This is a genomic window from Halomonas sp. ND22Bw, assembly GCF_003011945.1.
Classification (GTDB): domain Bacteria; phylum Pseudomonadota; class Gammaproteobacteria; order Pseudomonadales; family Halomonadaceae; genus Halomonas; species Halomonas halophila.
Window position 1 is genome coordinate 114848 of the sequence record NZ_PXWD01000006.1, and the last position, 56717, is coordinate 171564.

Sequence of the window (56717 nt, forward strand, 5' to 3'; positions counted from 1 at the left end):
CACCGGACAGCCGCCACAGAGAGAGTCCCCATGTCGAATATGAGAAGCTTCGAGGCGCTGGGCCGCCTGCTTCGCTATGCCCGCGGACACCGGCGTCGGATCGTCGCCGCCACCGCCTGTTCGATCATCAACAAGCTGTTCGACATCGCCCCGGAGATCCTGATCGGGGTGGCCATCGACGTGGTGGTCAACCAGGAGGACAGCTTCGTCGCCGGGCTGGGCTTCACCACCGCCCGCGAGCAGATCCTGATCCTCGGGGTACTGACCTTCTTCATCTGGGCCGGCGAGTCGCTGTTCGAATATCTCTACCAGATCCTGTGGCGCAACCTGGCCCAGCGGCTCCAGGCCGAGCTGCGCCAGGACGCCTACGAGCACGTCCAGCGCCTGGACATGGGCTTCTTCGAGTCGACGAGCTCCGGGCAGCTGGTGGCGACCATGAACGATGACGTCAACCAGCTCGAGCGCTTCCTCGACGGCGGCGCCAATTCGATGATCCAGGTCGGCGTCACCGTGGTGGCGGTGGGCGCGGTGTTCTTCGTGCTCTCGCCGCTGATCGCGCTGCTGGCCTTCACGCCGATCCCGCTGATCGTGTGGGGCGCCTTCTACTTCCAGCGCAAGGCCGGGCCGCTGTACGCCGAGGTGCGAGAGCGGGTCGGCGAGCTCTCCAGCCGGCTGGCCAACAACCTGGCGGGCATCGCCACCATCAAGAGCTTCACCGCCGAGGCGCGCGAGGCCGAGCGCCTCAAGGCCGCCAGCGAGGCCTACGTGCAGGCCAACCGTCGCGCGATCCGCATCAGCTCGGCGTTCATCCCGGTGATCCGCATGGCGATCCTCACCGGCTTCCTGGCCACCTTCACGGTGGGCGGCATGATGGCGCTGAACGGCGAGCTCAACGTGGGCGCCTACGGGGTGCTGGTGTTCCTCACTCAGCGGCTGCTGTGGCCGCTGACCGGCCTGGCCCAGGTGATCGACCTGTTCGAGCGCGCCATGGCCAGCACCCGACGCATCCTCGACCTGCTGGCCACGCCGATCCGGGTGCGCGACGACGCCGGCCAGCCCCTGGCAGAGCCGGTGCGCGGCGAGGTGCGCTTCGAGGGCGTGTCCTTCCGCTACGGCGAGTCCGGCGCCGGGATCGAGGGCATCGATCTCTCGGTGCCGGCGGGCCACACCCTGGCGCTGGTGGGCGCCACCGGCTCCGGCAAGTCGACGCTGATCAAGCTGCTGCTGCGCTTCGTCGAGCCGGCCGCCGGGCGGGTGTGCGTCGATGGCCAGCCGCTCGACGAGGTGGCGCTGGCCTCGCTGCGCCGCTCGATCGGCCTGGTCAGCCAGGACGTCTATCTGTTCGAGGGCACGATCCGCGACAACATCGCCTACGGCAAGCCCGATGCCGATGACGCCGAGATCGTCGAGGCGGTGCGCACCGCCGAGGCCTGGGACTTCATCCGGGCGCTGCCCGAGGGGCTCGACACCGCGGTGGGCGAGCGCGGCGTGCGTCTTTCCGGCGGCCAGCGCCAGCGGCTGTCACTGGCCCGGGCGCTGCTCAAGGACCCGCCGATCCTGGTGCTCGACGAGGCCACCAGCGCGGTGGACAACGAGACCGAAGCGGCCATCCAGCGCTCGCTGCGCCGCATCGGCCACGGCCGCACGGTGATCATGATCGCCCACCGGCTGTCGACCATCGTCCATGCCGACGAGATCGCGGTGATCGAGGCGGGCCGGGTGGCCGAGCGCGGCACCCACGCCGAGCTGCTGGCCCGCGACGGTCGCTACGCCGCCCAGTGGCGGGTGCAGACCGGTGAGCTCGAGGCGGCCGACATGCGACTGGCCTGAGTCACCGCCTTCTTTCCTTACCCTTGATCCTGCCGGCGCCCTTTGGGCGCCGGCGTCGTTTCCGGACATCGCGAGCCGACCGGCGTTCTTGGGCGAGTGCGTGAATGCTTACACGGCTAATCAAATGAGAGTCGTTATCATTGCCACGAATAATACGAGTCATTACCATGCGCATTCCCGCACAACACAATAACCCAGAGGCTTGTTCACTCCATGTCCCATCCTGCATCCCGCCCGATCGGACTCCACCCGGTGACCCGTGCCGTGCGCCGTGCTCTCGGTCTGGCCACCGCCGGTTCACTGGCGCTGATCTCCCCCGCGCTGCTGGCCGACGAGGCCGAGTCCGCTGAGGCCCTCGAGACGGTGACCGTCGAGGCCGAGGCGCTGTCGCTGATGACCGAGGGCAGCGACGACTACCGCGTTTCCCGCACCAGTACGGCGACCAAGCTCGACCTGACGCCCCGCGAGACGCCGCAATCCGTCTCGGTGGTCACCCGTGCCCAGCTCGAGGACTTCAACCTCGACACCATCAATGATGCCCTGGAGAGTGCGCCGGGCGTCACGGTGGAGCGAGTCGAGACGGACCGCACGTACTATTCGTCCCGCGGTTTCGAGATTTCCAACCTGCAGGTCGATGGCCTGCGCCTGCCCATGCCCTACAACAACGTGCATGGTGACATCGATACCGCCGTCTATGACCGGGTCGAGGTGGTGCGCGGTGCCACCGGCCTGATGTCCGGCTCCGGCAACCCGGCGGCCACCGTCAACTTCGTCCGCAAGCGGCCCACCGCGACGCCGCAGGCCTCCGTCAGCGGCACGCTTGGCAGCCACGAGCATCGTCGCCTGGCGGTGGACGTCTCCGGGCCCCTGGACGACGAGGGCCGGGTGCGTGGCCGCCTGGTGGCCGCGGGGCTGGATGCCGACGCCTACCTGGATCGACTGCATCGAGAGCGCGGCGTGCTCTATGGCGTGCTGGAAGCCGACCTCACCGACAGCACCCAGCTGGCGCTGGGGCATACCTGGCAGCGCAACGATACCGACAGCAACATGTGGGGGGCGCTGCCGCTCTACGACTCGGCCGGCAACCCCACCGACTATGATCGCTCGACCTCGTCGGCGCCCGACTGGTCCTACTGGAACGGCGAGACCCAGCGCAGCTTCGTCGAGCTGACCCAGCGGCTCTCCGACGACTGGTCGCTCAAGGGCACGGTGACCCATCTGGACATGGTCTCCGACACCGAGCTGTTCTACATCGGCAGCGTGCCGGATGCCGACACGGGGCGGATTCCCAACAGCTTCTATCTGAGCAAGTACGATCGGCACCTGGAGCAGTGGGTGGCGGACGTGCATGCCAAGGGTGATGTCGAGGCGTTCGGGCGCACCCATCAGCTGGTGCTGGGCTCGGACTGGAGTCAGAGCCGCAACCAGCAGAGCTCGCTCTACGCGGCCGCGTCCGAGGACCTGCCGCCCCTGGACGACTGGGACGGCGACTATCCGGAGCCCGAGTTCGGCGATCCCGACTTCGCCAACGATGCCACCATCAAGGAGCACAGCCTCTACGGCGCCGGCAAGCTGGACCTGGCCGATCGCTGGACCGCCGTGGTGGGCGCGCGGATGAGCTGGCTGGATACCGTGGGCGAGCAGTACGGCAGCTCTCAGGACACCACCCTCGACAACGAGCTGACGCCCTATGCCGGCCTGATCTATGACCTCACCGATCAGGCCTCGCTGTATGCCAGCTATACCGAGATCTTCAATCCCCAGACCGAGATGGACCGCGGTGGACAATATCTCGACCCCATCGAGGGCAGCAGCTACGAGCTGGGGCTCAAGGCGGATGTCTTCGACGGGGGTGCCGATGCGTCACTCGCCGTGTTCCGCACCGAACAGGACAATGTCGCCCAGCCTGACGGCCAGGTGAACGGGCGGGATGTCTATCGGGCGGCCGATGGCATCACCAGCGAGGGCGTGGAGGTCACCCTGGCCGGCGAGCTCGCGCCGGGCTGGCAGGCCAGCGCCGGCTACACCTACCTGGAGATCGAGGACGCCGACGGCGAGGCCACCAATACCTATATTCCGCGCAACATGGTGAAGGTCGCCACCAGCTATCGGCCGGCGTCCCTGGAATCCCTGAAGGTCGGCGCCCGGCTGCGCTGGCAGGACGATATCGAACGCGAACGCGACAGCGCCGATGGCAGGACCCGTCAGGAGGCCTATGCGCTGGTCGACCTGATGGCGAGCTACGACTTCAGCGACAGCCTGACCGGCTCGCTGAACGTCAATAACGTCACCGACGAGAAGTACTTGACCAGCCTGAAGTGGGATCAGGGCTACTACGGCGCGTCGCGCCACGTGATGGCCAACCTGACCTGGCGTTACTGAATCGGTCGACGACCGAGCTGAGCGAACAGGGCCCATCCCGCTGACGGAATGGGCCCTTTGCGTCTGGGTGGCCCGGGCAATGGCGAGGCAGGAAACAAGAACACCGGCGGCCCTCGGGCCGCCGGTGTCGTCTTGCCGATGGCGGTGGCGGATCAGAAGTCGTAGCTGACGGTCGCCTTCACGCTGCGCTCGGCGCCGAAGTAGCAGTACTGCAGGGAGTTGCAGGAGGCCACGTAGTCCTTGTCGAGCAGGTTGTTGACGTTGAGGCGGGCGTTGACGCCGTCCAGGCCGAGCTGGCCGAGGTCGTAGCTGAGCGCGGCGTCGACCAGGGTGTAGTCCGGCACCTGCTCGGTGTTGGCCCGGTCGGCCTGGATGTCGGCGTGATAGCGCACGCCGAGGCCGGCGCCGAGACCTTCGAGGGCGCCGTCCTGGACCGCATAGGAACCCCATACGGAGGCGATGTGGCGCGGTGCATAGATGGCGCGATTGCCTTCTTCACCTTCGACATCGCTCTTGGCGTAGGTGATGTCGGTGAAGCTGTAGCCGGCCTGCAGGCGCAGGCTGTCGGTCAGCTGGGTGCGTGCCTCGAGCTCGACGCCCTGGGATTCGATCTCGCCGATGGCGCGATACGGATCGGTGGGCTGCTCCTTGGTGGCGACGTTTTCCTGCTCGATATGGAACAGCGCCAGGCTGTACTGGTCCCGGGTGCCGTTGGGCTGGTACTTCAGGCCGGCCTCGAGCTGTTCGCCTTCCATCGGCTCGAGCAGGTCGCCGCTGGCGTCGACGAAGCTGGTCGGCGTGAAGGCCGTGGAATAGCTGACGTAGGGTGACACACCGTTGTCGAACAGGTACAGCAGGCCGGCGCGGCCGCTGAACTGGGTATCGTTCAGCTCGCTGGTCGTACCGGCGGTCTCGCTCTCGTTCTCGATGTCGACCCAGTCGTAGCGGCCGCCGAGGGCGAGGCGCCAGTTGCCGAGGGCCATCTGGTCCTGGACGTAGACGCCGGTCTGGCGAAGGTCGTGCTGTTCCTCGGTGGCAGCGTACATCGCCGTGGGTTCGGCACCGTATTCGGGATGAAAGGCATCGAGGGTCGGGAAGGCGCCGGACGGCCAGCTGATATCGTTCTCGCGCTGCTGGTAGTCGGCGCCGACCAGCAGGGTGTGGTCCACGGCACCGCTGCTCAGCTGTGCCTCGAGCTGGTTGTCGAAGGTCCAGGCTTCCATGGACTCCTCGCCGCCGGAGTAGTAGCGGTTGAGTTCGGTGTCGTTGGCCCAGCCGAAGCCGTAGACCTGATCGAGGGTCACGTCGGTATTGAGGTAGAGCAGCTTCTGGCGACCCGTCCAGGCATCGTTGAAGCGGTGTTCCAGGTCGTAGCCGAACAGGCGCTGGGTGCGCTCGAACGTGTCGTAGTCTTCCTCGCCATCGAAGAAAGTGTTGTCGATGTGGCGGCCATTGCGGCTGTCCACCGAGCCTTCATAGGGTACCCCGGAGTGATAGCCGCCCTCCGGATCCTTCTGCAGGTAGGCATGCAGGGTCAGGCTGGTGTCGTCGGTGATGTCCCAGGTCAGCTGGGGCGCGATGGCATAGCGCTCCTCTTCCACGTGGTCGAACTGGGTATCGGCGCTCTCGGCCAGGCCGGTGACGCGATAGGCGACCCGGCGCTCGTCGTCCAGCGGGCCGGTGAGGTCGAAGGCGGCGCTGCGCTGGGCGTTGTTGCCGATACCGAGCTGGATCTGGCCCGAGCGCTCGAACTCCGGGCGCTTGCTGGTCATCGACACCAGACCGCCGGGGGAGGCGCGGCCGTAGAGCACCGAGGCCGGCCCCTTGACCACTTCGATGCTCTCGAGGAAGTACGGATCGATGACCAGCGAGCTGTAGGAGTTGGCGTCTCCCATCAGCTTGAGGCCGTCGAGGAAGGTGTTGCTCAGGCTGCCGTCGGAGAAGCCTCGCAGCACGATGTAGTCGTAGCGGTTGGAGGCGCCGACCTGGTTGGCGTAGACCCCCGGCGTGTAGTTCAGGGCTCGCTGTACCGTTCCGGCGCCCCGTTCCTCCCATTCTTCCCGCTCGATCACCGAGATTGCCTGAGGGGTCTCGTTGATCGGTGTCTCCGTCTTGGTGGCCGCCTGACCGGTGACGGTCACGGTGGAGAGAGTCTCGGTGTTCTGAGACGCGTTCTGGGCCTGGGCGGAGAGAGCGACGCCGGCGGCGGCGAGGGCGATGGCCAGTGCCAAGGGACGTGGGGTCGGCATGCAGAAGTTCCTGTGACGATGATTTGACTCATTGATTAATGAGAATTATTGCTTTTTGTATCGCCGGCTGAGGTATGCGCCGCGCTCACTCATCTATGCGCAGCGCTCAGGTGGCGTTCGTCAGGGAACTCGGCGGGACGCCGTAGCGACGGCGGAAGGCGGTGGCGAAGTTGGTGGCGTGGCGGTAGCCGCAGAAATGGGCGGCCTGCTGCACGCTGAAGCCGCGGCTCAGGTAGTCGTGGGCGAGACCCAGACGGCAGTCGCGCAGGTAGTCGAAGACGCTCATGCCGAAGGCCGCGCGGAACTTGCGGCGCAGGCTGGCGGGGCTCATGGCGGCGAGCTCGGCCAGGGCGCTCAGGCTGTGCTCTGCCGCGGGATCGTCTTCCAGGGCGGCGCGTACCCGTTCGAGGCGCCGCTGTTCCCGTGGCGGCAGGCGTGATGCATTCGCGTCATCGAGCGTGTCCTGCGGCAGGCCGAAGGCCACCAGCTGCAGCCCCAGGCCCTCGAACAGCAGCCGCTGGGCCGGGGCGGGCAGTGGCGTGGTGAGCGCCTGCTCGAGCCCCTGCAGCAGCGAGCTCGGCGGTCGCCAGGCGTGCATCCGCGAGCCGTCGTGGCCGGGCTGCGCCGGGCCCAGTTCGGCCAGCCGTGTCTCGCTGAGGCTCAATGTCAGCGCACGCAGGCGCTGGCCGGCGGGCTGGGTGGCCCGCAGGCCGTGGCGCGCATCGAGGCGCAGGCTCAGCGCCATGCCCGGGGTCAGCGTCAGGGTGCGTCCCTCGAGGCTGACGTCGGCGCAGCCTTCCAGCATCACCACGATCGACAGCGGTGAGGGCGCATGGGAGTGAGAGTCGTAGCGGTGCAGCACCTCCACGTCGGAGGCCACCAGCTCCATGCCCTGGCCCAGCGACAGCTCGCGTACCTCGCCGCGCACCACCGGTTCTTCCTCGCGGGAGGCGAGCGCCGGCACCCGGTAGTCGATGCCGTAGCGCCGCCCGTAGGCCTGCAGGTCGCGGGCGGAGTGCTGGCGCACGCCGGCCGCCGTGCTCACGAAGCCGCCCGTTCGAGTGTCGTTGCCTTCTTCGCCTTGGACGCCTTGCCCTGGCGCCGGCATTCCAGCGGGCAGTTGGCGCAGTAGCCGAGCTCGTCGATCAGATAGCGGATGCAGCACTGTCGCCGGACGCGGCTCGGGGCTTCAGGGGTGGCGGGCTCGACATAGCGCACCGGCTGGTAAAGCGGGTTGCGGCGCCCATCGGGCAGCTGGCGGCTCGTGATCAGGGCTCGGGCGGGCTCGACCGTCCCCGCGGAGGCCATGGGATGGTCGGCGAGGGCGTTGGTGAAGTGTTCGATGTAGTTGCCGGCATTGCTCCAGAACACCTTGGGCGAGGCGCCGCTGATCGAGGCCAGCGCCTCGATCAGCGGCGCCAGGTGGTCGTCGACCAGGGTGGCGAAGCGCGACAGCCCGTCGAGATCACCGAGCGGGCGGCCGGCATGGCGCAGGCTGAAGCCGGCGGTCTGTCCCTCGTCCGTCTGGATCACATGCAGCGTGTCGATCCCCAGGGGCAGGTCGCGTTCCAGCAGCAGGTTGGCCGCCAGGCCATGGGCGGCCAGGCCGGCGAAGTGCCACTTGGACCACAGCGAGGCCACCGCCCGGCGGTCGCCGTGGCCGTACTGGGCGCCGAAGCGCGTGAACAGCGCCTCCAGCCTGGCTGGGTCGAGAAGGCGATGTGCGGGGAGGGTGTCCGCGCCGGGAGTGGCCTCGACGCGAGGCGGCGTCAGGAAGTCGAGGGGGCCGAGATAAAGCTGCGACAGCGCGAGGGTCATGGCGCATTCACCGGAAGAAGCGTTCGGGCATGGTAGATCAAATGGGAATCGTTATCAAAGTGACGCACTGTCAGATCGCCGGCGCGGTCAGCCGGTCGCGACAGTGCGAGATGGCTTGTCTGACGTAGCGCCCTGCCATGCGCTCCGAGACGCCGAGGCGACGGCCGATCTCGGCCTGGGAAAGCCCTTCCAGTCGATGCCAGACCAGTGCCTGGCGCAGGTGCGGTGGCAGGCCCGCCATGGCGCGCTCGAGGCCGCGACGGCACAGCCGGCGCTCGGCGGCGGCCTCGGGGTCCGAATAGCTGGCGGCATGGGGGCAGGCCAGACACGCGATGTCATCGTCCTCCGTCGGCCGGTCGCCGGGGCGTGCCTGGCGGCGGCGATGATGGTCGATGAGCAGGTTGCGGGCGATGCGGAACAGGTAGGCACGGGGCTGTTCCAGTCGCGTGTCGGACGCGTTGGCGTCGAGTTGCTGCCGGCCGAGGCGCAGGAACACCTCCTGACACAGATCGTCGGCCAGGTCGGGGCAGGGCAGCTGGTGTCTGAGAAAGGCGGTGATGTCCCGGGCGTGGGCGCGGAACAGGGTGTCGAGGGTCGGGGAATCCATTCGTGGAACGCTCCGTACGTTGTGCCGGAACGGCGATTCTATTCAATAATGATTATTATTATCAAATATAATCGCCCAGGAACGAGGGTCCTGGGCGAAGCGTGTGCTCGCTGACGTCAGGCCGAGCATGATGCGCGGCGATACCGAGCGATCAGCTCGGCGTGGCCTCGGTCTCCTCACGGGCTCTCTCACGACTTCCCTCACGATCTTCCTCACGCGCCGTGGCGGCGGGGCGGTAGGGGGCGATCGGGTTGTCGAGGGTACCGGCGAACTGCAGGTTCTTGGCCGGATCGGCCAGGTCGATCATCTGCTGGTGGTTGTTGAGCTGAAGCCGGTTCAGGCAGGAGCGGGTGAACTCCGGGGCGAACAGGTCGTGACGGGCGAACTTGTCGGCGAACTCGGGATGGTCCCGCTGGTAGTCGATCACGCAGTCGGCCACCAGCGCCCAGAAGCGCGACTCGGTGATGTCGCCCTGTTCGACGAGGATCGACGACATGAAGCGCAGGAAGCAGTCGAAGACGTCGGTGAAGATCGACAGCACCTTGAGCGGCTCCGGCACGTCCACGGCGATGCGGGCGATGGCCTCGGGCAGCTCGGCCTCGACGTTCATGATGCCGATCTCTTCGGCGATGTCCTTCATGATCGCGCGTACCGGCACGCCGTCCTCGAGCTGCAGGATCAGGTTCTCGCCGTGGGGCATGAACACCAGGTCGTAGGCGAAGAAGCAGTGCAGCAGCGGGCGGAAGTAGGCCCGCAGGTAGCGCGACAGCCAGTCCTCGGTGGCGAGGCCCGAGCGTGCGATCAACCGCGGCAGCAGCGCCCGCTCGTCGCCGTCGACGTGGAGCAGGGCGGCCATGGTCATCAGCCGTTGGCCGTTCTGCTGATAGTGCACCGGGCTCTCGCGCCACAGGCAGGCGAGCATCTTCTTGTAGGCGCTGTAGGTGTCGAAGGCCGGCTCGACGGCGTCGCGGCGAACGCCGATGGCGGCCTCCTCGCGCAGCACCGTGAAGCCCTGGGCACGCAGTTCCGGGTCGCCGTCGACCAGGCGCTTGATCCAGTCGTTGATCGCCGGCGTGGCGCGCATGTAGCTCGGCGAGAGGCCGCGCATGAAGCCCATGTTGAGGATCGACAGCGCGGTCTTCACGTAGCGCCGGCTCGGCTGGCTGGTATTGAACCAGGTGCGGATCGACTGCTGGGCGCGGTACTGGTCGCTGCCGTAGCCCAGGCAGACGATGCGGCGGCGGGCCACCTCGCCGGCGAAGGTGATGGCCAGCTTGTGGAACCACTGCCAGGGATGCGCCGGCATCAGCAGGTAGTCGGCGGGATCGAGCCCGCGTTCCTCGAGGCGGCGGTGGAAGTCGCCCAGCGTCGCCTCGCCGAGTTCGTCACGCAGCAGGGCCTCGTAGTCGAGCCCCTCGATGGCGCTGTAGTGGGCGTCCTCGCGGTGCACGGCGAGCCACACCAGGGTGATCGGCGCGGCGGCCTCCGGGGCATAGGCGTGATAGTCCACGGCGTCGAAGCCCATGCGGCCGTTGTTGGCCACGAACACCGGATGGCCCTCGGTCATGGCGGCCTCCAGGGTCTGGAAGTCGGCGTCGACCAGGCCGGCGGCGTCCGGGCGGGTGTCGTCGAGCTTGTAGGCGCCGCCGAACAGGGTGCTCGCCACTTCCTCCAGATAGAGCGGCAGCATCGCCTCGCCGATGCCGAGCGGGCCGCGGAACTCGAGGATGAACTGCTGGGCGTCGAGCTCGGCGGGGGCGCCGTCGACGCGCTTCTCCAGCGAGTCGAGCTCGATCGCCCAGTGATCCAGCGCCCGGCGCCGGGCGCGGAAGCGGTACTCGATGCCGCCCTCGGGGGCGCTCAGCCGATAGTCGGCGGCCTCGTCGTCGCCTGTCGTGTCGGCGTTCACGGCCTCGGGGGCCAGCAGCCGCTCGTGGCCGAACTCGGCGATCGCCTTGCGGATCAGCCAGCGGTTGGCCCGGGCCCAGAGCTCGGGGCGCAGGTGGCCGGCGGTACGGGCCGGATCGGTGGCGAGGGCCGGATCCAGGCGCGGGCTCTGCCGGCTCACCGCCGCGGCGAAGCCCTGGCGATCGCAGAAGGCCAGGTGGGCGGTCTTGTCCTCGAGCTCGACCTCGCGGTCGTAGACGAAGCCGACCCGACGGTTGAGCGGATGAATCTGGCGGTTATTGACGTCCGGCTCCACCACGATGCGACGAGTCGCCGGATCCTCGAACATGAAGGCCAGGATGGCGGTGATCACCTGGGTGCTGAAGCCGGACAGCGGCGACTCGGCCGGGGCCACCAGGAAGTGCATGCCGCGGTCGCCCTCGGCGACGTCATAGTGGCGGCCGATGGGGTCGTGGCGCGGGTCGTAGCATTCGACCAGGAAGGCCGGCCGGCCGTCGAACAGCCCCAGGTAGCCCTGGGCGTGCTCGCTCTCCTGGAGCTCACGATAGAAGGCCTGCACGCGCTCGGGCGAGTGGCCCTGCATGCCCCAGAAGCGGGCGCGTGGCGCGGTGACCCACTCGTGGATCAGCGCCACGTCCTCGGGCAGGTGTAGCGGGCGCAGCGAGAAGGTGCCGAGCCCCTGGGCGTGGCGCGAAAAGAGGGGTTTCGTGGTCGGCGTCGGTTGGAACAGGGTCATGGATCAGGTCCTTGCAGAAACGGAATCGGATGGCGCGGCCGGGCGCGTCTCGGCGCCGACCAGCAGCCGCCGGTAGGCCAGGGCGCACAGCGCCAGGCCCGTCGCGGCGATGAGGAAGGGGGCGGTCAGCCCGAAGGCCTCGACCAGGCGGCCGGCGCCCCAGGAGGCGACGAGCACGCCGAGGCCCTGGAAGACGTGGACCTTGCTGAAGTCGCTGGCGTAGCGGTCGGGCGTACTGAGCTGGAACAGGCGCAGCTCCAGGCGCACGGTAATGCGGAACAGCGCCCAGCCGAACAGCACCCGGCCGGCCAGGATGGCGGTGACCTCGCCGCTGGCCTGCAGCAGCAGGCCGACGAGACCGATGGCCAGCGGCAGCAGGATGGCCTGGCCGGCGGGGCGGCGCGCGAGCAGGTCGAGCGCCAGCAGGGCCACCGCCACGGCGCCGGGAATGGCGAACACCGCGCCCGCCAGCACCTCGCCGGGCAGCCCGGAGGCCAGCTCCCAGTAGCGGGCGAAGAACGGCCGCGCTAGGTAGGCGCTGAAGGTGAATAGCAGCATCACCAGGCCCAGGCGCAGGATGGCGCCGCTGGAGGCCGGCGCCCGCTCGGTGGCGGGGGCCGCATGGGGTGTAGAGTGAGGCGCGCGGCCGCGGCGGATCAGCCAGGCGCAGACCGCGACCTGCAGGGCGTCGCCCACCGCCATCACGCGGAACACCTGGGCCGCGGCCCAGTGCTCCAGCACCAGGCCGCCGACCATAGCGCCGAGGATGCCGCCGGCGTGCACTACCACCGAGAGAGTGCCGATCAGGGTCGCGTGGCGATCCTGGGGTTCGAAGTGCATCAGGTAGGGGTAGACCAGCAGGTAGCTGGCCTTGGCCACCAGCATCGCCAGCGACAGGCCCCAGAACCACGGCAGCGAGGTGACCACGGCGCAGGAGAGGCTGAGCCCGCCCGCCACCAGCTGGGTGACCAGCAGCAGCGGCAGGGTGCCGACCCGGCGCGCCAGGCGCGCCCAGCCGGGCAGCGCCACCAGTACCACCAGGCAGCTCATCGCCAGGTAGGTGCCGACGTGGGACGGGTCCGTCACGCCGAAGCGCGCGGCGAAGAACTGCGGGTAGAAGGGCAGCAGCATGGCATCGCTGATCACCGCCACCGCGGTCACCGCCACCAGCCAGGGCGTCGGGGTCATGCCGGCTCCGTGCGCTCGGGTTCGAAGACCGCCTCGTCGGGCGCGCCGAAGCGCTGATAGGCGATGCGTCGCTCCACCGGGTAGATCTCTTTCCCGGTCATGGCGCGGATCAGGCAGGCGTTGCGATAGGGGCCCATGCCCAGGTCCGGCGCCGCCAGGCTATGGGTGTGCAGCTCGGCGTTCTGCACGAACAGCTGGCCCTTGCCGCCGTCGATGTCGTAGAAGCGGCCCACCGCGAAGCGCCCCGCCTCGTCGAAGGCGATGCGCGAGGCGATCGGTGCCAGGAAGTCCGGCATGTGGTAGCGGTAGCCGGTGGCCATGACCAGCGCCTGGGTGCGATGGCGATAGTGGCGCTGCTGCTCGGTGTGCCACAGGGTCAGGTCGTACTCGCCGCGCTCGGCATCGAAACGGCAGGTCTCGAGGCGGGCGTTGGTGAACAGCTCCGAGCGCACCTCGCCGATCAGCTCCTTGGCGTAGCGCAGGTCGTAGATGTCGTTGATCAGGTCCTCGTTGATGCCCTTGTAGAGGCCCTTCTGCTCCTGCGTCAGCACGTTGCGCGTCTCTTCCGGCAGGCCGTGGAAGTAGTCGATGTAGTCCGGCGAGGTCATCTCCAGGGTCAGCTTGGTGTATTCCAGCGGGAAGAAGCGCGGCGAGCGGGTGATCCAGTCGAGCCGGTAGCCGAAGCGGTCGATGTCGGCGAGCAGGTCGCGGTAGATCTCGGCCGCGCTCTGGCCGCTGCCGACCACGGTGATCGCCGGCTGGCGCTGCAGCTCGGCCTTGTGCGCGAGGTACTCGCCGGAGTGCACCGGGCGTGGCTCGACGTCGCGGCAGCCCTCGGGCAGCCATGGCGTGGTGCCGGTGCCGAGCACCAGGTGGCGGGCCAGGTACTCGCGGGCCTCGCCGTTCCCGGTGTCGCGGCAGCTTACGCGGTAGAGGCCGCTGGCGTCCTCGAACTCCACCCGCTCCACCTCGGTGGAGAAGCGCACGCTGTCGAGCTGTGCCACCGCCCACTGGCAGTAGCGGTTGTACTCGTTGCGCAGCAGGAAGAAGCTCTCGCGGATGTAGAAGTTGTAGAGCCGGCCCTGCTGCTTCAGGTAGTTGAGCACGCTGAAGCGGCTGGTGGGGTCGGCCATGGTCACCAGGTCGGCGAGGAAGGGCGTCTGCAGGGTGGCATCCTCCAGCAGCATGCCGGGGTGCCAGTCAAAGCCGTCGCGGCGTTCGAGGAACAGGCCGTCGAGCTCCTCGATGGGGTCGGTCAGGCAGGCCAGCCCGAGGTTGAAGGGCCCGAGGCCGACGGCGATGAAGTCGTGAACGTGCTGGGTCATGGGGCAATCTCGCGAGTGTCAGGAGGCGGCGGCATGCGCCGGGGAGGTGGCGGCGCCGTCGCACCAGGCACGGCCGTGGGCGACGATGCGCTCGACGATGGCGGTGAGGTCGTCGACGCGGGTCTCCGGGTTGAGCAGGGTGAACTTCAGGTAGCGACGGCCATTGACCCGGGTGGCGGCGATCACTCCCTCGCCGTGGCGCGACAGCGCGGTACGCACGTTGGCGTTGAGGGCGTCCAGCGACGCATCGTCCAGGTCGATGTCCTCGGGCCGGTAGCGGAACACCAGGGTGCTGAGCGGCGGGTCGAGCAGCACCTCGATGTCCGGCCGGGCGGACAGCCGCGCGTGGGCCTCGCCGGCCAGGTCCATGACCCGCTCGAGCATCTCGCCCAGGGCGTCGGCGCCCATGATGCGCAGCGTCATCCACAGCTTGAGGGCGTCGAAGCGCTTGGTGGTCTGCAGGCTCTTGTTGACCTGGTCCGGGGTGCCGGCCAGCGCCTGGCTCTCGGGGTTCAGGTAGTCGGCGTGATGGGTGACGTGGCGCAGGTCGCAGCCGCGGCGCACCAGGAAGGCGCTGCAGCTCACCGGCTGGAAGAAGGTCTTGTGGTAGTCGACGGTGACCGAGTCGGCGTGCTCGATGCCGGCCAGGCGGTGGCGCTCGCGGCGCGAGCACAGCAGGCCTCCGCCATAGGCGGCGTCGACGTGCAGCCAGATACCGTGCTCGCGGCACAGCGCGGCGATCTCCTCGAGCGGGTCGATGCTGCCGAAGTCGGTGGTACCGGCGGTGGCCACTACCGCGATCGGGATCAGGTCCAGGGCGATGCACTCCTCGAGGCGCGCCTTGAGCGCCTGCGGGTCCATGCGGTAGTCCGCGTCGGTGGCCACCGGCATCACCGCCTGGTAGCCGAGCCCGAGGATCGCCGCCGACTTCTGCAGGCTGAAGTGGCTGAGCTCGGAGCCGAGGATGCGCAGCCGCTGATGGTCCGCCGGCAGGCCCTGCTGCTTGTTGCCGCCGGGGCGGTCCTGGCGGGCGCCGTGATGGTCGCGGGCGATCATCAGCGCCATCAGGTTCGACTGGGTACCGCCGCTGGTGAATACGCCGTCGGCGTCCTGGCCCAGGCCGATGCGCTCGGCCGTCCAGTCGATCAGCGACTGCTCGATGAAGGTGCCGCCGGCGCTCTGGTCCCAGGTGTCCAGCGAGGAGTTGATCGGCGCCAGGATCGCCTCGGCGAGCACGCCCGGCAGCACCACGGGGCAGTTCAGGTGGGCCACGTAGCGCGGATGATGGAAGTAGACGGCGTCGTCCAGATAGACGTGCTCCAGCTCCTCCAGGGCCGGGCGCAGCTCGCCGAGCGGCGCGTCGAGATCGATGGCCTCGAAGCGGCCGCGCAGCTCCTCGGGCCGGGCGCCGGTGAAGGGCCGCTCGACCTCGGCGACCTTGCGCCGCACCAGGTCGATGCAGCGGGTCGCCTGCTGCCAGTAGGCCTCGGCGTGCCGGGAGTTGAACAGCTGATGGGATGCCAGCGGGGCGGGCTCGGTACCGAGCCGCGGCCCGGGCGCTTCAATCCGTGATGTCATGGGCACCTCGTTCTTTCTGCCTGGCCGGGCCCACATGGCCCGGCGCCTGATGCCTCGCGAGCACGAGACGATGCTCCCTTGCGAATAAAAATCTTTATCATTATTTGGCGTGTGCAGGAGGGCTGACGCAGGCGAGGCGCAGAACTGAACCGCGACGACGACATTATTTCTGACGACCGGGGGACGCCGTCACGCTGCGGCGAGGGAGTGGCGCAGGCTGAAGGCAGCAGGAGCACCGCTTGCTGCGTGAAGAGCGCGGTCTGTCAGGGAGTTAGCGAGAGGAAGGGGCAAGAGGTGCTGGGGGTAGCGGCGATGCCTCTGGCCTCGGCCAGCGGCTTTCGCTATCATACGCAGCCGCTGTAAGGGCCTGTAGCTCAATTGGTTAGAGCAGAGAACTCATAATTCTTTGGTTTCCGGTTCAAGTCCGGGCGGGCCCACCAGAAAACAGATAATTACGCACGTTTTCTGCCCTCCTTACGCAGCTTCCTGCCGCAACTGTCTACATACTGTCTACAGCTCGCTTTTCCGGCATTCCCGCCGCAATGTTCGCTTGGCTTACAGCCGATGTGGTCGATCTCTTACATCCGAATAGCCACCTCCCGAGTAGCTTGAAGCCATTACGGGGAGGGGCAGATGACTACCATTACAATTGAGCCAGAACCCATCCATGGCGGATGGATCATGCTCTGTAGCTGTGGGAGCACGGAGATTCTGCTGGACCAGGGCAAAGACTGGAACGCTTTTCAGGTCGCACAGCTTTCGGGAACGCTCTATCGGGTCACATGCCTCTCATGCGGAACTATCTCCGAGCTTTACCAGGCAAGGAATGGAGAAGGGCAAGAAGATGCCCATCAACTCACAGACCGGGTGCCGCAGGACCGTATCTGACTGCTTCGCTGAGATGATCCGGTGACAGGTGCGCATAGCGCATGGTCATCTGGATCGACTGGTGGCCCAGGATCTTCTGTAGCGTGAGCAGGTTGCCGCCGTTCATCATGAAATGGCTTGCGAAGGTGTGCCGCAGGACGTGGGTTCGCTGGCCACGGGGTAGCTCGATGCCGCTGCGATCCAAGGCGCGAGTGAAAGCCAGGTAGGCGTCCTTGGCGAAAAGCCTTCCCATTTTAGGGCCATGCTCGAGGAGCTTCTGGTAGAGATCCTGGCTGACAGGCACTGTCCTGGTTCGGCCATTTTTGGTGTTGGCGAAGGTGATGCGCTGCTGCCGGACGTACTCGACTCGGAGGGTCTGGGCTTCGCTCCAGCGGGCGCCGGTGGTCAGACAGATGGAGGCGATCAACACCACGTGAGGGTTCCGGGACTGGCGTAGTTCGTGAAAGAGTGCGTCGATCTGTTCCGGCGTCAGGTATGACGGGGCGCGCTCGGGAATCCGCAGGGCCTTGAGCTTGGCGAAGGGGTTATCGCCTTTCCACTCGTCCATGCGGATTGCGTAGTTGAACACGGCCCGCAGGTAGCTGATGTCATGGTTGACGGTGTTCGGCGATAGCCCTTGTTCCAGGCGCTGTTGGCGGAATCTGGCGGCGTCGGAGGGGGTGATGCTGCTGGCGATGGGGTTGCCCATCTGGTCGGCGAGCTGACGCAGCTTGTTCAGCCGCGAGTGAGTGTCGCGCAGGGTGGAGCCGTGCATGTCGTACCAGTATTGGACGAGATCCAGGAGCCGGCGGCGATCCCGTTTAGGCGGCATGTAGGGCTCGCCCATGGCCGCTTTTCCCTTCACGTAGTCCTCGAAGCGCTTGGCTTCGCCCTTCGACTTGAGGATCTTCCGCACACGCTTGCCGTAGCGACCCTCGGGCCACACGTCGACCTGCCAGCCGGTGGGGACTTTCTTGATGCTCATGCCGCCCTCCCTAGCAATCGTCTCTCGATGAGCTTCTGTTCGACCAGCTGCCGGAAGGCACCGGCCTGGATGCCGCGACGGCGGTAGTAGTGCTCGAGGTCCTGCCACATGCCGGAGTCCTTGAGGTATTCGATGGCCTGACGGGTGGTGTAGCCCTGGCGGGCGTAGATGGAGATCAGGTTGCCGAAGGCGAGGCAGACGTTCTTCTCGTTGCCCAGCCCGGGTTCCTTGCGGGCGCGCTTGTACATGAACGCGGGTTCATGGGCGTAGAAGCGCGGGTCGTCCTGGAAGCACTGCCATGCGGGGTCGATCAGGTCGCGGGAGTGATCCAGGCGGTAGCTCTGCAAGGCGCTGCGCCAGATCCCGGTGAGGTGGGGCACGGTGTCGGTGAAACGCTGGAAGCCGTGGGCCTCGTCCAGGACCTCGCCGGTGTCGACGTTGCACGGGATCCCGCGGGCGAACTCGGCCAGCACCGACTGATGAAAGCGCATCTCGATGCGCCAGACGTCGCGCTCGGGGTCGTAGACCGGGGCGAGGTCGTCGTCGGTGGCGTTGCGCCAGATCCCTTGCCAGAAGTGCAGCTTGTCGCGGTGGTGAGCTTCCCTGGTCTTGTTGTAGATCGCGCACTGGAGCGCCCCGGCAGTGCCGAACATGAGCGTTTCAGTCCGGCCGTAGCTGGTGGCGATGTTGCCGTGATCGAAGCTCAGGGTGTCGATACCGTCGATCTTCATGACCTTCTTCGAGCGGGTGACGAAGCGCTCCATGAAGTCCTTGGGCGGTTCCCATCCCTGGACGTCCAGGGCGAGATGAACGGCGCAGCCGGCCGATTCGACATGATCGAGTAGGCCGAACGCGATCAGATCCATGAATTTCTGCGCGTCCTCGGGGCTGCGTTCGTGCAGGTAGTGGGGCGATAGCTCGATCTTGAGGTGCGTGCCGATGTTCTCGGTCTTCACGTGCCGGGCCTGGAAGAACACGATCACGCCGAGGTCGTTGTTCTGCAGGCGGTAGCGGAAGCCCGAGCCGGACGCACCGGCCCCGATGGCCCAGGTGTGGCCCCAGAGGTCGATGGTGGCCCCGCGTCCCTCCTGATAGACGGAGATGATCTTGTCGAACTGGGGCAGATAGGGCAGCCCCCGGTAGAGCTGTCGAACCGTGTCGACGCCTGCGTGAAGGAGGTGGACCTGGCTGAGGTTCACCTGTCCCTTTCCGCTGATCAGCAGGGAGCCCGTGGCGTCCTGCTGCCCCATCGCCAGCGATTCCCTCGAGTAGCGTTCCCAACGTTCCATTTTGAAAACCACCTATTAGTCGTTATTGGCAGGTTTCGACACGCTTCGGTGTCATTCTGCGAGACGTGTTACAGGGGTGGTCTCGCCGGGCCGCGCGTGCGGCGCGGGGATGCGGGCGCAAGCGTCCTCTCCCGCGGCGCACGCTCGGCCCGGGAATCACGCCAGCCACCGGAGTAGCCATATGCCCCCCAGGTGCGCCGGGTAGAACCAGCGCGTAAGCCAGCGCGGCAGGTGAATCGGCGGTACGTGAGTGCTTACGAGGGCGAGCAGCAGACACACGCCCAGGAACGCCGAGACGCCGGACAGGCTCAAGCCGTACTGGGCCAGCGGCCAGCCGATCAGCGGGACGATCCAGGTGATCGGATGGCGGATGGCCAGCATGAAGGCGAGGATCAGCCCCAGGGCGAGCGGGCCGTATTCGACGTGGAACGTGGCGATCGCCAGCGCGGCGCCAATCAGTAATGCCCATGGGTCACGGTGCCGGTGATAGGCGGCGAGGTAGGCGGCGGCCGCGAGCGTGAAGCAGATGTTGCCCAGGGGCTGGCCATGCAGGGCCATGAACGGCAGTTGGGCGAGCAATGCGATGGTGAGTATTCGGTCGGCGTAGCGGCGCGCGTCGGCCGTGTGCAGGGCGTGCCACGCGACCATGAAACAGAACAGCGGCAGGGCGACCCGGCCCAGGGTAACGCGCAGGATCGGGGAGACGTCGCCGGCCGGGAGCCACAGGCTGACGTGGTCGATGGCCATGGTGACGATGGCGATGCCCTGGACGAGCGGCAGCCAGCCAGGGATGACGCGGGCGGCGGCAGCCGGGGCGGCGATGGCGGTGGTGTTCATAGCTTCAGCACCTCCACGTCGTACGGCAGACCCAGTTCCATGGCGTTGAGGCAGTCGGGGGTGGTGGTGCGGATCGGCTTCCCGTCCTGGTCGTAGAGCTGGCAGTAGTCGTCCTGTCGCAAGCCGCCATAGGCGGTGACCGTGTCCGGTGGCGCGACGGGGGCGGTCGAAACGGGCGATTCGGCAGGCGCGGTGTCCTCGGGCTCCGCTTGACCGTCGACGCCCAGGAAGCCCGTCACCGAGTTGGCGGCATAGACCACGGCGCCGGCGGAGCCGAGGAACACGAAGGGGGCAATGATCAGGATGCGCGGCAGGCGGCGGGTGCCGGTGTGGATCGACGCCGAGGTGTATTCGGCGAAGACCTCCTTGGGGTGCTTCCAGACCGACACTTCACAGTCGGCGTCGCCCTTGTGGGCCATGGGGTTGGTGTGACACACGCCCTCGAAGCGGTAGACCAGGGCGCCGCCCATCTTGCCGCGCCGCATCAGGTGCTCGTGGACTTCGACCAGGGCGCGGACATCGCTGGTGACCTGGGACGGGTTCTGGCAGGTGAGGATGAAGTCGATGCCGCGATGGCGGTGGGTTTCCAGTTCGGCGATCTCGGCGGGCGGTGTGCCGGTGTTGCGGTAGCGGCGCCATCGTTGCTGGCACTCGTCCAGGACGATGACCGAGCCGTCGGGGCAGTCCATCCATTCGTCGGGGATCGGGGCGGCCCGATTCCAGCCGTTGATGTTGGAGAACACCGGGCGGTCGGGGTGCTCGTCCATGAGCTTGAGCGTCATCCAGATGGCGCGCAGTGTCTTGCCGGCGCCGGGTACGGCGGTGATCAGGTGCAGGGACATGTCACTTGCCTCCGGTGATGGCGGCGCTGGGCTTGAGGCTCCAGGCGTTCATGGTCGCGCGGAGCATCAGCGCGGCGCCGATGGACGAGAGGCCGACGTTGAAGCCGGCGAGCTGGACGAACCACAGCACCTGGCCGGACTGGCCGAGGTAGGACGAGGCCTGGGACAGCAGGCCGTTGATGAGGGCGGTGCCGATGGTGGTGAAGACGACGAGGCCGGCGACGCGGGCGATCAGCGAGCTGACCAGATAGGTGGCGAAGCCGGACAGGATGCTGACGATGATGGCGGGCATGATCAGTTCCCCCTGAGCACGATGTAGAGCGAGAGGATCATGCAGACCCCGATGACGGCCCCGCGCAGCATGCCGGCGACATCGCAGGCCGGCTGCCAGTCGAGGGTGATGGAGCCGCCGAAGGGCACCGAGATCTGCGTGGCACCGGGGCAGCTACCGCCGCCGAGACCGATGCTGTAACTGGGCAGCGAGTCGATGGTCTCGACCTGCCATTCGGGGTCGACGTCGGGAAACGGCGGGATCGGCTGTTCCCAGTCCTCGCGGTTCTGGTCCTCGGCGCTGTGGCCGTCGGTGCCGGCGTCGGAGTAGGGCGGGTTATCGCCCCGGGATTGGGCACGGATGTTCTCGCCACGCCGGCCCACGGCGGTGGCGATCTCGGGGGCGATGTTCTGGGACTGGGTGGGCACGACGGCGGATTCGGGCCCGGGAAGGACGCTGATGGCCTCTTGCCATTCGGGGATATCGTCCTGGGAGTTCACCAGCTCATCGAGCAGCGACGGGGCAATGTGCTCATCGAGCGCGGGATAGTCCTCGTCCTCGGCGGGCCGATGGCCGCCCTCCGGGGACACATCCGGCATGTTCGGGGAACGGCTCGGCGCATACTCGACCTTTTGATCCCGATACCCCGTACCGCCGGTGGAGGTCTTGCCCTTCACCCTCACCCAGAACTGGGAATCCGATCTGCCGATGATCTTGTAGAAGCCACAGCTCGTTAACGGCCGACAGGCGCGCTCGACGGCCGCCTGGGACGCCGCATAGGCCGAGGGATAGTACGAATAGCCCCCGGTATCGTAATGCCGAAAGGAGCCGGGATAGTCCGATGCCGGATAGTCGTCGACCAACTGACTCGCGCCATCCGCCGAGTCATCCGGCACCAGAATCTCGTTGTTCTCCGACAGGATGAAGCCCGCCGCCAGGATCGCCGCTTGCAGACCGGGATGCATGACCCCACGCCCCAGCGCTGCCAGGGCACCACGGCGCAGGGTGGCGGCCGCGACGGGGACCTTCTGCGTCCAGTAAATCCGCGAATGCACATTGGCCGGCTTGGTGTTGGCGGCGACACGGGCAAGGATGTCGTCGCCTTGGCGGCCCGCCGCCGCGATGCTGGACACGCGGGTCTGACCGGACGCCGATTGGGCTAGTGATGGAACAGGAGCCAGAAGGCCCCCAATAAGGCCAGCAATACCAACATACCGGGCGAGAGTTCGAGCATGGGTCATGGCCTCGGTCCTGAATCGAAAAGGGCCCCCGAAGGGGCCCGGGGTGGGCGGAGTGTGCGGCGCCGATCAGCGCAGCACGCGGCGGATCAGGGTGAAGACCAGGATGCCGGCCAGCACGCCGAGCACGGCGACCCCCACGGCGTTCACCGGCCCGGAAGCGCTCTGGATGGTGCTGACCAGGGAACCGGTGTCGATGCCGCCGCCTTCGGTGGCCAGGGCGGAGCCGGAGACCAGGGCGACGGGGATCAGGGCGATGCGGCGGACCTTCTTGGAGATGAAGCGGGTCATGGCAGTTACCTCATATGCGCGTGGAGAGATTGGGCGAGAGCCCGAATGGCCCAGGCGGCGGCCCAGACCAGTCCGATGGCGAGGGCGACGGTGACGGCGTCCTCGCCACTCAGCCAAGGCTGGGTACCAGCCTCGACGAGTTCGACGGCGTCGACCCACTCAAGTGGCCCGGTGCAGGCGCCGATATCGGGGTCGAACGTCGGGCAGACCTGCACCTTCATGACTTGGCGGCCTGCTTGGTGTCAGCGGGGGCGGCCTGGGGATGGCCGCTGGCGGTGGGTTGGCGCACGGCGATGGCGTGCATCGTCATCTTGCCCTGGGAGGTGCGCATCTCGGCGTCGATCTCGAGGTTGCAGGGCATCTTGTCGGCCAGCGGACGGAGCTGGTCGAGGATCTCGTAGGGGGCGGAGATGGTGGCGACCTCGAAGCCCACGCGGTTGTCGTTGCCGGCGTCGGCCTCGTTCATGAGCGTGAGCTTGGCGCCCTTGACGCCGTTGTCCATGGAATAGCGCATGGCGCCGATCACGCGGGCTTGGATGGTGTTGATCATGGCTGTGTCCTTCCTGTTGTGGCGGCTTGGCTGATGCGCTGTTCGCAGTGTTCAGCGAGAGCCGCTAGCTCGGTGGTGAAGGGAGAGTCGCCGTCGATCTCCCGTTGCTGGTACTCGGCTTGGCGATACAGGAGCGCGGCCTTGCCGACGTCCCGGCCGTGGAGGCAGCGGCAGGCCCGCTCCCTCAAGGCTCGGGGCTCCGGGCAGGGGGTTCCCTGCCGCGCCACCCTGCCCCTCGGTCGATCCGCACGGCAGTCGACGCCGTGGCCTCCGTCAAGGGCGCTCGCTGCGCTCGCCCCCTTGCCCTTGACGGGGCCCCGGACGCCGACTCGGGGCGCCGTGCGACCGATGGGCGACGGGTGACGGGCAGGGGACTTCATGAGTTGGCCCCAGAGCCTTGGGAGGCGGGCCGTTCGGTGCCCTGGCCGAGCGCCGAGAGGTCGCCGCGCTCCAGGCGGGCCAAGCCGTCCTGGATGAGCAGTTCGCCCAGGCCGGAGGGGGTGACGTGGTGCGTGCCGGCCTGGACGAGGTAGCGGCCGTATTCGGCGGCGTCCAGGAACACGCGGATCGGCTGTTTCTTGCCGGTGGCAGTGGCCGTACTCATGGGGTGTTCCTCGGTCAGTGGATCAACAGGCACTAACGCCCTTCGGTTGTTGGGCCCGCGACTCGAATGAATCGGAGATTCATCCTCGCTTGGGCCGGGGAAGGGGCCTTAGGGCGGTGTGTCACACCAGGGGCGAACCCCCGGTGGTGCAGAAAGCGGCGACGCGTCAAAAAAGGTGGCCCGCTCGGTCGCCCCGAAGGTGGGACGGGGCAGGGGGAGCGGAGCGACGTTGCAGGCCAAAAGCGCAGGGACGCGACGGGAAACCGGGGTGAAGCAGGGGCGCTCAGGGGCCGAGTCAGCGGCCGGGGCGTCGGCCAGGGTGTAGGCGCCGAAGCCGAGGTAGAACTCCTCGTAGAAGGCTTCATAGAGGTGAACAACGACGCCCTTGGCGGCGTCCATGCTGGCGAAGCCTTGCAGGGAAATAGTGCCGCCGTGCTGCGGCAGGCGAACGGTAACGCCGGGGATCGCCAGGCCGTCGAGCTGGTCGGCGGTGATGCGCTCGCCGAGCGTGACGTCCCAGCCCAGCAGGTCGGAGCCGTAGATGAAGCCGACGTCATGGCCAGACAGGGTCATCTGACGGGACTCGTCGTCGAGGTCGACGGGTTCCTGGTAGTTGGGAGCGTCGAAGACGAAGTCGACGAAGGTGCAGGTGGTCGAGGTGCGCGGCTCGTCGAAGCGGATGTCGAAGCTCATGACCAGTCCTCCTGGGTGAGGCACTGGGCCTGGAGGAGGGCCACGTTGACCATGCGGTACCGGCCGACTTTCACGGCGGGCAGGTGGCCGTTGCGAATCTGGCCGTAGACGACCCCTTGTTCGAGGCCGGAGAGCTCGGCGAAACGCTCGATGGTCATCAGAGGCACGTGGGCCGGGACCTGGGGCGCTTGAGGTTGTTCCATCGTCGTCACCTGCCTTTGGTTGGCTGTGTTAGGCTTCAGTCAGTAGTCAAAGCTGAGGGTATCCATATCTAGATACCGTATCTAAATTTGAATATATCCGGATATAAATTCATGTCAAGCGACCTTGGCAAAAAAGTTCGTGAGATCCGTGAAGCCGAGGGGCTAGGGCGGCAGGCTTTTTGTGACCTAATTGGCGTCCCAAAACAGACGCTTATAAACGTGGAGACAGGCAGGAGTAGCCCCTCAGGGAAGCTTCTGGCTGAGGTGAGCAAGTGCTTTAGCAAGTACACGCTTTGGCTGATGACGGATCAGGCCGATGAGACGTGTGGGCAGATCAGCCCGGAGATAGAGAAGGCACGGAAGACGCTCAAGCAGACAGGGACGGATACCGACTAGCCGGAAAGGCAGCGGCAAGGTGGTACCAGGGCGGCAGGCTCCAGGGATAGGAGGTCGGCCTTGAGCATCGCAGGGAAACGCGAAAAAGTGGTGATGGGTATAACAGGAAAACAAGCCTCGCCCGTTTATGAAGGCGAGGCTTGAGGCTATTTAGAGAAGCTCAACGTTCTTACAGACTAAGCCTGTGTAATTAAAGCCAATATTGAAAGATATTTCATCTCCTACAGAAAGAACCTCCCACATGTCATCTGGAACTGAATCTTCATGCACAAATGCTTCAACTGAAAAACCATCAGGTTTGACAAAGCCATAAGATGCGCTTCTCCGGTTGATTCGACCGCGAACTTTCTTTGGAGCTAAAGCCCCCCCAGCATAGTCTCTAACTTTATGACGCATTTCATGACTTACACGAGAGGTTCTTAAGCTATCAAATATTTGTTTTGCAATCTCACGAACTTTGCTTTCGTCTGACTCTATGGCATAACGAGCATACCAGAACTGCGCTTGATAATTTTTGTCGCCAGGTGTAAAGCCCCTTCTGTAGTAAAAAGCCAAAGTTTTCCCAGTCTCTTCACCGGTTGAACGTAGTAGCTCACCCATTGCGAAGTTGAGTTTGTGATCAGACCTTCTGGAGTCTAAAGTTCTCTGTAAGACCTCCTTGGCTCGGTCTTTTTGGCTTCTTAGAGTGTAAATATTTGCAAGTCTTATGGCGATAAAAGGATCTCTGCTATCTTTTTCAAACGCTTCCTCAAGCGCGGTCATTGCTCTTTTTTCATCATTTATCATCTTGGCAAAATTTGACTCTAAAGATAACAAGTGGTCTTCGTAAGAAAATCTCTTCTTGCTTTCAGAGATTATTTTTTCAACACTTCTTATTGAAGTGTCAATAGCTTGGGTTGTAGTGCCGCTGCTAGAGAGGAGGTCTTGCAGTGTGCTCATTTCAATTTGTATAAGCACTGAGTCAATATAAGGGGTATGTCCATCAAGCGAAATCAGGCGATGAAGTATGGATTTGGCCTCATGCCTATAACGATCCCTGTCGATTGGGTCTTCGGCTTTGTCTGAAATCGTTTTCCAAACCACAGCTAATGTATGTAACAGTGATTTGTCTCTTGATGACGATGCAATAGCTTCTTGAAGAAGTTCTACGGCATGGTTTAAGTTTCCGTTTTCCCTGAGTCTTTCGAAATTAGCCATTTGCTGCAAGAGATAAGCATCGCGACCAACCTCTTCCTGCGCAATAGTATATATGCTGATGATATCATTGTAGTCTTGGAATAGTTCCATGAGGCTCTTTGCGCGGACCATGCTACGAAATGATTGACGGTCCGATTCAAACGATACGTTAAGAGCTTTTATTATCTTGATGTATTCGTGATACCGATCTTGAACACTTTCAAAGGCTCGTGTAAATACTATCTCAGCGATTTCAGGATGTCTGGCGATATAGTGGATGTCATGGCTGTTGTCACCTGAGGCAATTACCACTTTCTCTAAGGGGCTAAAAAAATCTTTTGAGAATTGTTCAAAAGTAATGCCAAAAACTCTTGCTATTAATCCCGCGCGAACAGGTACCCTGAACCTATTCAGTACACATATAGCTCTATAAAGATTTTTGGCTTGCTGGGGTTGAAGAGAATTATATTCATCATAAATAATGTCTTCGAAAGGTTGGCCCATTGTCGCCTCATGAAGAGCAACAAGCAGCTGCCGATCAAATACATTCATAAAGCTCTGTATTCTTTTCTCACGAGATAAAGGAGTAAGGCCGGGGCCAAGACAGTCGTGCTTTTCTAGCAAGTCGACCAAGTCTTCTGTTTCTTTTCTTCCTAAGTATCTAAGTTTGTGAAAGTCAGTGACATGCTGGCTAAGATCTTCGCACTTAGTATTCCAGTCCGTGTATCGTTCACATGTTATTATCGTTATTTTTGTTTTTGAGGTTTTTGCTAGCTTTAGTAGTCGGCTTAAACCTGCTATGTTTGAGGCAGCATTGTCCCAGAATAAGAAAATTCTTTCGTTGCTAAGTTCGGATATTTCTTGTAATGGCTCAAATTTTGGTTGTGCCATGTGTCGTGTGAATAAGCAAAGACGACCATTTTCATTAGCTGCGCGCCACGCTAGTCTTCTTAATACAACACTTTTTCCTGAACCAGCTTCGCCTTTAATAACATGAAGTTCGACAAAACCTTTTCTATCTGCTTCGCCGGATTGTATTACATCTTCAAAAAGGCTGTCCGTTAAAGTTCTTTCGCAGTCTAAGTTATGGCAAATAGGAAACCAGCCCTGGGTTGCTCCAGCATAAAACTTCCTCACACTTCCGTTTTTTGAGATAGATGTATCAACATAATCAACCTCATTCGTTAGGAAGGAGGATAGGTCATCCCTTAACTCCGTTCTAACAGTGAATTTGGACTGGATGGGGTGCTGGCTAGGTGGCCTTATTGAAAAAAGCTCTCTTTGAGTCTGGTCGACTTCCTCAGAAAGCTTGTTGATGAAATCTTCAAATGTTGAATCAATTACTGTTATTCTTTTCTTTGCCCAAAGGTTGACTTCGGGTGTCTTTGCTCCTGGTTTTATAAGATAGTAGCGAGGCCGCCCAGATCTTGCGTTCTTTTCTATCAAGCTTATAACTTTTGCTATATTTTCATCTTGAAGACTATGGCCAACAAAAATTATTGTGTTTTCAAAGCCAAGTTCGTATAGGTAGTTAAACAGTCGGTCTCTGTTTGTCAGGTATTCGTTGTATTGGTCGACTGTTAAGATTAGTGGTAAATCCTCGTTTCTAGTTGTTGAAACGCATCCGTGAAGCTTGAAGAGAGGGACGCGGTCGTTAGTTCTAGAAGACTCGTCTAGTGGGTCATCATTAGAAATGATAGGAGTACAGTCCTGGAGTTTTGACTCTGTCAGCCTGTATGTGTCTTCAATTAGTCTGTCATAGTTTGTGGAGAAAAGGGCCCTCCAGTTAAAAAGGGGTATTTTTTTATGGAAGCTTGCTGGAAGAATTTCATCGAACTGGTCGGCCACAAATGCCTGTAGTTCGAAAAGGTTGCTAGAATCTGCTGCTAATTCAGCTACAAACTTGAGAGAGCTTTCTTTAAAATCTCCGCCTAGAAAGTTGTCACAGATAATGTTTTTAAGGTCATCTCCTAAGAGAACTTTTTTTCCTTCTGGGAACTGTGCGCCAAAGAGTGCTCCAGAACCAAAAAAAAGAATAGCTTTTCCTCTGCTTACTTGATTTTTGAGATTTGTGTCCAGTTCCATTTGAGGCCCCTGCGATGATAGTGTGCTGTTGCTGTTGGCTTTTTTAGCATGGTTAATGCTAATTAGGTTTTAAGTTGACATCAAGTGCCTGACATCAAAGAACAGATAATCAGTCTCGGGGAGACTGGTCTTCATAACTATCTGTTTTTTAAGTTAAAAGTATAAGTGCTGTTCCTGATTTCTCATCCATGATTAAGTGAGATCATGTCCACATGCTGTCGACGCCGTAGACGAATGAAGGTCGGCAGAGGCGTGTAAGCACCCTTGCAAAGCATTGATATTACTGATGTTGGCGAACAATGGCACGCCTTGGGGCTAACTCATAATCCCTTGGTCGCAGGTTCAAGTCCTGCTGGGCCCACCATCCTCGAAGTCCTCGGGTTCATGACTCCGGCGCTTCAAGAAGTCTCTCGTTGTTATCGCGGCGTCTCCCCGCTACGTCGTCCGCTTGACCTCCGTCATCTCGCCGTCGTCGGCGCTCCCTATACTCGTTGATGGCCTGCCGCTTTGGCAGGCGCGTTCCGTGGCGCGCGTTCGGCGCCCGGGCCCATCGCCGACCGACCCCATCGCCGAGAGACCGGAGAGATCGATGTCGATTCGCAACCTGGATGCGCTGTTCCACCCGTCTTCCATCGCCCTGATCGGGGCCAGCAACCGGCCGGGGTCGGTGGGCGCGGTGCTGGCCCAGAATCTCTACTCGTCGGGCTTCGAGGGGCCGATCCTGACCGTGAACCCGCATGAGCGGGCGATTCGCTCGAGCCTCAACTACCACAGCGTCGCCGAGCTGCCGCTGGCGCCGGACCTGGCCATCATCGCCACGCCGCCGAAGAGCGTGCCGGGGCTGGTGCATGAGCTAGGCGAGCGCGGCTGCCGTGCGGCGGTGGTGATCACGGCGGGCTTCGGCGAGGGCGGCCACGCCGAAGGGCAGGCGCTGGAGCAGGCGGTGCTGGATGCCGCCAGGCCCTATCTGATGCGCATCGTCGGGCCCAACTGCCTGGGCATTCTGGCGCCGCACCGCGGCATCAACGCCAGCTTCGCCCACCTCACGCCGCCGCCCGGGGAGCTGGCCTTCGTCACCCAGTCCGGCGCGGTGGCCACCGCGATTCTCGACTGGGCCAAGACCCGCGACATCGGCTTCTCCCACGTGGTCTCGCTGGGCGCGATGAGCGACGTCGACTTCGGCGACATGCTCGACTACCTGGCCCTCGACCCGAAGACGCGCGCCATCCTGCTCTACGTCGAGGCGATCACCGACGTGCGCAAGTTCCTGTCGGCGGCGCGCACTGCCTCGCGCAACAAGCCGGTGGTGGTGGTCAAGGCGGGGCGCAGCGCGGCCGGCGCCAAGGCGGCGCTGTCGCACACCGGGGCGCTGGCCGGCTCCGATGCCGTCTACGACGCGGCCTTCCGCCGCGCGGGCATGCTGCGGGTCGACTCCCTCGACGAGCTGTTCCAGGCCGCGGGCACGCTGGCTACCGGCATCCGCATCCAGGGCGATCGGCTGGTCATTCTCACCAACGGCGGCGGCATCGGCGTGCTGGCGGCGGACGCGCTGGAGGGCCTGAACGGCCAGCTGGCCGAGCTCTCCGAGCCGGCGATGGCACGGCTGGACGAGGTGCTGCCCCAGGCCTGGTCGCGGGGCAATCCGCTCGACATTCTCGGCGACGCCCCGGGCGAGCGGTACGCCAAGGCCCTGGAGGCGCTGCACGATGCCGGCGACGTCAACGCGCTGCTGGTGATCAACTGCCCCACGGCGGTGGCCGATCGCATGGAGGCGGCGCGGGCGGTGGTCGAGTCGCTCGGCCCGCGCCATCCGCCGACCCTGACCTGCTGGCTGGGCGACGCCTCGCCGACGGCGGCCCGGCGGCTGTTCGCCGAGCACCGGATTCCCACCTACGAGACGCCGGAGCAGGCCATTCGCGCCTTCTGGCACCTGCATCAGTACTGGCGCAGCCAGCAGGCGCTGATGGCCACGCCGCCGGCGATCACCGAGCGCGTGAGCATCGACCGGGCCCGGGCCGAGGCGGTCATCGAGGCCGTGCGCGCCGAGGGGCGCCGGGTGCTCACCGAGCCCGAGGCGGCGGAGGTGCTCGCGGCCTACGACATTCCCACCGTGCCCGCGCGCCGGGTGGCGACCCCCGAGGAGGCCGGTGAGGCGGCCCGGGCGCTGGGCCTGCCGGCGGCGCTGAAGATCGTCTCGCGGGACATCTCGCACAAGTCCGACATGGGCGGCGTGCAGCTGAACCTGGCCTCGCCGGAGGCGGTGACCCAGGCCGCCGAGGACATGCTGGCGGCGATCCGCGACAAGGCCCCGGAGGCGCGGCTGGACGGCTTCAACGTGCAGCCGATGATCCGCCGCCCCGGCGCCCACGAGCTGATCCTCGGCATCGCCGAGGACCCGGTGTTCGGGCCGATCCTGATGTTCGGCCAGGGCGGCACGGCGGTGGAGGTGATCGGCGACCGGGTGATCGGCCTGCCGCCGCTCAACCCGCTGCTGGCCCGCGACATGATCGAGTCGACCCGGGTCTCGCGGCTGCTGCACGGCTATCGCGACCGGCCGGCGGTGGACCTCGAGGCGCTGACGCTGGCGCTGGTGAAGCTTTCCCAGCTGGTCGGCGACCTGGCGAGCGTGGCCGAGCTCGACATCAACCCGCTGCTGGCCGACGCCGACGGGGTGATGGCGCTGGACGCGCGGATCGTGATCCGCCCGGCCGGCGAGGCGCGCCCGCCGATGGCGATCCGCCCCTATCCCCAGCAGCTCGAGGAGACGATCGAGACGCGCGGCGGCACGCGCTACCGGCTGCGCCCCATCCGGCCCGAGGACGAGGCCGCGCTGGTCGAGATGCTGCGCCATTCCTCGGCGGACGACGTGCGGCTGCGCTTCTTCGCCGCCATCCGCCGTTTCGATCACGCCTTCGCCGCGCGGCTGACGCAGATCGACTACGACCGCGAGATGGCCTTCGTCGCGCTGCCGCCGGACGGCGCGGAGATCGCCGGGGTGGTGCGGCTGTCCGCCGACCCGGACAAGGAGCGCGCCGAGTTCGCGATCATGGTGCGCAGCGACATGAAGGGCACCGGGCTCGGCTACCGGCTGATGCAGCGCGTGCTCGACTACGCCCGCGAGATGGGCGTGCGCGAGGTCTTCGCCGACATCCTGCGCGTCAATCACGCCATGCGGAAGATGGCCGAGGAGTTGGGCTTCACCACCGAGGCCCGCGACGACGACGCGGAGACCGTGACCGTCTCGCTCACGCTCTGAGCATCATCGAGCGCTGCAAGGCATGTTCTGCCGACGCGGCTGCCGGCGTTGCGGCATCGCGATGAAGGTACGCGTCATGCGAGCTCGCTGATGGTTTTCACCAAAGACGTTATGTTATAACCTTCCGCCTTTCGCGAATGGCGAGACAGGAGCATGACGTGACATCACCGGCATACGACCCCGTCCTCAGGGTGGATGACCTGCGCATCCGGCTCGGCCAGCGACCGGTGGTGGAGGGCCTGTCGTTCGAAGTCGAGGCGGGCGAGCGGGTCTGCCTGATCGGCCCGTCGGGCTCCGGCAAGTCGCTCACCGCCGGGGCCATCCTCGGCCTGACGCCGCCCGCGGCCCGCATCGACGGTACCATCCGCCTCAACGGCCTCGAGGTCGGCGGGCTGCGCGCGACCCGGCGGCCGGCGCTGGCCCGCGCCGGGATGGTGTTCCAGAACACCCAGGCCGCGCTCAACCCGCTGGTCAGCGTGGGCGCCCAGCTGCGCGAGCCCTACGTGCGCTTCCACGGGCTCTCGCGCCGTGAGGCGCAGCAAGCGGCCGTCGCGCTGCTGGGGCGGATGATGATCGCCGAGCCCGAGCGGGTCGTGCGGCGCTCGCCGGCGGAACTCTCCGGGGGGCAGCGCCAGCGGGTCTGCCTGGCGCTGGCGCTGGCCTGCCGGCCGTCGCTGATCGTTGCCGATGAGCCCACCACGGCGCTCGACGTGCTGACCCAGGCCGAGGTGCTGTCGCTGTTGCGCGAGACCACCGGGCGCGCCGGTGCGCCCGCGCTGCTGTTCATCTCCCACGACATGGCCGCCGCCTCGCGGCTGTGCGAACGCGCACTGGTCCTCGACGGCGGCCGGCTGGTGGAGCAGGGGCCGTTGGCCGACATCATTGCCGCGCCGCAGCATCGCTTCTCCCGCGAGCTGGTCGCGGCGCTGGGCACCCACGAACTCCTCCCGGCGTCGGCCGAGCCCCAGCGTCAGATGGAAGAGCCGCGGCTGCGGGCGGTGGGATAGCCCTATGACGACGATGCCCGAACTCAACGACGACGGCTCGCTGCTGCGGATCTCCGGGGTCAGCAAGCGAATGCCCGGGCCCCGCCGCTGGTGGGGCGGGCGGCAGTGGCGCCACACCCTGCGCGACATCGACTTTCGCCTGCACCCCGGCGAGCTGATCGGCCTGGCCGGGGTATCCGGCGCCGGCAAGTCGACGCTGTTGAACCTGATGCTCGGCCTGATCCGGGCCGACGGCGGCGAGATCGTCTGCCAGGGGCGGCGCATCGCCCCGGGCTCCGCGCGCTCGCTGCGCTGGTACCGTCGCGCGGTGCAATACATCCCTCAGGATCCGGCGGCCTCGCTGGACCCGCGCATGCGCGTCGGCGAGCTGGTCCGCGAGCCGCTGGTGCGGCTGGGCATCGAGGGCCCGCACGAGGCCCGGGTGGGCGAGGCGCTCGAGCAGGTCGGCCTGGATGGCGGTTATCTGATGCGCCGCCCGGCCGAGCTCTCCGGCGGCCAGGCCCAGCGGGTGGCCATCGCCCGCGCCATGGCCGTGCGCCCGCGGCTGCTGCTGGCCGACGAGCCGCTCAGCGGCCTCGACCTGCCGCTCCAGGCCCAGGTGACCCGGGTGCTGAAGACGCTGCACCACGACGCCGGCATCGGCCTGCTGCTGATTTCCCATGACCTCTCGGTGGTCTGCCGGCTGTGCCAGCGCACCCTGGTGCTGGACGACGGCGCGATCATCGAGGATCGCCCCACCGAGGCGCTGTTCCGCGCGCCGGCGCACGAGCGCACGGCGGCGCTGATCCGGGCGGCGGCCATGCTGCCGGGCCAGGATCTTCCTCTCACTTCTTTACCCCCGAGTTCTCTTTCCGCCGCCACGCCGGCCCTTCGTTCCCAGGAGCTTGCCCCTTGAGCCTTCGCCCCTTGACCCTTCGCCACGCCTTGCCGCTTCCGTTCGCGTTTCTCTCGCTGGCCCTGCTGGCCGGCTGCCAGCAGGAGGAATCGGCCTCCACCGAGCATGCCGGCGAGAGCGCCGCCGAGACCGCCGATCGGCGCATCAAGGTCGCCATGCTGCAGCCGCCGCGCTCGGGGCTGACCCCGCTGACCGACGACGCCTTCAAGCTGTCGCGCTGGAGCACCGCCGAGACGCTGATCCGCCTCGACGACGACGGCAGTCCTGAGCCCTTCCTGGCCACCGAGTGGGAGCGGCTCGACCCGCGCACCTGGCGCTTCACGATCCGCGACGACGTGACCTTCCACGACGGCACGCCGCTGACCGCCGAGCGCGTGGTGGCCTCGCTGACCGCCGCCACGAACGCCGCGCCCAAGCCGCGCATCCTCGACGGCGTAAGCATGGAGATCGAGGCCGACGGCGACCAGGCGGTGATCGTGCGCACCGCCGAGGCCGACCCGCTGGTGCCCAATCGGCTGTCCAGCCCGCAGCTGGCGATCCTGGCCGAGCGGGCCTATCGCGACAACGGCACCGTCAACCCGATCGAGGCCGGCACCGGGCCCTTCGTGCTCGAGGAGATCAACGGCACCCAGAGCGCGCGCCTCGACCGCTATGACGATTACTGGGGCGAGCGCGCCGAGCTTGCCGGCATCGACGCCGATTACGTGCCGGACGGCACGGCCCGGGGCGCGGCACTGCGCACCGGCGAGGCCGACGTGGTCGAGGCGGTACCGGTCTCCCAGGTCGCGCTGATCGACCCCGAGCTGATCCACGAGGTGCCGATGCCGCGCACCAACACGCTCTACCTCAACACCGAGTCCGGGCCGCTGACGGAGCCGGCACTGCGCGCGGCGGCACGCGAGGCGGTCGACCGCGAGGCCATCGTGCGCACCGTCTACGAGGGCCGTGCCGACATCGCCAACGGCCTGCTGGGGCCGGCGCTGCAGTGGGCCGACGGGCTGCGCACGCCGGTGGAAGGGCGGCCCGAGGCCGCGGACCCGAACGGTGTCGCCATCACGCTGGGCACCTTCACCGACCGGGCCGAGCTGCCCGAGGTCGCGGTGCTGCTGGAGCAGCAGCTCGAGGCGGCGGGCTTCGACGTCCAGCAGGAGGTGCGCCAGTACGCGCACATCGAGTCGGACATGCTGGCCGGCGAGTTCGATGCCTTCATCCTGTCCCGGGCGACCATGCTCGATTCCGGCGATCCGGTGGCCTACATGTTCAGCGACTTCGCCTGCGAGGGCTCCTTCAACATCGCCCAGCTGTGCGATGCCGGGGTCGACGCGGCGCTGGAGAAGGCCGCCGACCTGGAGCCGGGCCCGGAGCGCCGTCAGGCGATCATCGACGCCGAGGCGGCGATCCTCGCCACCGACGCCGCGGTGCCGATGCTCCACGAGCGCGTCATCCAGGGCGAGGCCACGCACGTCGCCGGCGCCGTGCGCGACCCGCGTGAGCGCGAGCTGATCAACCAGCACACCCGGTTCATCGACGATGGCGCCGAGTAAGGTCGCGAGCATGCCGGCGGCGGAGCCTCGCCCGTCGGCGCGGCGCTCGGTGCGGGGCCTGGCGCGGGGGTTGTCGATAGAGTGGGGGACGCTGCTGCCGACCCTGTCGCGGCTGCTCACCCTCGGCGGCGTGGTGGTGCTGGTGGGTCTGCTGCCGTGGCTCTCGGGGCGTGATCCGGCGCTGAGCATCCTGCGCGCCCGGGCCGGCGACCAGAACCCGACCCCGGAAGCGCTCGCCGCCATCCGCGAACAGCTGGGCCTGGCCATGGGGCCGCTCGAGAAGTTGCAGCACTGGTTCACCGGCCTGCTGCACGGCGATGCCGGTACCTCCTGGATCTCCGGTACTCCGGTGCTGCCGGGGCTGCTCGAAGCGACGGGCGTCTCGCTGACGCTGATGGCGGCGGCGCTGGTCGTCGCGCTGACCACCGCGCTGCTGATCTGCCTGCCGGCCCTGCGTCGCGGCCTCGACGGTCGTCCGGCGCCGACTTCGGGAGCGATGGCCGCGGCCATCACCGCGCTGCCGGAGTTCCTGCTCGCGGCGCTGCTGCTGGTGGTGTTCGCGGCCTGGCTGCGCTGGCTGCCGCCGTATGGCTGGGGCGAGTGGCGCCACCTGGTGCTGCCGGCGCTGTCGCTGGGGCTGCCGGCCGGCGGCCTGCTGGGGCGGCTGTTCAGTGATGGACTGACCTCGGCCTTCGCCGAGCGCTGGGTCGCGACCTGGCACATGGCGGGCTTTCCGCGGTGGCGCCTGGCGCTGGCCGCGCTCAAGCGCACCCTGCCGAGCCTGATGCCCCAGGTCGGGCTGGTGGTGGTGGGCCTGACCGGCGGGGCGATCGCCGTCGAGCAGGTGTTCTCGATTCCCGGCCTCGGCCGGGCCACGCTGGGCGCGGCCTCCGCCCAGGACCTGCCGGCGCTGCAGACCGGCATCCTGATCCTGCTGGCCATCGCGGTGGTGCTGGGCGGGCTCGCCAACCTCGGCCGCTCGCTGCTGCTGGGCCGCGCGATGCGGGCGGGAGCGGTGCCGATGGCGGCCCCGGTCGTCGGTGCTGGCCGCTGGCGCTGGCTCGTGCCGGCGGTTGCGGGCGCGCTGCTGCTTACGATCGTGCTGGCGGGGCTGTCACGCGACCCGATGACCTCGGCCTACCTGCGCCTGCAGCCGCCGGGTCCGGGGCTGCCGCTGGGAGCCGACGGCATCGGCCGCGACATCCTGGCACGGGTCAGCCATGGTGCACTCTCGACCATGGGCATGGCGCTGGCCACGGTGCTGGTCACCTTCGTGCTGGGGCTCGCGATCGGGCTGATGCCGCGGCTGGCGGCCGGGCCCATCGAGGTCACCAACGCCACGCCGCCGGTCATCGCCGGGCTGATCGTGGCCGGCCTGATGGGGCCGAGCGCCGCCGGCGCGGTGATCGCGGTGACGGCCGTGAGCTGGGCGCCGCTGGCCGCGCATACCTCGGCGCTGGTCAGCGAGACCCTGGCCCAGCCCCACGTCCGCGTTACCCCGGTGCTCGGCGTCGGGCGCTGGCGGCTGCTGTCGCGCTACGTGCTGCCCGCGCTGGTCGGGCCGGTGTTCCGCCACGCCATGCTGCGCCTGCCGGGTACCGCGCTGGCGCTGGCCGCCCTCGGCTTCCTGGGGCTCGGCCTGCGGCCGCCGGCGCCGGAATGGGGGCTTCTGCTCGCCGACAGCATGCCCTACCTGGAGCGCGCGCCCTGGGCGGTGCTGGTGCCATCGCTGGCGCTGGTACTGATGTCGATCCTGGCGGTCTCGCTCTCCGGCCTGTGGCGTGGGCGCGAGGCCGGCGGAGCGTGACGTGACGGGTGCTCGAGGCGGGAGACGCGGGCGCCCGGACCTGCCGGGCGCCTGCTCGTGTGGCTGTCAGTTGTCAGGCCGGTGTCAGGCCGACATGAAGTCGTTCCAGCGCCTGACCAGATAGTTGTGCTCGTCCATCACGGTGTTCCACACCGCGATGCGGCTCATGCGGGTCTGGTAGTCGCCGCCGTCGCGGATCTCGCCGCGGTGGATCATGCCGGAGTAGCCGGAAGGCCCGGCGAGATCCTCTGAGGCCGGCTTGCCGGCGTACCAGTAGTCCCACTCGGCCGGGGAGAGGTGGTGACGTGTCAGCTCGGGGGTGGAACTGTAGTAGCCTTGGCGCGCCATCACCGCGCCGGGCCAGCCGGAGAGCCACCAGTTGAGGTAGTCGTAGGCCGCGTCCAGGGTGCGGCCCTCGACGTGGCGCGAGATCGAGATGCCGCCGTACCAGGCGCGGTAGCCCTCTTGGGGCGATGCCATGCGCACCTTGATCTGGCGCTGCTTGAGGTCGGTCATGGCCGGCGACCAGAGGCTCTCGATGCCGACCCGGCCGCGCACCATGTCCGAGGAGGCCTGGTCCTGGTTGCTCCAGAAGGCGCGGAAGTGCTGCTGGCGCTTGAGCTCGATCAGGCAGTCGATGAGGCTGTCGATCTCCGCCACGCTGAGATTGCCGAGGTCCTCGAAGTCGACCAGCCCCCGGGCCTGGGCGGCCATGGCCGCATCGATGGCGCCGATGGCGCTGTCGTTCTGCAGGCTGACCATGCCGCGCCAGCGCGGATCGAGCAGCCAGCCCCAGCTCTCGCGGTCGGGGGAGAGCCCCTCCGGCAGCATGTCCAGCCGATAGCCGAAGCTGTCGGCGTTGTGGCTGACCGGCAGCATGGTGATGCGCTCGCTGGGCCGCGCGCCGAGGCTGCCGTCGGGCTGGACGTAGAGGCGGTCGACCGGATTGCTGCCGGCCCCCAGCGGCGCGTGGGCCGTCAGGCGACCGGTCTTGGGCAGGTCGTTGATCTGGTCCCAGTGAGTGATCCGCGCGATGTCGATGGGCTGGATGGCATTGGCCGGCCACACGAAGTCGACGTTGTGGAACCACTGGTCGTAGATGTCGAAGCTGTTCGGTGCCAGCACGCCCGCGCGCTGGGCCGCGACGCCGTCGAGCACCTCGAAGGTCAGGCGGATGCCCAGGTCCTCGCGGGCGCGCTGGCGGATGCTCTCCAGCAGCGTGACCGAGGTGCCGAGCACGCGCAGGTTGACGGGGCCGCGCTGCACGTAGGGCGCGGCCGGTTTGGTGACGGAGGCGGGTTCAGGCATGCAGGATCCTGGGGCTGGGATGGTCGCTCACGGCGGCCATGAAGGTACTCAGCGAGTCTGCCACGCGGCCGGCGTCGATACCACGGGTGATGAAGATCAGCTCCGAGCGGCGTTCGTCGTCGGGCCAGGTCTCCATGTGTTCCGGGGGATGGATGGTGTGCTGCACGCCGTGGAGCACCACCGGGCGAGGGTCGTCCCTGACGTGCAGCACGCCCTTGACGCGCATGATGTCGGCACCGTGACGGTTGAGCAGCATCGACAGCCACAGGCCGAAGCAGCTCCAGTCCACCTCGCCCTCGAGCCCCAGGCGAAACGCGTGCACGTCGCCGAGATGCCCGCTGCCGGCGGGCTGTGCCGATGGCGTCCAGGGCCCCAGCCAGGCCGTCGCCGCGGCCGGACCGAAGCGCTGCAGGTGCGGCCCGGCAGCGAACAGGGCGTCGCTCGGCTGATCCAGCGCCTCGGGACCCAGGCAGCGGGCCGCCGGATTGAGGCCGGTGAGCCGCTGTCGAAGCGCCGCGACGGCCTCGTCGTCGACCAGGTCAGTCTTGCTGATCACCAGGGTGTCGGCCACCGCCACCTGGGACGCCCACACCGGATGCTGCTGCTGGCTGGCCTCGGCGTTGACGGCGTCGACCAGCGTCAGGTTGGTGCCTGGGCGCAGGTGATGGCGCAGCACCGGATCGGCGGTGATGGTGGAGGCGATGGGGCCGGGATCGGCCAGGCCGGTGGTCTCCAGCACGATGCGCTTGAACGGCGGGATGGTACCGTCCTGGCGCTGGGACAGAAGGCGCCTGAGGGCCTCGGACAGCTCGCCGCGGATGGTGCAGCAGACGCAGCCGCTGGCCAGCAGCACCGCGTCCTCGGCGATCTCGCCGAGCAGTCGGTCGTCGAGGCCGACGTCGCCGAACTCGTTGATCAGCACCGCGCTGTCGCCGAAGGCCTCGCTGGCCAGCACCGACTTGAGCAGGGTGGTCTTGCCGCTGCCGAGGAAGCCGGAGATCACGTGGACCGGCAGCAGAGGCGTCTTGTCGTTCATGGGGCGGCTCCTCGCCGGTGGCAGGGGGAAGAAACGGTAGAGAGCGGTAGAGAAAAGCGCAGCGGCAGGGCGATCCGGCGTCAGGCCAGGGCCGCCAGGAATGCCGGGTCCAGGGGATCGAGCTCGCGGCCGGTCATCTGCTCGGCCTGGCGCCAGACGCCGCCCAGGTCCTGGACGATCTCGCGCTTGCCTGTGGCCGTGGCGAGCACGAAGCTCGAGCCCTGGAAATCCTCGATGGTCAGGCGCCGCACGCTGAGCACGCGATTGATCAGCGTCGCCCGGTAGGCCCGGGCGCGTCGCCGCGCGTGGTGAGCCTGCTCCGGGTCCTCGATCTGGGTGCTCCAGTGGTCCTCGCCGCCGAAGGCGCCGCACAGTCCGCACATAACACTTCCTCGCATCGGGCGGGCCGGCGGCATGGCCGGCCCGGTGTCGTGACATTCAGGCCAGGCACTCGTCGGCCGCCAGCGCCACCCGCAGCAGCGCCTCGTCGTCGCCGCAGGGGGCGCTGAGCTGCAGGCTGGTGTGCTGGCCCTCGGCATCGGTGCCGCTGGGGAGGGCGACCGCCGGTGAATCCAGCAGGCTCGCCACCATGCTCAGCCGCAGCGTTGCCAGGTTGACCTCGGCGAAGTGCTCGGGGTCGGCCTCCAGCGGGGCCAGTCGCGGGGCGATGTGGGCCACGGTCGGGGTCAGCAGCACGGCGCCGGCCAGCTCCTGGCGCAGCTGGGCCTGCAGCGCCCGGCGCCGGCGATAGAGCGTCACCACGGCGTCCGGCGTCATGTGCCGCGCCGCCAGCAGCCGCTGGCGCACCCGCGGGTCCATGTGCTCGGCCTCGTCCCGGGCCAGCAGCTCGCGATATTCGGTGTAGGCCTCGGCGGCGCCGAGCCAGCCGGTCTGGTGGATCAGCGAGAGTGTGTCGCCGACGCTCGCCAGCCGGCGATGGACCACCCGAAAGCCGGCCTCGGCGAAACGCTCGGCGGCGCGCGTGAGGTTGTCGAGCACGGTCGGCTCGACCCGCGGGTCCTCGAGGCAGGCGTCGTCGACCACGATCACCGCGCGCGCCGGGTCGGCCGGCGTGCGTGTCGCGACCGGCCGGCCGCGCATGGCGTCGTCGATGGCCAGGCAGTCCGGCAGCGTGGTGGCGATCACGCCGATGGTGTCCAGGCTGTCGGCCAGCGGGGTGACGCCTTCCCGGGTATGGCGGGCCTGGGACGGGCGATAGGACGTCAGGCCGTTGAAGGCGGCCGGCACGCGCAGCGAACCGGCGGTGTCGGTGCCGATGGCGGCCGGCACGATGCCCTTGGCCACGGCGATGGCGGAGCCCGAGCTGGAGCCGCCCGGCGCGCGGGCCTCGCCATCGCCCGGTGTGTGGTGGGGCGTGCCGTAGTGGGGATTCAGGCCGAGGCCCGAGTAGGCCAGCTCGGTCAGGTTAGTCTTGCCGACGCTGACCAGCCCGGCGCTCGCCGCGTGGCGAACCGCCAGGGCGTCGCCTTCGTCGGGCGCCGTGGCGAGCACCCGGCTGCCGCCGGTGGTCAGGGTGCCGCGCATGGCGAACAGGTCCTTCCAGGCCAGCGGCACGCCGTCCAGCTGGCCGAGCTCGGCGCCGTGGCGGCAGCGCTGGGCGGCGGCCTCGGCCTCGGCCAGGGCGCGCTCAGGCGTCAGCGAGATGAACACCGCGTCGCTCTCGCGGGCCCGTTCCAGGGTCTGTTCGGCCAGGGCGACCGGGTCGAGGTCGCCGCGCTGGATGGCCTCGCCGAGGGCGAGGGCGGTTCGGGGGGAGGCAACCATGGGCCGTGTCTCCAGATGGGCGGGCGCCGTCGCGACGACGCCCGCGGTCGCGTTAGCGATCCTCGCGCTTGAGGGCGGAGGCCGGGATGTCGTCGGTGCGCAGGCGCTCGAAGCGGCCCTGCTCGGTGTAGACCCAGTTGCGGTCCACCGAGGTGGCCAGGAAGCGGTCGTCGAAGCCGCTCTCGAGCTCCTTCTGGGGATAGCGGCGCAGGATCCAGGCCTTCATCAGCACCACATAGACCACCAGGGCGGTGACGAAGCCGACCGCATAGGCGTACTCAAGGAACACCAGGGCCAGGCCGCCGCCCACGATCCAGGCGATGAGGCCGGCCGGGTTGACGCCGTTCATGAAGCGGAACTGGCCCTCGGTATCGAACAGCGCCGGCACGTTGAGGCGGCGGCGGCGCAGCAGGTAGTAGTCCGCCACCATGATGCCGCCCACCGCGGACAGCACGGCGCCGTAGTAGCTGAGGAAGGTGAACAGGTTGTCGAGGATCAGCCACGGCATGGAGGCGGTGCCGATCACCCCGGCGATGACCAGCGCCACCGGATAGCTGACCCGCGGCGCGCCGGCGTTGACGAAGGTCAGGGCGGCCGGGATCAGGTTGGCCGCGTTGTTGGTCGACCACTGGGCGAGGATCACCATCAGTAGCAGCGCGATCAGGGGCAGGCCGCCGCCCTGGCCCTGGATGACCGTGACCGGGTTCCAGTCGCCGGCGGCGATGAAGGACACGCCGCCGATCAGCGCGATCCACGCCTGGGTGGCGGGCAGCGCCAGGAACTGGGCGACGAAGACGTTGCGGTTGCGGCGGAAGAAGCCGCGTTCGCCGCCGGGGGTGCGCAGGAAGCGGGTCAGGTTGGGAATGTCCACGGCCAGCGCCGACCAGAAGGCCATGTTGGCGAAGAACAGCCCCAGGGCGGCGACGTCCTGGTCGCCGACGAAGGTCCAGATGTTGATGCCCTGGGTCTCGGCCAGCACGTCCAGGGTGAAGTACATCCATACCGAGATCGCCACGATGCAGGGCGCGGCGATGGAGGCCAGCACTTCCACGGCGCGGATGCCGAGGGCGGTGTTGACGATCTGCACCACGGCGAACAGGGCGTACCACAGCACCCAGTTATCCAGGCCCCACAGGTATTCGACGATGCCGTTGAGGGCCAGGGCGCCGAGATAGGTCTGCACGCCGAACCAGATGGCGGCCACCACGCCGCGCGAGACTGCGGGCAGATGGGTGCCCTTGAGGCCGAAGGGCGCGCGCAGGTAGACGGCGAAGGACAGCCCGTGTTCGGTGCCGATGTCCGCCGTGAGGCTCATCACCACGCCCAGTACCAGGTTGGCGATGAAGATGATCGCCACCACCTGGTGTAGCGGCAGGCCGGCGACGCCGCCGGCGCCGAGCTGGAAGGTGGCGATGATCACCGCCATGCCGATCCACAGCCAGATGAAGCCGAAGAAGCCGATGGTTCGTTGGTTGAGCCAGACCGGCAGGATGGAGGCCTCGAGCAGGTGTTGCCGGTCGGTGTCCGGCTGGGAGGGCGCGGAGGCGCCGTCTATGTCTTGTGGTTGGGCCACGGGATCGCTCCTGAGGAGGTGGGCATTTGTTGTTGGTGTACGGCGCCGGGCGAAGCGAATCCGGTCTCGCTGGGCGCCTTAAATGTAGTATGGATACAAAAATCATTTTTTGCCAAGGGGTTCGTCGCCGTAAGATAAGAATCGAACGCTTCGCTCTTCCTAATGCCGCGTCATTGAAGAGAAAAAATATTGGGGTGTTTTTCGAGACGGTAGATGAATGGTGTTTGGTGACAGTGGCCATCTTTTGTCGGCTCGAAAGGGTCCGGGGTAAGTGTCAAAATATGCCCAGGACGCCTAAGCACTTGATGGGCAGAGGATGACGGCGCCCATCGAGTGCGAGGATGGCGTTGCGGGGCGATGACTTCAGGGAGGAGCGGGTGCTGGCGAACGCAGGCAGTTTCAAGCAGCAACAGGAGGGGCGCGCCCCTCGCTATGCCATGATCGAGGCATCCTTGCGCGAGGCCATGCGGGCCCGGCGTCTGCCGGCCAACATGATCCTGCTCGAGGGCCCCATCGCACGGCTGTTCGGCACCAGTCGCGGTCCGGTGCGCAAGGCGCTGGAGCTGCTGCACGAGCAGGGGCTGATCAGTCGCTTCGAGGGGCGGGGCTTCCTCGCGACCTCGGACCCCGACGCGGTGACGCCGACCCGTGAGCCGCTGACGCCCGAAATGCTGGGGCTCGACACCGGCGAGCGTCCGGCCGTAGACACCCGGCCGGCGGCGGAGCGCATCTATGCGCAGGTCGAGGAGGCCGTGGCCACCTGCCTGGCCTTCGGCCATTTTCGCATCGTCGAGACGGTGCTCAGCGAGCACTACGGCGTCAGTCGCACCGTGGCCAGAGAAGTGCTGGGCCGCCTGCGCAATCAGCGGCTGATCGAGAAGGACCGCCATTCCCACTGGCTGGCCGGGCCGCTGACGGCCCAGGCGGTGGCCGAGGACTACGAGATCCGCGTGCTGCTCGAGCCGGCGGCCTTGAGGGCGTCCGGGCCGCTGCTGGAGCATGCCGAGCTCGAGGCGATGCGCGCCGAGGTCCAGCACCTGATCGATCACCCCGAATGCCAGAGCGCCGCGGCCATCCTCAGGCTGGAGCAGGATCTGCACCAGCGTTGCCTGCGCCACTACCGCAATCGCAAGGCCCGCGAGATGATCGCCCAGAGTCAGCTGCCGGTGATCGTCAATCGCATCTTCTTCCAGACGCTCGGGGTGCCGCCGGACGAGCCGCTGCTGATGGAGCACAAGCTGGTGCTCGACCACCTGTCGTTCGGCGCCTTCGATGCCGCGGCGTCCAGTCTTCAGTCGCATCTCCAGGCCGCCGCCGAGCGCACCCGGCGCCGGCTGAAGGTGCTGTCGGTCTTTCCCGAGCCGGACCTGCCGCCCTACCTGGTGAAGATCACCTGAGGCGACGCCGCGCCTGACCTGTCGGGCGGCGCCCCGCTGGGCGGGTCCCGTCTTTTTGCTTCCGGCGTCTTGCCAATCGCTGTCCGGCCGGGCTTCCGTCGTCTCGCTCACTCCTCCCGTTCTCTACTCCCACCCTCTCGTCTGGGCTGCCATGCCGTCGTCTGCGGCCGTTCTTGGCGGCCTGGTCTTCCTTCGTTCGCCCGACGGACCGGCCCCGGGGTCGTCCGGCATGGCGCCCATGCCGGTCTTCATGTGCGCCGCTAAAAATGACGTTTGTATCGGGCCGGCAGAATATCGGTATCTGTCGCCAAAAGACGTCGATGAGATTTTTTGGTTATTAGTATCGACTTTTACATAAATATCAGTGTTTTTTCCTGCTCTTGAGGCTTATATGGTGTTTTGGCGTCTAGTTGAGGCGCAAAAGTGGGCATCGTGTTGCCGGTCAGGTCGTCGGGGCATGTGTTGACAAAAATGACCTTTGTATCCAGTCTTCAAAATGATGCGGGGGCGGACGATCGCCGTCGCCTGCCGCAAGCACACCAGGACCAAGACCCAATAACGAGGTGTTCGAAGATGGCGAAGAAAGAGATTCTCTGTGCATTTGGTGTCGATGTGGATGCCGTCGCCGGCTGGCTCGGCTCGTACGGCGGCGAGGATTCCCCCGATGACATCTCCCGCGGCCTGTTCGCCGGCGAGGTCGGTGCGCCGCGCCTGCTCAAGCTGTTCGAGCGCTACAACCTCAAGACCACCTGGTTCATCCCCGGCCACAGCATCGAGACCTTTCCGGAGCAGATGAAGGCCGTGGTCGATGCCGGTCATGAAGTCGGCGTTCACGGATACAGCCACGAGAACCCCATCGCCATGACCCGCGAGCAGGAGCGGGACGTGCTCGACCGCAGCATCGAGCTGGTGACCGAGCTGTCCGGCAAGCGCCCGACCGGCTACGTGGCGCCGTGGTGGGAGTTCAGCCCGGTGACCAACGAGCTGCTGCTCGAGCGGGGCATCAAGTACGACCACAGCCTGATGCACAACGACTTCCACCCCTACTACGTGCGCGTCGGCGACTCCTGGACCAAGATCGACTACTCCAAGCCCGCCGAGGAGTGGATGAAGCCGCTGGAGCGGGGCGAGGAGACCGACCTGATCGAGATCCCGGCCAACTGGTACCTCGACGACCTGCCGCCGATGATGTTCATCAAGAAGGCCCCCAACAGCCACGGCTTCGTCAGCCCGCGCCATCTCGGCGAGATGTGGCAGGACCAGTTCGACTGGGTCTACCGCGAAAATGACTATGCCGTCTTTACCATGACCATCCACCCGGATGTCTGCGGCCGCCCGCAGAACCTGATGATGCTCGAGCGCCTGATCGAGTACATGCAGAGCCATGAAGGCGTGCGCTTCTGCACCTTCGACGAGATCGCCGACGACTTCGCCGAGCGCCAGCCGCGCGACTGATCGCGGACCCGCCTGACACCACGACACAACGACAAACGATAAGAAGAGGGTGACGTCGATGACCGAGCCAACCTCCCGCGGGCCCGACGAGGCCCGCTCAAGCGCAGACGAGCCATGGAATGCCGTCATCACCAAGAAACAGATTGGCTATGCCTCGCTGGTCTGCTTCATCGCCTGGGTGGCGTCGGTCTACGACTACACCCTGTTCGGCACCCTGCTGCCGGTGATCGCCGATGATTTCGGGTGGAGCACCGCCAAGGCCACGGCCGTCAACACCTGGGCCACCATCGGGGTGTTCGTCGTCTCGCTGGTGGTCGGCACCATGCTCGACCGCTACGGGCGCAAGAAGACGCTGATCCTGCTGGTGATCGGCGGGGCCATGAGCTCCGGCCTGTCGGGGATCGCTATCGGCGCGGCCTCCATGGTGCTGATCCGTGCCTTCTCCGGCTTCGCGGTCTCCGAGGAGGTGGTCAACGCCGTCTACCTCAACGAGATCTACAAGAAGGCCAAGGGGCGCGGCTTCATGTACAGCCTGGTACAGAGCGGCTGGCCGGTCGGCGCGCTGCTGGCCGCCGGCATGACCTCGCTGCTGCTGCCCGTGATGGGCTGGCGCGGCAGCTTCTTCGTCGCCGCCTGTGCCTCGATCATCGTCATCGTGATGGCGCTCAAGCTGCCCGAGTCGCCGGTCTTCGCGGCGATGAAGGAGATCGAGCGTCGCCGCAAGGCGGGTGACGCCGAGGGCGCCGCAAGTCTCGCCGCCGAGCATGACGTCGAGATCAACACCGGTAACAACCAGGGCCTCAAGGGCGTGTTCACGCCGGAGCTGCGTTGCCACACCATCTCGCTGTCGCTGGTCTGGCTGTTCAGCTGGATGGCGATCCAGGTCTTCGCGGTGCTCGGCACCACGGTGCTGGTGGAGGCCAAGGGCGTCAGCTTCGAGAGCTCGCTGTACGTGCTGATCCTGGCCAACGCGGTCGGCTTCGGCGGCTATCTGACCCACGGCTGGTTGGGCGATCGCATCGGTCGGCGCAGCACCGTGCTGATGGGCTTCCTGCTCGGCGGCATCGCCAGCCTGCTGATGCTGCTCGGCCCGGCCAGCGACGGTTTCGTCTACGTGATGTACGCCATCACCCTGTTCTTCCTGCTGGGGCCGTTCGCCGCGATCCTGTTCTACATGGGCGAGTCCTTCCCGGCCCACGTGCGTGGCACCGGGGCCAACGTGGCCCACGTCATGGCGCCGGTCGGCGCGATCATCGGCTCCGGGCTGGTATCGGTGCTGCTGTCGCTCGGCGTCACCATGACCTGGGCGGCGATCCTGGCCGGCTCCCTGCCGCTGTTGCTCAGCGGTCTGCTGATGTTCGGCACCCGCAAGGTCGATCTCCATGAACAGAACGCCTTCGAGGAGGCTGCAGCATGAGCCATCTGACACGAGACGACGGCCTGGCGGGCAAGGTCGCGATCATCTCCGGTGCCGCCAGCGGCATCGGTCAGGCCCTGGCGGTCAGCTACGCCAAGGCCGGCGTCAAGGTGGTGGCCGGCTACTATCCCGGCGATCCCCATGACGTCGCGACCACCGTCGAGGCGGTGAAGGAAGCCGGCGGCGAGTGCGTCGCCGTGGCGGTGGACGTGCGCGACGGCACCCAGTGCGATGCGCTGGCCCAGGCGGCCATCGAGGCCTTCGGCGGGCTTCACATCGCCGTGGCCGCGGCCGGCATCCTGCGCCAGTCGCCGCTGGAAGAACTCGTCGACGAGGACTGGAACGACATGCTGTCGGTGGACCTCACCGGCGTGATGCGCCTGTTCCGCAGCGCCTCCCGGGCGATGACCGGGCCGGGGTCGATGGTGGCCGTGTCCTCCATCGCCGGCGGCGTCTACGGCTGGGACGACCATGCCCACTACGCGGCGGCCAAGAGCGGCCTGGTGGGGCTGGTCAAGTCGCTGGCGGTGGAGCTCGCGCCTCGCGGCATCCGCGTCAACACCCTGATCCCGGGGCTGATCGAGACGCCGCAGTCGCTCGACCCTGTCAACTCGCTGGGGCCCGACGGCCTGGCGGCGGCCGGCGAGAAGATTCCCGCCGGGCGGGTGGGGCGCGCCGAGGAGGTCGCTCGCACCGTGCGCTTCCTCACCAGCGACGACGCGTCCTATGTGACCGGCCAGCAGCTGATCGTCGACGGCGGCCTGACCGTCCGCTGGCCGAGCTGACGGGGAGGGAGCCTCGGCTCCCTGCTTTTGGAGACTTCAATGAGCAAACTAGACAGCAAGGTCGCCCTGATCATCGGCGCCGCCAGCGGCATCGGCCAGGCGATCGCGACACTGTTTCAGGCCGAAGGCGCGACGCTGGCCCTGGCCGATCTTGACCGGGACGCCTGTGCCGGCCTGTGCGGGGCCCAGGACTCGGCCCACCGCGTCGACGTCAGCTCCGCCGAATCGGTACGGGCCCTGGTGAACGCGGTGGTCGAGCGTCACGGGCGGATCGACGTGCTGGTCAACAGCGCGGGCATCCTCAACGAGTGCCCGATCACCGAGATGTCGCCGGAGATCTTCGATCAGATGATCGCCGTCAACCTGCGTGGCGTATACCTGGCCTGTCATTACGTGGCACCGCTGATGGTGGAACAGCGCGCGGGGCGGATCATCAACATCGCCTCCCAGCTCGCCCACAAGGGCGGCATCGGCATGGCGCACTACAGCGCGGCCAAGGCCGGCATACTGGGGCTGACCAAGTCCATGGCGCGGGAGCTGGCCGAGTACAACGTGCTGACCAATGCCATCGCGCCGGGGCCGATCAGCACGCCGCTGCTGGGCGACGTCAGCCGCGAATGGATCGGCGAGAAGGAGGCCGAGCTGCCGCTGGGACGCTTCGGCAGGGCGGAAGAAGTGGCGCCGACGGCGCTGCTGCTGGCGGCCTCGCCGGACGGCGACTTGTACCTGGGGCAGGCCCTCGGCCCCAACAGCGGTGACGTTATGTAGTCGTGCTCGCGGCTTCATCGCGTCAGCGCAGGCAGCGTCAGCATGAAAAAAGGGGCCCCTCGGGGCCCCTTCGCCGTTTTCCGGCGGTTTTTTCGAGCGGCTTACTGTGCGGTGATGGTGGCCGTCACCAGGTTGCCGTCGATCTTGATCGGCCCATCTTCCGAGGCGCCGAGGGTGTATTCGAAGATACCGGTTTCCATGCCGCCTTCCTCGCCGTGGACCATCAGCATCAGTTGGTCCCCGGCGCTGACATCCTCGGTGAGGATCGCGGTGACGTCCATGTTCTCGCCTTCCTTGAGCGGGGCATGGCCGACCACCGGGCCCGGTTTCATGCTGTCATCGGTGCGGTGCACCACCAGCCAGCCGTTGCTGCCCGCCATGACCTTTTCCGCGGTGACCGTGCCGCCGGCAACGGACTGGTCATCGGCCCAGACTTCCGGATGCATGTCGCCGTGCATTTCTGCCTGGGCCAGGGAAGCGCCGGTGAGCAGAGCGGCGGATACGAATGCGCTTGCCATGAACTTGGTCATCATCATTCTCTCCTTGAGTTCCGAGCACGCCCCATCGAAGCAAAGGGATTGGGATGGGCGTGCTCGCAGTTACGAGAGAAGCGCGGCGGCGGTTTCACCCCGGGACGAAAAAAATCACAGCCGCTGCGACGAGGCGTCCTGACCGGTGGGGTAGAGGTAGCCGTGGATCGCCGGGCCGGTCGGCTGGCCGGTGGGCGAGCCGCCGGGCGGCTCGATGCTGATGCCGAAGGTGGCGCGCTTGAGCAGATCGGGAGAAAAGTCGCTCAGGGCATCGGTCGGCAGGCTCAGGTCGTCGTTGAGCACCCCCACCGAGCGCGGGTTCGGCCCCAGCGAGGCGTCCTTGATCCACAGCTGATAGGCGCGGTCCGGCAGCGGCTCGGCGGTGACCGGCCGCACGTTCAGGCGGCGGCTGTCGAGGTCCACGGAGAGCATGAAGGCGGGCTGCTGGTCGTCCTGCTGGAACACCGCCACGAAGGGCGAGTCGCTCGGCCCCCGGTCGACGGGGACGATCAGCACCGCGGCCAGCACCAGCGCCGCAGCGGAGGCGAGCCCGGTGCTCCAGCGCCAGAAGCGCAGCCGGCGGCGCAGGGCATCGAGCTGGGAGACCTTGCCCTCATGCTCGCCGGTGCCCGGGGTGGCTTCCAGCGCCTCGATCCGCCGCTCGATCCTCGCCAGCAGGTCCGGCCCCGGTGACACCGCGGCGATCTCGTCGCCGAGGGGCGCGAGGCGGGCCTCCCACTCGAGGATGCGGGCGTCCAGCTCGGGCTCGGCCTGGCGGCGCCTCGCCACCATGGCGCGCTCGTCGGCGTCCAGGGTGCCGAGCACGAACTCGGCGGCCAGCATGTCGATGTCGTCGCGATCTGTCATGACGCCAGACACCCCTTGAGTTGCTTGAGGGCTCGATGGAGCCAGGTCTTGACGGTGTTCACCGGCTGCTCGAAATGGGCGGCCAGGTCGGCCCGGGACCAGCCATCCAGATAGGCCAGACGCACCATGTCACGGCGGCTGCCCTCCAGCTCGGCCAGGCAGGCATGCAGGCGGCGGGCGTTCTCGTCGCGCTCCGCGTGCTCCCGGGCGCCGGGGGCGTCGGAGGGCGTCTGATCCAGGGCGTCGTCCGATTCATGGGGCGCCCGGGGCCGTCGGCGCAGCTCGTCGATGGCGGCGTGCCGGGCGATGCTCGCCATCCAGGCGATCGCCGAGGCCCGGCCGGCGTCGAACTGCTCGGCCTTCTGCCAGATGGTGACGTAGACCTCCTGCACGACGTCGTCCGTGCGGCCGCGCTCTTTCAGGATACGCAGCACGGTGCCGTAGAGTTTCGCCGAGGTGGCGTCATAGAGTTCGGCGAAGGCCTGTCGGTCGCGCTGCGTCACGCGCTGGAGCAGGTCGTGCAGGCGATCACTGGACATTCCACATTCCCTGTTTGATGTCGGCGAGGGGCGTCTTGCCAAGGCAGACTGCCGCCTCGACGTCGTGGCGGTCAAGATGGCGCCTTTCCACGCTGCGCCCGGGCGTCAGGCGAAGGTGGCCAGGACTTCCACCAGGCCGAAGGCGGTGACGCCGGCGACCACCGGCCAGCCCAGCGAGCGCAGCCGATACCACACGCCCAGGGTCGCCAGCACGCCGATCGCGGTAGCCAGCCAGGCGAGCGGGCCGGGAACGGCAGGGACCAGCGACACGCCGAGCACGGCGGCGACCATCATCGGGCCGAGCAGCGCGAGCCACTGGGGCATGGCCTGGATGCCGTCCTCGCCGTCGAGGCGTCTGAGTCGCCGCTGCATCCACAGCAGCGGCAGCAGGCGAATCAGCAGGGTGCCGAGGGCCGAGGCCAGCAGGGCCAGCCAGAGGGCGCTATTCATGGGGCATCTCCGGGCGCGATGTGAAGCGGACCAGGGTGAAGCACAGGGCGCCGCAGCCGGCAGCGACGGGGATGCCGATATTGGTGTAGCCGGCCAGGGTGCAGAGCATCGCCACGGCGATGCTGACGGTGAGCGCCAGGCTCCAGCGCTTCGAGGTGAAGCGCGGCGCCACCAGCACCAGGAACAGCGCCGGCAGGGCGAAGGGCAGGATCTCGCCCAGCAGCGGCCAGCGCGCCATCAGCCAGTCGCCGGCCAGGGCGCCGAGCACGGTGCCGAGGATCCAGCTGGCCCAGGCCAGCAGCGCGGCGCCGGTGAACCAGCCGAGGCGCTGCGATTCCGGCAGCTGCGGGAAGCGGTGCTGGGCCAGGGCGAAGACCTGATCGGTCAGGCCGTGCATCAGCACGGGCCACCAGCGGTTGCGGTCCATCCAGGGGGCCAGATTGGGGCCGTAGACCGCGTGCCGCACGTTGATCAGCAGCGTCATGGCCACCGCCAGCCACAGCGGCGCGCCCCCGGCGATCATGCCGACGAACAGGAACTGCGAGGCGCCGGCATAGACCAGCGTCGAGATCAGCGTCGCCTCCCAGGGCGTGAAGCCTGCCTGCACGGCGATCAGCCCGAAGGAGATCGCCACCGGCACATAGCCGCCGAGCAGCGGAAAGGCCTCGCGCACGCCGGACAGCCAGGCGCGAGAGGGCGCCGAGGTCACTTGATCGATCATGACGTCTCCCTCTCGGCGTAGACGATGGTCAGGATCAGCGTCGCCCACTGCTCGCCGGTGCGATAGCGGTGGGGGCGGTCGGCGCTGAAGGCGAGGGTGTCGCCGGCGTGCAGCGTGCGCAGGTCGTCCTCGGGGCCGGCGTCGAGCTCGCCGCTGAGCACGGTGAGCGATTCCGTGGCGCCCGGGGTGTGCCCCTCGGCATGGCGATCGGTATGGGGCGCGCAGCGCATCCAGTAGGCGTCGACCTGGCGGCTCCCCTGGTCCTGGTCGATCAGCCGCACCTGCACGCCGTCCTCCCCGAGGGGCACGGTGATCGGCGCCACCAGGGTGCCGAAGGGCACGTTCAGCTGCACCGCCAGGCGCCAGATGGTGTCCAGCGTGGGATTCCCGTTGCCCTGCTCGAGGCGCGACAGGTTCGACTTGGCGATGCCGGCGGCGGCGGCCAGCTGCGACAGCGACAGTCCGCGTTCCTGGCGCAGGCGCTGAAGGTGCTGGCCCAGGGTGCCGAGGGCGAGGTGGTCCATGAGGTCTCCCGGCGTGAGGTGGCGTCCAAGAAGTGTTCGATATAAAGAACGTTCTATAAAAGGAACAGGTGGCTGTCAATAGCGACTGTTCAAGGCGGCCACTTGGGCCGGCGGGAGCGACGCGAGGAAAGAGGCCGGGAACGAAGCGCCCGGGAACGCCGTGAGGGCCCACGGTGACGCTAGGAAGCGAGGGTAAGTAGACGACGTCGAGAGACGCTGCGGTGAGTGGAGGAGAAGAAGGGGAAGAGGGGAAGAGGAAAGGGGATAAAGAAAAAAGGAACCCGGCCGCCGCAGCGGCCGGGCAGACGAGATTCAGGCCTCGTCGGTCCTGCCGTCGGCGCGGCAGGCCGCGGCGGTGAACAGCACGTCGGTGGAGGAGTTCAGCGCGGTCTCGGTGGAGTCCTGTACCACGCTGATCACGAAGCCGATCGCCACCACCTGCATGGCCACGTCGGCGGAGATGCCGAACAGGCTGGCGGCCATCGGGATCAGCAGCAGCGAGCCGCCGGCCACGCCGGACACGCCGCAGGCGGCCAGCGCTGAGACGATGCACAGCAGCAGGGCGGTGACGAAGTCGACCTGGATGCCCAGGGTGTTGGCGGCGGCCAGGGTGATCACGGTGATGGTGATGGCGGCGCCGCACATGTTGATCGTCGCGCCCAGCGGGATCGAGATCGAGTAGGTGTCGGCGTGCAGCTTCAGACGCTTGCACAGCTCCAGGTTGACCGGAATGTTGGCCGCCGAGCTGCGGGTGAAGAAGGCGGTGATGGCGCTGCCGCGCAGGCAGGTGAACACCAGCGGGTAGGGGTTGCGGCCGGTCTTCAGGAACACGATCAGCGGGTTGGTGACCAGCGCCACGAACGCCATGCAGCCGACGATCACCAGCAGCAGGCGGCCGTAGTCGAGCAGGGCATCGAGGCCGGACTCGGCCAGGGTGTTGGCGACCAGGCCGAAGATGCCCAGCGGGGCGAAGCGGATCACCGTCTGGACGATGCCGGAGACGGCATCGGACAGGTCCTGGAGCGCGGTACGGGTGGTGTCCGCGGCGCGGCGCAGCAGCAGGCCGAGACCCACGGCCCAGGCCAGGATGGCGATGAAGTTGGCCTCCATCAGCGCCTCGACAGGATTGGCCACGGCGTTGAGCAACAGGTTGCGCAGGATCTCGCTGACGCTGCCGGGAGGCGTGCCGCTGGCCGCCGGTGTGCTCAGCTCCAGGCTGGTGGGGAAGGCGAAGCTCGCCGCCACGGCCACCAGCGCCGCCACCAGGGTGCCGACGAGATAGAGCACCAGCACCGAGCGGATGTGGGTGGGCTGGCCCTGGCGGTGGTTGGCGATCGCCGCCGCCACCAGCACGAAGACCAGCACCGGCGCCACCGCCTTCAGCGCGGAGACGAAGACCTGGCCGAGCAGGGCGACCGACTGGGCGGCGTGAGGCGCAAGGGTGGCGAGCAGGACGCCGGCGACGATGCCCAGCGCGATCTGGGGGATCAGCCCCAGCCGCAGCAGCGGGCGGCCCAGGGTATTGAGGGTAGCGATCATGGGTGTCTCTTGTGGAATCACGGGGTGCATGAACGTGTCGTGCGTCCGGCTCGCCGTCACACCATGGAGATCGCGCCGCGGGGATATGGCGGCGGTCGAGGCGCTGGATGGGAGGGCCTGGCGACGCCCTGCCCGGGGTCTCCGGGCAAGCGCGCGCATTCTACCATCGCGGCGAAGCGATGGGGGTTGCGACCTTGGTTTCTCTTGAGGTCAGCAAGAAAGGATGGAATGGCAGCAGCTGGCAGAGAAATGGACTGGGCTAGCCGGTGAGTGACCGGGACTCAGGGCGTCCGAAAATGCCGGCGGGGATTGTCGTGGTAGCTCAGGGGGGACGTGGCCTCGCAGTCGAGGCAGCGGCAGGTGTCCTGCTCGAAATCCGGCTGGAACCGTTCCCAGACCGCTTCGCCACGTATCACTTCCTGGTTACTGCACTCGCACAGCAGGATACGGGTGTCGTGGGGGCCGGGAGAGTAGAGGATCTTGCTGTGTGGCGGTGCATCCATGAGTGTATTCGCGGTGGTGAAGATCGGATCGTTCATGCGGCGTGACTTCCCTCGGCGCTGTCCGTCATTGGTCATGACGTTACGCACTTTCCACGGCGGCGAATGCAGGCCTGGGGCGGTGTTGGCCGTTCGTGATGTCGCAGCGTCGCGTAGGAAAAAGCTCACGGCGTCGCAGGACGCAGGGTCGTGTCGCGCTCCTCCCGGGGCCGGTCTCGGATCGAGCGGCGGCTCATCGGGGGCGGTGTGAACAGACGGATTTTAAGTCAATTATCGGTGGCTGTCGCGCCGAGGATGTCAGGTGCGACGGATTGGCTCAGCCGCCCCGCGGGGCCAGCAGGATGATGCCGGCGCCGGCCAGGCACAGCGCGGCGCCGAGCAGGTCCCAGCGATCGGGCAGGCGATGCTCCACCGCCCACAGCCAGGCGAGCGAGGCGACGATATAGACGCCGCCGTAGGCGGCATAGGCGCGGCCGGCAACGTCGGCCGAGGAGAGGCTGAGCAGCCAGGCAAACAGCACCAGGCTGCCCAGGCCCGGCAGCAGCCACAGCGCCGAGGCGCCCTGCCGCCACCAGGCCCAGACGCTGAAGCAGCCGGCGATCTCGGCCAGGGCGGCGGCCACGTAGACCGGCAGCGTCAGCATGACGCCGCCGGGGCGGGGGAGGTCGGCAGGGAAGATCGCGCGGCGATCACGCGGTCAGGCGCGCCTCGACGGCGTCGAGGAAGCCGTGCATGTCGACCACGGTCTCGCCGGCCGGATCGGTGGTCTTGCCCTTGAGGTCGCCGGTGACGATGCCGTCGCCGATGGTGTCGATCAGCGCCGCCTTGAGGCGGGTGGCGTAGTCGATGAGCGCCGCGTTGCCCTCGCGCTCGGCCAGGGTCTCCAGGGCGTTGCCCACGGCATAGATCAGCGCGGAGGAGTTGAAGTGCGCCTCCTGGCCGTCGCTCTCCAGGTATTTCAGGTAGAGGTCGTGGGCGGTGCCGTGGGGCGCCTCGAACAGCATGGTGCCGTTCTTGCTCTCGATGATGGAGCTGGCGGTGGCCAGGCTGCCACCGAGGGCGGCGGAGATGTCGGAGAAGATGTCGCCGTCCAGGTTCTGCGCCGGGTAGAGCGCGTTGCGGGGCGGGTCGGTGATCATCTTGATCAGCTGGCTGGAGGGCCGCATGATCATGAACGACGGCGGCGGGGTGTCATTGTGGGCCAGCTCGCGGCGAGCCTCGGTGATGACGTCGCTGAACACCTCGTCGTAGTCCATGTACTCGCGCTTGAGGCCGAAGTAGACCTCCTTGTCCTTGCGCGAGGCGTCGCGGAACACCTGCAGCACCCAGTCCTTGATCGCCTCGCGGTCGTTGGACATCAGCAGGATGGGGTCGCCCTTGTTGACGCGGCGGGCGTGCTTCTCCTCGCCGTCGACCACCACCTTGAGGATGCCGTCCTCCTCGGCGGGCAGGTTGAAGCTGCCGTACTGGTCGCCGCCACCGGCACTCATCCGCGAGATCGACACCTGGGCCTTGCGATCGGGAATGCCGTGTCGCTTGAGCTGTTCGACCAGCTTGTAGAGCTTGCGGCCGGTGTTGTTGTCCGGCACGCCCCACAGCGCGCGTTCGGGCGGGTTGGCGACCAGGCGCGCGGCCTGGGCGTCGATCAGCTCGTAGTGGTAGGCGAGCCCCAGCGATTCGGCCTCGGCCTGGTAGTGTTCGCGGTAGATCGCCTCGATGGCGGCGCGCATCACGCCGTCGTAGCCGGCGATCACGGTGTCCTTGAGGCCCAGGTAGATGTCGCGCTTCTCGTCGAGGGCGCGCCGGAAGAAACGGTGGGCCCAGGCCTTGACGTCCTCGAGGTCGTTGGTGGCCAGCAGCCAGGGGTCGCCCTTGTGGACCTCGCGGTGGTGCAGTTCGACCGGGTCGCCGCTCTCGCCCACGAACAGCAGCTTGACCACGCCGGTGGCGTCGGACAGGGCGTTGTAGCTGTCCTTGATGCCGCCGTGTTCCATGGTCTCGACCTCGATGTCGCGGCCGACCCAGGCCGGGCGCTCGACCTTGAGGTTGCGGAACTCGATGTCCTCGCGGGTGATGTTGCCGCCGATGCCCTTGCGGATGGCGCCGTTGGGCGACTTGGTGGCCAGCGGGTGCAGGGTGGCGGCGTCGAGCTCGGGGTGCTGGGCCAGCAGGGCGTCGCGCTGCTCGCGATTGACCGTCATGCCGGCGTTCTTGATCCCGACCTGGTGGCGGTTGAGCGCATCGATGGCGTCGAGGACGGCCTGGCCGTTGGTGACCAGCCGGTTCTCGGCGGTCAGGTCGATCTCGACCAGCTCGATGTCCAGCGGTCGGGTCACGAAGGTATCGATGATCTTCTCGAAGGCCACCTGGGCCATCTCGTCGCCGTGCAGGATGACCAGCGGGGCCGCCACCTGGATCTTGTCGCTCATCACTCTTCCCGTGTTCGTGCTCGTGGAGTCCACCAGCCTGGCGTCTCCGGGCGAGTTGGCCGGAAGGACGATGGCTGCCGTGCGATCAGGGTGTCATTGTACACGCAAAGTGTCGTCCTCGGGACGGCCGGTGTCGCAGCGATCGGGCCCGCCTGCCAGTCGGACCCGCCGGGCAAGCTCGCTGACGTGGGTCTCGATCACGCCGAGCTCGGCCAGTGCCGTTTCCAGGTGCAGCAGGTAGTCGCGATTGGGGCCGCTCGGCCCCTCGGCCCCGGCGATCTGGCGGGCCATGTCGTCGAGCGGCGCCGGGCCCAGGAAGGCGGCGTTGTCGGCGGTGGCCAGGTAGGTCAGCCCCATGGCGGTGGTGCCGTCCTCGAAGTGTAGCGGGGTGAGCTCGCGCAGATAGCCGTTCTTCTCGCGCACGTCGAGCGGGCGCAGGGTCTCCGGCGTGATGCGGTACGCCATCCCCAGACAGGTGGTGCCTTCCTCGGCGATCAGGGTCGCCACTCGACCCGGGGCCTCGGGCGTGCCGCGATGGTCGTGGGAGCCCTGCCAGAAGCGCCGCACCCAGTCATGGATGCGCGCCGGCCGGCGCTCCAGGTAGGGGAAGTCGGCCTTCCAGATCAGCGAGCCGTAA

Annotated in this window: 50 protein-coding genes and 1 tRNA gene (1 of these 51 cut by a window edge); 14 read left to right on the forward strand and 37 right to left on the reverse strand. The window is 66.8% G+C overall.

Annotated features, from left to right (window positions below; genetic code table 11):
* Nucleotides 1–30 precede the first annotated feature (30 nt).
* Entirely contained in the window at nt 31–1830 is a 1800-nt protein-coding gene (locus CVH10_RS09720) for an ABC transporter ATP-binding protein (protein WP_106488537.1), read from the forward strand.
* A gap of 264 nt (nt 1831–2094) precedes the next feature.
* Nucleotides 2095–4212 carry a TonB-dependent siderophore receptor gene (locus CVH10_RS09725; RefSeq protein ID WP_369335767.1) on the forward strand — a complete coding sequence of 706 codons (2118 nt, stop codon included), beginning with the start codon at nt 2095–2097 and terminating at the stop codon, nt 4210–4212.
* Between the two features lie 152 nt (nt 4213–4364).
* Here CVH10_RS09725 and CVH10_RS09730 read toward each other — a convergent pair whose 3' ends face one another.
* The 8 genes from CVH10_RS09730 to CVH10_RS09765 form a co-directional block, all read right to left on the reverse strand.
* Entirely contained in the window at nt 4365–6461 is a 2097-nt protein-coding gene (locus tag CVH10_RS09730; RefSeq protein WP_106488539.1) for a TonB-dependent siderophore receptor, read from the reverse strand.
* Between the two features lie 106 nt (nt 6462–6567).
* Complete coding sequence (locus tag CVH10_RS09735; RefSeq protein WP_106488540.1) at nt 6568–7506, reverse strand: AraC family transcriptional regulator; 939 nt, start codon at nt 7504–7506, stop codon at nt 6568–6570.
* Complete coding sequence (gene fhuF, locus CVH10_RS09740) at nt 7503–8279, reverse strand: siderophore-iron reductase FhuF (RefSeq protein WP_106488541.1); 777 nt, start codon at nt 8277–8279, stop codon at nt 7503–7505. The genes CVH10_RS09735 and fhuF overlap by 4 nt, the downstream gene beginning before the upstream one ends.
* Nucleotides 8280–8349: 70 nt before the next feature.
* The gene (locus CVH10_RS09745; protein WP_106488542.1) at nt 8350–8886 is read right to left on the reverse strand and encodes an RNA polymerase sigma factor; all 537 of its coding nucleotides are present in this window, start codon (nt 8884–8886) and stop codon (nt 8350–8352) included.
* 151 nt (nt 8887–9037) lie between these two features.
* Nucleotides 9038–11530 (reverse strand): GNAT family N-acetyltransferase, encoded by a 2493-nt coding sequence (locus CVH10_RS09750; RefSeq protein WP_106488543.1) that lies wholly within the window; start codon nt 11528–11530, stop codon nt 9038–9040.
* A gap of 3 nt (nt 11531–11533) precedes the next feature.
* Nucleotides 11534–12718, reverse strand: a complete 1185-nt coding sequence (locus CVH10_RS09755; RefSeq protein WP_106488544.1) for an MFS transporter — start codon at nt 12716–12718, stop codon at nt 11534–11536.
* Complete coding sequence (locus CVH10_RS09760; protein ID WP_106488545.1) at nt 12715–14043, reverse strand: lysine N(6)-hydroxylase/L-ornithine N(5)-oxygenase family protein; 1329 nt, start codon at nt 14041–14043, stop codon at nt 12715–12717. Before CVH10_RS09760 ends, CVH10_RS09755 begins: the two co-directional genes overlap by 4 nt.
* Before the next feature lie 18 nt (nt 14044–14061).
* The gene (locus CVH10_RS09765) at nt 14062–15621 is read right to left on the reverse strand and encodes an aspartate aminotransferase family protein (RefSeq protein ID WP_106488546.1); all 1560 of its coding nucleotides are present in this window, start codon (nt 15619–15621) and stop codon (nt 14062–14064) included.
* Between the two features lie 363 nt (nt 15622–15984).
* On the opposite strand from CVH10_RS09765, the gene CVH10_RS09770 reads away from it, so the two are divergent.
* Nucleotides 15985–16061: transfer RNA gene (locus tag CVH10_RS09770), tRNA-Ile, on the forward strand.
* Nucleotides 16062–16477: 416 nt separating this feature from the next.
* On the opposite strand, the gene CVH10_RS09775 is transcribed toward CVH10_RS09770, so the two are convergent.
* The 12 genes from CVH10_RS09775 to CVH10_RS09835 all read right to left on the reverse strand — a co-directional run bounded on the left by CVH10_RS09775 (nt 16478) and on the right by CVH10_RS09835 (nt 24291).
* On the reverse strand, nt 16478–17473 hold the full coding sequence (locus tag CVH10_RS09775; RefSeq protein ID WP_106488547.1) for a tyrosine-type recombinase/integrase: 996 nt from the start codon (nt 17471–17473) through the stop codon (nt 16478–16480).
* The gene (locus CVH10_RS09780; RefSeq protein ID WP_106488548.1) at nt 17470–18762 is read right to left on the reverse strand and encodes a hypothetical protein; all 1293 of its coding nucleotides are present in this window, start codon (nt 18760–18762) and stop codon (nt 17470–17472) included. Before CVH10_RS09780 ends, CVH10_RS09775 begins: the two co-directional genes overlap by 4 nt.
* Before the next feature lie 156 nt (nt 18763–18918).
* Nucleotides 18919–19599 (reverse strand): TraX family protein, encoded by a 681-nt coding sequence (locus CVH10_RS09785; protein WP_106488549.1) that lies wholly within the window; start codon nt 19597–19599, stop codon nt 18919–18921.
* Complete coding sequence (locus CVH10_RS09790; protein WP_106488550.1) at nt 19596–20441, reverse strand: zonular occludens toxin domain-containing protein; 846 nt, start codon at nt 20439–20441, stop codon at nt 19596–19598. The genes CVH10_RS09785 and CVH10_RS09790 overlap by 4 nt, the downstream gene beginning before the upstream one ends.
* A gap of 1 nt (nt 20442) precedes the next feature.
* Nucleotides 20443–20733 carry a hypothetical protein gene (locus CVH10_RS09795; RefSeq protein ID WP_035593883.1) on the reverse strand — a complete coding sequence of 97 codons (291 nt, stop codon included), beginning with the start codon at nt 20731–20733 and terminating at the stop codon, nt 20443–20445.
* Between the two features lie 2 nt (nt 20734–20735).
* Complete coding sequence (locus CVH10_RS09800) at nt 20736–21953, reverse strand: virulence factor TspB C-terminal domain-related protein (protein WP_146142928.1); 1218 nt, start codon at nt 21951–21953, stop codon at nt 20736–20738.
* Between the two features lie 66 nt (nt 21954–22019).
* Complete coding sequence (locus CVH10_RS09805; protein WP_046079106.1) at nt 22020–22241, reverse strand: major capsid protein; 222 nt, start codon at nt 22239–22241, stop codon at nt 22020–22022.
* Between the two features lie 5 nt (nt 22242–22246).
* Nucleotides 22247–22462, reverse strand: coding sequence for a hypothetical protein (locus CVH10_RS09810; RefSeq protein WP_035593878.1), 216 nt, complete (start codon nt 22460–22462; stop codon nt 22247–22249).
* Nucleotides 22459–22791: a hypothetical protein gene (locus CVH10_RS09815; protein ID WP_106488552.1), complete on the reverse strand. Its 333-nt coding sequence runs from the start codon at nt 22789–22791 to the stop codon at nt 22459–22461. Before CVH10_RS09815 ends, CVH10_RS09810 begins: the two co-directional genes overlap by 4 nt.
* A 376-nt stretch (nt 22792–23167) precedes the next feature.
* Complete coding sequence (locus CVH10_RS09825; RefSeq protein WP_106488554.1) at nt 23168–23395, reverse strand: hypothetical protein; 228 nt, start codon at nt 23393–23395, stop codon at nt 23168–23170.
* 108 nt (nt 23396–23503) lie between these two features.
* On the reverse strand, nt 23504–24088 hold the full coding sequence (locus tag CVH10_RS09830; RefSeq protein ID WP_106488555.1) for a hypothetical protein: 585 nt from the start codon (nt 24086–24088) through the stop codon (nt 23504–23506).
* Nucleotides 24085–24291, reverse strand: coding sequence for a helix-turn-helix domain-containing protein (locus CVH10_RS09835; protein WP_035593867.1), 207 nt, complete (start codon nt 24289–24291; stop codon nt 24085–24087). Before CVH10_RS09835 ends, CVH10_RS09830 begins: the two co-directional genes overlap by 4 nt.
* A 111-nt stretch (nt 24292–24402) precedes the next feature.
* Here CVH10_RS09835 and CVH10_RS09840 point away from each other — a divergent pair, with 111 nt between their 5' ends.
* The gene (locus CVH10_RS09840; RefSeq protein WP_046079101.1) at nt 24403–24687 is read left to right on the forward strand and encodes a helix-turn-helix transcriptional regulator; all 285 of its coding nucleotides are present in this window, start codon (nt 24403–24405) and stop codon (nt 24685–24687) included.
* A gap of 150 nt (nt 24688–24837) precedes the next feature.
* On the opposite strand, the gene CVH10_RS09845 is transcribed toward CVH10_RS09840, so the two are convergent.
* On the reverse strand, nt 24838–27948 hold the full coding sequence (locus CVH10_RS09845) for an SIR2 family protein (protein WP_106488603.1): 3111 nt from the start codon (nt 27946–27948) through the stop codon (nt 24838–24840).
* Between the two features lie 589 nt (nt 27949–28537).
* Here CVH10_RS09845 and CVH10_RS09850 point away from each other — a divergent pair.
* The 5 genes from CVH10_RS09850 to CVH10_RS09870 all read left to right on the forward strand — a co-directional run bounded on the left by CVH10_RS09850 (nt 28538) and on the right by CVH10_RS09870 (nt 36457).
* Nucleotides 28538–31204, forward strand: a complete 2667-nt coding sequence (locus tag CVH10_RS09850) for a bifunctional acetate--CoA ligase family protein/GNAT family N-acetyltransferase (protein WP_106488556.1) — start codon at nt 28538–28540, stop codon at nt 31202–31204.
* A gap of 158 nt (nt 31205–31362) precedes the next feature.
* Nucleotides 31363–32211, forward strand: a complete 849-nt coding sequence (locus CVH10_RS09855; protein ID WP_369335768.1) for an ATP-binding cassette domain-containing protein — start codon at nt 31363–31365, stop codon at nt 32209–32211.
* Nucleotides 32212–32215: 4 nt separating this feature from the next.
* Nucleotides 32216–33106, forward strand: a complete 891-nt coding sequence (locus tag CVH10_RS09860) for an ABC transporter ATP-binding protein (RefSeq protein WP_106488558.1) — start codon at nt 32216–32218, stop codon at nt 33104–33106.
* Entirely contained in the window at nt 33103–34650 is a 1548-nt protein-coding gene (locus CVH10_RS09865) for an ABC transporter substrate-binding protein (RefSeq protein ID WP_369335769.1), read from the forward strand. Before CVH10_RS09860 ends, CVH10_RS09865 begins: the two co-directional genes overlap by 4 nt.
* Before the next feature lie 10 nt (nt 34651–34660).
* A complete protein-coding gene (locus CVH10_RS09870) occupies nt 34661–36457 on the forward strand; it encodes an ABC transporter permease subunit (RefSeq protein ID WP_369335770.1) in 1797 nt (598 codons plus the stop codon).
* An 84-nt stretch (nt 36458–36541) separates the two neighbouring features.
* Here the strand turns inward: CVH10_RS09870 and CVH10_RS09875 are convergent, their stop codons facing one another.
* From CVH10_RS09875 to CVH10_RS09895, 5 genes are all read right to left on the reverse strand, one after another.
* On the reverse strand, nt 36542–37765 hold the full coding sequence (locus CVH10_RS09875) for a PotD/PotF family extracellular solute-binding protein (RefSeq protein ID WP_106488560.1): 1224 nt from the start codon (nt 37763–37765) through the stop codon (nt 36542–36544).
* A complete protein-coding gene (locus CVH10_RS09880; RefSeq protein WP_106488561.1) occupies nt 37758–38801 on the reverse strand; it encodes a GTP-binding protein in 1044 nt (347 codons plus the stop codon). Before CVH10_RS09880 ends, CVH10_RS09875 begins: the two co-directional genes overlap by 8 nt.
* Nucleotides 38802–38881: 80 nt before the next feature.
* Nucleotides 38882–39184, reverse strand: a complete 303-nt coding sequence (locus CVH10_RS09885) for a hypothetical protein (protein ID WP_106488562.1) — start codon at nt 39182–39184, stop codon at nt 38882–38884.
* Nucleotides 39185–39239: 55 nt separating this feature from the next.
* Nucleotides 39240–40586: an amidase family protein gene (locus tag CVH10_RS09890; protein ID WP_106488563.1), complete on the reverse strand. Its 1347-nt coding sequence runs from the start codon at nt 40584–40586 to the stop codon at nt 39240–39242.
* Nucleotides 40587–40638: 52 nt separating this feature from the next.
* Nucleotides 40639–42159 (reverse strand): NCS1 family transporter, encoded by a 1521-nt coding sequence (locus CVH10_RS09895; protein ID WP_369335771.1) that lies wholly within the window; start codon nt 42157–42159, stop codon nt 40639–40641.
* Between the two features lie 377 nt (nt 42160–42536).
* Between CVH10_RS09895 and CVH10_RS09900 the strand changes: the two genes are divergently transcribed.
* The 5 genes from CVH10_RS09900 to CVH10_RS09920 all read left to right on the forward strand — a co-directional run bounded on the left by CVH10_RS09900 (nt 42537) and on the right by CVH10_RS09920 (nt 47981).
* Nucleotides 42537–43556, forward strand: coding sequence for a GntR family transcriptional regulator (locus CVH10_RS09900; protein WP_219924696.1), 1020 nt, complete (start codon nt 42537–42539; stop codon nt 43554–43556).
* 573 nt (nt 43557–44129) lie between these two features.
* Nucleotides 44130–45011: a polysaccharide deacetylase gene (locus tag CVH10_RS09905; protein WP_106488565.1), complete on the forward strand. Its 882-nt coding sequence runs from the start codon at nt 44130–44132 to the stop codon at nt 45009–45011.
* A 58-nt stretch (nt 45012–45069) separates the two neighbouring features.
* Nucleotides 45070–46428 carry an MFS transporter gene (locus CVH10_RS09910; protein ID WP_106488566.1) on the forward strand — a complete coding sequence of 453 codons (1359 nt, stop codon included), beginning with the start codon at nt 45070–45072 and terminating at the stop codon, nt 46426–46428.
* Nucleotides 46425–47213 carry an SDR family NAD(P)-dependent oxidoreductase gene (locus tag CVH10_RS09915; RefSeq protein WP_106488567.1) on the forward strand — a complete coding sequence of 263 codons (789 nt, stop codon included), beginning with the start codon at nt 46425–46427 and terminating at the stop codon, nt 47211–47213. Before CVH10_RS09910 ends, CVH10_RS09915 begins: the two co-directional genes overlap by 4 nt.
* Nucleotides 47214–47252: 39 nt before the next feature.
* Complete coding sequence (locus CVH10_RS09920) at nt 47253–47981, forward strand: SDR family NAD(P)-dependent oxidoreductase (protein WP_106488568.1); 729 nt, start codon at nt 47253–47255, stop codon at nt 47979–47981.
* Nucleotides 47982–48082: 101 nt separating this feature from the next.
* Here CVH10_RS09920 and CVH10_RS09925 read toward each other — a convergent pair whose 3' ends face one another.
* The 11 genes from CVH10_RS09925 to CVH10_RS09975 all read right to left on the reverse strand — a co-directional run.
* The gene (locus tag CVH10_RS09925) at nt 48083–48511 is read right to left on the reverse strand and encodes a hypothetical protein (RefSeq protein ID WP_369335772.1); all 429 of its coding nucleotides are present in this window, start codon (nt 48509–48511) and stop codon (nt 48083–48085) included.
* Nucleotides 48512–48625: 114 nt separating this feature from the next.
* Nucleotides 48626–49378, reverse strand: a complete 753-nt coding sequence (locus tag CVH10_RS09930; RefSeq protein WP_106488569.1) for an anti-sigma factor — start codon at nt 49376–49378, stop codon at nt 48626–48628.
* Complete coding sequence (locus CVH10_RS09935; protein WP_106488570.1) at nt 49375–49917, reverse strand: sigma-70 family RNA polymerase sigma factor; 543 nt, start codon at nt 49915–49917, stop codon at nt 49375–49377. Before CVH10_RS09935 ends, CVH10_RS09930 begins: the two co-directional genes overlap by 4 nt.
* A 105-nt stretch (nt 49918–50022) precedes the next feature.
* Nucleotides 50023–50367: an AzlD domain-containing protein gene (locus CVH10_RS09940; protein ID WP_035592890.1), complete on the reverse strand. Its 345-nt coding sequence runs from the start codon at nt 50365–50367 to the stop codon at nt 50023–50025.
* On the reverse strand, nt 50360–51088 hold the full coding sequence (locus tag CVH10_RS09945; protein WP_106488571.1) for an AzlC family ABC transporter permease: 729 nt from the start codon (nt 51086–51088) through the stop codon (nt 50360–50362). The genes CVH10_RS09940 and CVH10_RS09945 overlap by 8 nt, the downstream gene beginning before the upstream one ends.
* A complete protein-coding gene (locus tag CVH10_RS09950; RefSeq protein ID WP_106488572.1) occupies nt 51085–51612 on the reverse strand; it encodes a helix-turn-helix domain-containing protein in 528 nt (175 codons plus the stop codon). Before CVH10_RS09950 ends, CVH10_RS09945 begins: the two co-directional genes overlap by 4 nt.
* Before the next feature lie 312 nt (nt 51613–51924).
* Nucleotides 51925–53151 (reverse strand): serine/threonine transporter SstT, encoded by a 1227-nt coding sequence (gene sstT / locus CVH10_RS09955; RefSeq protein ID WP_035592892.1) that lies wholly within the window; start codon nt 53149–53151, stop codon nt 51925–51927.
* A gap of 281 nt (nt 53152–53432) precedes the next feature.
* Entirely contained in the window at nt 53433–53690 is a 258-nt protein-coding gene (locus CVH10_RS09960) for a hypothetical protein (RefSeq protein WP_106488573.1), read from the reverse strand.
* Between the two features lie 277 nt (nt 53691–53967).
* Nucleotides 53968–54294, reverse strand: a complete 327-nt coding sequence (locus CVH10_RS09965) for a YnfA family protein (protein ID WP_106488574.1) — start codon at nt 54292–54294, stop codon at nt 53968–53970.
* A 46-nt stretch (nt 54295–54340) separates the two neighbouring features.
* Nucleotides 54341–56080 (reverse strand): isocitrate/isopropylmalate family dehydrogenase, encoded by a 1740-nt coding sequence (locus CVH10_RS09970; RefSeq protein ID WP_106488575.1) that lies wholly within the window; start codon nt 56078–56080, stop codon nt 54341–54343.
* 93 nt (nt 56081–56173) lie between these two features.
* Nucleotides 56174–56717, reverse strand: the 3' portion of a protein-coding gene (locus CVH10_RS09975) for a gamma-glutamylcyclotransferase (protein WP_369335773.1). Its footprint extends 74 nt past the window's final position; only the last 544 of its 618 coding nucleotides appear in the window; its start codon lies beyond the right edge, outside the window; it ends in the stop codon at nt 56174–56176.

Excerpts from the sequence above, each read along its gene's own strand:
- CVH10_RS09720 (WP_106488537.1), top strand. The coding sequence starts at position 31 with ATGTCGAATATGAGAAGCTTCGAGGCGCTGGGCCGCCTGCTTCGCTAT.
- CVH10_RS09730 (WP_106488539.1), bottom strand. The coding sequence starts at position 6,461 with ATGCCGACCCCACGTCCCTTGGCACTGGCCATCGCCCTCGCCGCCGCC.
- fhuF (WP_106488541.1), bottom strand. The coding sequence starts at position 8,279 with ATGACCCTCGCGCTGTCGCAGCTTTATCTCGGCCCCCTCGACTTCCTG.
- CVH10_RS09745 (WP_106488542.1), bottom strand. The coding sequence starts at position 8,886 with ATGGATTCCCCGACCCTCGACACCCTGTTCCGCGCCCACGCCCGGGAC.
- CVH10_RS09750 (WP_106488543.1), bottom strand. The coding sequence starts at position 11,530 with ATGACCCTGTTCCAACCGACGCCGACCACGAAACCCCTCTTTTCGCGC.
- CVH10_RS09755 (WP_106488544.1), bottom strand. The coding sequence starts at position 12,718 with ATGACCCCGACGCCCTGGCTGGTGGCGGTGACCGCGGTGGCGGTGATC.
- CVH10_RS09760 (WP_106488545.1), bottom strand. The coding sequence starts at position 14,043 with ATGACCCAGCACGTTCACGACTTCATCGCCGTCGGCCTCGGGCCCTTC.
- CVH10_RS09765 (WP_106488546.1), bottom strand. The coding sequence starts at position 15,621 with ATGACATCACGGATTGAAGCGCCCGGGCCGCGGCTCGGTACCGAGCCC.
- CVH10_RS09775 (WP_106488547.1), bottom strand. The coding sequence starts at position 17,473 with ATGAGCATCAAGAAAGTCCCCACCGGCTGGCAGGTCGACGTGTGGCCC.
- CVH10_RS09780 (WP_106488548.1), bottom strand. The coding sequence starts at position 18,762 with ATGGAACGTTGGGAACGCTACTCGAGGGAATCGCTGGCGATGGGGCAG.
- CVH10_RS09785 (WP_106488549.1), bottom strand. The coding sequence starts at position 19,599 with ATGAACACCACCGCCATCGCCGCCCCGGCTGCCGCCGCCCGCGTCATC.
- CVH10_RS09790 (WP_106488550.1), bottom strand. The coding sequence starts at position 20,441 with ATGTCCCTGCACCTGATCACCGCCGTACCCGGCGCCGGCAAGACACTG.
- CVH10_RS09795 (WP_035593883.1), bottom strand. The coding sequence starts at position 20,733 with ATGCCCGCCATCATCGTCAGCATCCTGTCCGGCTTCGCCACCTATCTG.
- CVH10_RS09800 (WP_146142928.1), bottom strand. The coding sequence starts at position 21,953 with ATGACCCATGCTCGAACTCTCGCCCGGTATGTTGGTATTGCTGGCCTT.
- CVH10_RS09805 (WP_046079106.1), bottom strand. The coding sequence starts at position 22,241 with ATGACCCGCTTCATCTCCAAGAAGGTCCGCCGCATCGCCCTGATCCCC.
- CVH10_RS09810 (WP_035593878.1), bottom strand. The coding sequence starts at position 22,462 with ATGAAGGTGCAGGTCTGCCCGACGTTCGACCCCGATATCGGCGCCTGC.
- CVH10_RS09815 (WP_106488552.1), bottom strand. The coding sequence starts at position 22,791 with ATGATCAACACCATCCAAGCCCGCGTGATCGGCGCCATGCGCTATTCC.
- CVH10_RS09825 (WP_106488554.1), bottom strand. The coding sequence starts at position 23,395 with ATGAGTACGGCCACTGCCACCGGCAAGAAACAGCCGATCCGCGTGTTC.
- CVH10_RS09830 (WP_106488555.1), bottom strand. The coding sequence starts at position 24,088 with ATGAGCTTCGACATCCGCTTCGACGAGCCGCGCACCTCGACCACCTGC.
- CVH10_RS09835 (WP_035593867.1), bottom strand. The coding sequence starts at position 24,291 with ATGGAACAACCTCAAGCGCCCCAGGTCCCGGCCCACGTGCCTCTGATG.
- CVH10_RS09840 (WP_046079101.1), top strand. The coding sequence starts at position 24,403 with ATGTCAAGCGACCTTGGCAAAAAAGTTCGTGAGATCCGTGAAGCCGAG.
- CVH10_RS09845 (WP_106488603.1), bottom strand. The coding sequence starts at position 27,948 with ATGGAACTGGACACAAATCTCAAAAATCAAGTAAGCAGAGGAAAAGCT.
- CVH10_RS09850 (WP_106488556.1), top strand. The coding sequence starts at position 28,538 with ATGTCGATTCGCAACCTGGATGCGCTGTTCCACCCGTCTTCCATCGCC.
- CVH10_RS09860 (WP_106488558.1), top strand. The coding sequence starts at position 32,216 with ATGACGACGATGCCCGAACTCAACGACGACGGCTCGCTGCTGCGGATC.
- CVH10_RS09870 (WP_369335770.1), top strand. The coding sequence starts at position 34,661 with ATGCCGGCGGCGGAGCCTCGCCCGTCGGCGCGGCGCTCGGTGCGGGGC.
- CVH10_RS09875 (WP_106488560.1), bottom strand. The coding sequence starts at position 37,765 with ATGCCTGAACCCGCCTCCGTCACCAAACCGGCCGCGCCCTACGTGCAG.
- CVH10_RS09880 (WP_106488561.1), bottom strand. The coding sequence starts at position 38,801 with ATGAACGACAAGACGCCTCTGCTGCCGGTCCACGTGATCTCCGGCTTC.
- CVH10_RS09885 (WP_106488562.1), bottom strand. The coding sequence starts at position 39,184 with ATGTGCGGACTGTGCGGCGCCTTCGGCGGCGAGGACCACTGGAGCACC.
- CVH10_RS09890 (WP_106488563.1), bottom strand. The coding sequence starts at position 40,586 with ATGGTTGCCTCCCCCCGAACCGCCCTCGCCCTCGGCGAGGCCATCCAG.
- CVH10_RS09905 (WP_106488565.1), top strand. The coding sequence starts at position 44,130 with ATGGCGAAGAAAGAGATTCTCTGTGCATTTGGTGTCGATGTGGATGCC.
- CVH10_RS09910 (WP_106488566.1), top strand. The coding sequence starts at position 45,070 with ATGACCGAGCCAACCTCCCGCGGGCCCGACGAGGCCCGCTCAAGCGCA.
- CVH10_RS09915 (WP_106488567.1), top strand. The coding sequence starts at position 46,425 with ATGAGCCATCTGACACGAGACGACGGCCTGGCGGGCAAGGTCGCGATC.
- CVH10_RS09920 (WP_106488568.1), top strand. The coding sequence starts at position 47,253 with ATGAGCAAACTAGACAGCAAGGTCGCCCTGATCATCGGCGCCGCCAGC.
- CVH10_RS09925 (WP_369335772.1), bottom strand. The coding sequence starts at position 48,511 with ATGACCAAGTTCATGGCAAGCGCATTCGTATCCGCCGCTCTGCTCACC.
- CVH10_RS09930 (WP_106488569.1), bottom strand. The coding sequence starts at position 49,378 with ATGACAGATCGCGACGACATCGACATGCTGGCCGCCGAGTTCGTGCTC.
- CVH10_RS09935 (WP_106488570.1), bottom strand. The coding sequence starts at position 49,917 with ATGTCCAGTGATCGCCTGCACGACCTGCTCCAGCGCGTGACGCAGCGC.
- CVH10_RS09940 (WP_035592890.1), bottom strand. The coding sequence starts at position 50,367 with ATGAATAGCGCCCTCTGGCTGGCCCTGCTGGCCTCGGCCCTCGGCACC.
- CVH10_RS09945 (WP_106488571.1), bottom strand. The coding sequence starts at position 51,088 with ATGATCGATCAAGTGACCTCGGCGCCCTCTCGCGCCTGGCTGTCCGGC.
- CVH10_RS09950 (WP_106488572.1), bottom strand. The coding sequence starts at position 51,612 with ATGGACCACCTCGCCCTCGGCACCCTGGGCCAGCACCTTCAGCGCCTG.
- sstT (WP_035592892.1), bottom strand. The coding sequence starts at position 53,151 with ATGATCGCTACCCTCAATACCCTGGGCCGCCCGCTGCTGCGGCTGGGG.
- CVH10_RS09960 (WP_106488573.1), bottom strand. The coding sequence starts at position 53,690 with ATGAACGATCCGATCTTCACCACCGCGAATACACTCATGGATGCACCG.
- CVH10_RS09965 (WP_106488574.1), bottom strand. The coding sequence starts at position 54,294 with ATGCTGACGCTGCCGGTCTACGTGGCCGCCGCCCTGGCCGAGATCGCC.
- CVH10_RS09970 (WP_106488575.1), bottom strand. The coding sequence starts at position 56,080 with ATGAGCGACAAGATCCAGGTGGCGGCCCCGCTGGTCATCCTGCACGGC.